43 protein-coding genes and 1 pseudogene (2 of these 44 cut by a window edge) are annotated in these 57,671 nt (G+C 54.7%); 31 read left to right on the top strand and 13 right to left on the bottom strand.

Features of this window, described 5'->3' with window-relative positions; all coding sequences use genetic code 11:
• The 11 genes and pseudogenes from dppF to FN037_RS21605 all read left to right on the top strand — a co-directional run.
• Positions 1 to 788, top strand: the 3' portion of a protein-coding gene (gene dppF / locus FN037_RS21655; protein WP_138359518.1) for a dipeptide ABC transporter ATP-binding subunit DppF. The gene continues 226 nt to the left of window position 1, outside the view; 788 of the gene's 1,014 nt are visible here — the last part of the coding sequence; the start codon falls outside the window, past its left edge; its stop codon occupies positions 786 to 788.
• Between the two features lie 1,070 nt (positions 789 to 1,858).
• On the top strand, positions 1,859 to 2,440 hold the full coding sequence (gene bcsO / locus FN037_RS21650; protein WP_142503139.1) for a cellulose biosynthesis protein BcsO: 582 nt from the start codon (positions 1,859 to 1,861) through the stop codon (positions 2,438 to 2,440).
• Between the two features lies 1 nt (position 2,441).
• Positions 2,442 to 3,234: pseudogene (locus FN037_RS21645) on the top strand (cellulose synthase operon protein YhjQ/BcsQ).
• 20 nt (positions 3,235 to 3,254) lie between these two features.
• Positions 3,255 to 5,363 carry a UDP-forming cellulose synthase catalytic subunit gene (gene bcsA, locus FN037_RS21640; protein ID WP_142503138.1) on the top strand — a complete coding sequence of 703 codons (2,109 nt, stop codon included), beginning with the start codon at positions 3,255 to 3,257 and terminating at the stop codon, positions 5,361 to 5,363.
• Entirely contained in the window at positions 5,360 to 7,750 is a 2,391-nt protein-coding gene (gene bcsB / locus FN037_RS21635; RefSeq protein WP_142503137.1) for a cellulose biosynthesis cyclic di-GMP-binding regulatory protein BcsB, read from the top strand. The genes bcsA and bcsB overlap by 4 nt, the downstream gene beginning before the upstream one ends.
• On the top strand, positions 7,747 to 11,784 hold the full coding sequence (locus FN037_RS21630) for a cellulose biosynthesis protein BcsC (RefSeq protein WP_142503136.1): 4,038 nt from the start codon (positions 7,747 to 7,749) through the stop codon (positions 11,782 to 11,784). The genes bcsB and FN037_RS21630 overlap by 4 nt, the downstream gene beginning before the upstream one ends.
• On the top strand, positions 11,784 to 12,260 hold the full coding sequence (gene bcsD, locus FN037_RS21625; RefSeq protein WP_185929293.1) for a cellulose biosynthesis protein BcsD: 477 nt from the start codon (positions 11,784 to 11,786) through the stop codon (positions 12,258 to 12,260). Before FN037_RS21630 ends, bcsD begins: the two co-directional genes overlap by 1 nt.
• Positions 12,261 to 12,271: 11 nt before the next feature.
• Positions 12,272 to 13,270: a glycosyl hydrolase family 8 gene (locus tag FN037_RS21620; RefSeq protein ID WP_138359504.1), complete on the top strand. Its 999-nt coding sequence runs from the start codon at positions 12,272 to 12,274 to the stop codon at positions 13,268 to 13,270.
• Positions 13,271 to 13,815: 545 nt separating this feature from the next.
• Entirely contained in the window at positions 13,816 to 15,813 is a 1,998-nt protein-coding gene (locus FN037_RS21615; RefSeq protein ID WP_142503134.1) for a sensor domain-containing phosphodiesterase, read from the top strand.
• 154 nt (positions 15,814 to 15,967) lie between these two features.
• Positions 15,968 to 17,254 carry a dicarboxylate/amino acid:cation symporter gene (locus FN037_RS21610; protein WP_138359500.1) on the top strand — a complete coding sequence of 429 codons (1,287 nt, stop codon included), beginning with the start codon at positions 15,968 to 15,970 and terminating at the stop codon, positions 17,252 to 17,254.
• A 344-nt stretch (positions 17,255 to 17,598) separates the two neighbouring features.
• Positions 17,599 to 19,104, top strand: a complete 1,506-nt coding sequence (locus tag FN037_RS21605) for a M16 family metallopeptidase (protein ID WP_142503133.1) — start codon at positions 17,599 to 17,601, stop codon at positions 19,102 to 19,104.
• A 167-nt stretch (positions 19,105 to 19,271) separates the two neighbouring features.
• On the opposite strand, the gene FN037_RS21600 is transcribed toward FN037_RS21605, so the two are convergent.
• Complete coding sequence (locus FN037_RS21600; protein ID WP_138359496.1) at positions 19,272 to 20,201, bottom strand: sugar kinase; 930 nt, start codon at positions 20,199 to 20,201, stop codon at positions 19,272 to 19,274.
• 127 nt (positions 20,202 to 20,328) lie between these two features.
• On the opposite strand from FN037_RS21600, the gene FN037_RS24410 reads away from it, so the two are divergent.
• Positions 20,329 to 20,487, top strand: coding sequence for a hypothetical protein (locus FN037_RS24410; protein ID WP_171034814.1), 159 nt, complete (start codon positions 20,329 to 20,331; stop codon positions 20,485 to 20,487).
• Here the strand turns inward: FN037_RS24410 and FN037_RS21590 are convergent.
• The 3 genes from FN037_RS21590 to FN037_RS21580 form a co-directional block, all read right to left on the bottom strand.
• Positions 20,475 to 21,797 (bottom strand): MFS transporter, encoded by a 1,323-nt coding sequence (locus FN037_RS21590; RefSeq protein WP_138359492.1) that lies wholly within the window; start codon positions 21,795 to 21,797, stop codon positions 20,475 to 20,477. The genes FN037_RS24410 and FN037_RS21590 overlap by 13 nt on opposite strands.
• Positions 21,798 to 22,066: 269 nt before the next feature.
• Complete coding sequence (gene yhjD, locus FN037_RS21585; RefSeq protein WP_138359490.1) at positions 22,067 to 23,098, bottom strand: inner membrane protein YhjD; 1,032 nt, start codon at positions 23,096 to 23,098, stop codon at positions 22,067 to 22,069.
• Positions 23,099 to 23,174: 76 nt separating this feature from the next.
• A complete protein-coding gene (locus FN037_RS21580) occupies positions 23,175 to 24,074 on the bottom strand; it encodes a LysR family transcriptional regulator (protein ID WP_138359488.1) in 900 nt (299 codons plus the stop codon).
• A gap of 118 nt (positions 24,075 to 24,192) precedes the next feature.
• On the opposite strand from FN037_RS21580, the gene FN037_RS21575 reads away from it, so the two are divergent.
• On the top strand, positions 24,193 to 24,951 hold the full coding sequence (locus FN037_RS21575; protein ID WP_142503132.1) for an SDR family NAD(P)-dependent oxidoreductase: 759 nt from the start codon (positions 24,193 to 24,195) through the stop codon (positions 24,949 to 24,951).
• A gap of 170 nt (positions 24,952 to 25,121) precedes the next feature.
• On the opposite strand, the gene FN037_RS21570 is transcribed toward FN037_RS21575, so the two are convergent.
• Positions 25,122 to 26,774, bottom strand: a complete 1,653-nt coding sequence (locus FN037_RS21570; protein WP_142503131.1) for an alpha,alpha-trehalase — start codon at positions 26,772 to 26,774, stop codon at positions 25,122 to 25,124.
• Between the two features lie 355 nt (positions 26,775 to 27,129).
• Positions 27,130 to 28,278 carry an iron-containing alcohol dehydrogenase gene (locus FN037_RS21565; RefSeq protein ID WP_142503130.1) on the bottom strand — a complete coding sequence of 383 codons (1,149 nt, stop codon included), beginning with the start codon at positions 28,276 to 28,278 and terminating at the stop codon, positions 27,130 to 27,132.
• A gap of 232 nt (positions 28,279 to 28,510) precedes the next feature.
• On the opposite strand from FN037_RS21565, the gene FN037_RS21560 reads away from it, so the two are divergent.
• Positions 28,511 to 29,134, top strand: a complete 624-nt coding sequence (locus FN037_RS21560) for a glutathione S-transferase family protein (protein WP_138359480.1) — start codon at positions 28,511 to 28,513, stop codon at positions 29,132 to 29,134.
• A gap of 650 nt (positions 29,135 to 29,784) precedes the next feature.
• On the opposite strand, the gene gorA is transcribed toward FN037_RS21560, so the two are convergent.
• Together gorA and FN037_RS21550 are read right to left on the bottom strand one after the other, a co-directional pair.
• On the bottom strand, positions 29,785 to 31,137 hold the full coding sequence (gene gorA, locus FN037_RS21555) for a glutathione-disulfide reductase (RefSeq protein ID WP_142503129.1): 1,353 nt from the start codon (positions 31,135 to 31,137) through the stop codon (positions 29,785 to 29,787).
• Positions 31,138 to 31,209: 72 nt separating this feature from the next.
• Complete coding sequence (locus FN037_RS21550; protein ID WP_138359476.1) at positions 31,210 to 32,052, bottom strand: 23S rRNA (adenine(2030)-N(6))-methyltransferase RlmJ; 843 nt, start codon at positions 32,050 to 32,052, stop codon at positions 31,210 to 31,212.
• A gap of 317 nt (positions 32,053 to 32,369) precedes the next feature.
• Between FN037_RS21550 and FN037_RS21545 the strand changes: the two genes are divergently transcribed.
• The gene (locus FN037_RS21545; RefSeq protein ID WP_142503128.1) at positions 32,370 to 33,641 is read left to right on the top strand and encodes an acid phosphatase; all 1,272 of its coding nucleotides are present in this window, start codon (positions 32,370 to 32,372) and stop codon (positions 33,639 to 33,641) included.
• Positions 33,642 to 33,752: 111 nt separating this feature from the next.
• Here FN037_RS21545 and envZ read toward each other — a convergent pair whose 3' ends face one another.
• Both envZ and ompR read right to left on the bottom strand, forming a co-directional pair.
• The gene (gene envZ, locus FN037_RS21540) at positions 33,753 to 35,114 is read right to left on the bottom strand and encodes a two-component system sensor histidine kinase EnvZ (protein WP_138359472.1); all 1,362 of its coding nucleotides are present in this window, start codon (positions 35,112 to 35,114) and stop codon (positions 33,753 to 33,755) included.
• Positions 35,111 to 35,830 carry a two-component system response regulator OmpR gene (gene ompR, locus FN037_RS21535; RefSeq protein WP_001157751.1) on the bottom strand — a complete coding sequence of 240 codons (720 nt, stop codon included), beginning with the start codon at positions 35,828 to 35,830 and terminating at the stop codon, positions 35,111 to 35,113. Before ompR ends, envZ begins: the two co-directional genes overlap by 4 nt.
• Before the next feature lie 237 nt (positions 35,831 to 36,067).
• On the opposite strand from ompR, the gene greB reads away from it, so the two are divergent.
• The 5 genes from greB to feoC all read left to right on the top strand — a co-directional run bounded on the left by greB (position 36,068) and on the right by feoC (position 42,361).
• The gene (gene greB, locus FN037_RS21530; protein WP_138359470.1) at positions 36,068 to 36,541 is read left to right on the top strand and encodes a transcription elongation factor GreB; all 474 of its coding nucleotides are present in this window, start codon (positions 36,068 to 36,070) and stop codon (positions 36,539 to 36,541) included.
• A 113-nt stretch (positions 36,542 to 36,654) separates the two neighbouring features.
• Complete coding sequence (locus FN037_RS21525) at positions 36,655 to 38,988, top strand: Tex family protein (RefSeq protein WP_138359468.1); 2,334 nt, start codon at positions 36,655 to 36,657, stop codon at positions 38,986 to 38,988.
• Between the two features lie 553 nt (positions 38,989 to 39,541).
• Complete coding sequence (gene feoA / locus FN037_RS21520; protein WP_138359466.1) at positions 39,542 to 39,769, top strand: ferrous iron transporter A; 228 nt, start codon at positions 39,542 to 39,544, stop codon at positions 39,767 to 39,769.
• A gap of 27 nt (positions 39,770 to 39,796) precedes the next feature.
• Complete coding sequence (feoB, locus tag FN037_RS21515; RefSeq protein WP_142503127.1) at positions 39,797 to 42,115, top strand: Fe(2+) transporter permease subunit FeoB; 2,319 nt, start codon at positions 39,797 to 39,799, stop codon at positions 42,113 to 42,115.
• Between the two features lie 9 nt (positions 42,116 to 42,124).
• Positions 42,125 to 42,361, top strand: coding sequence for a [Fe-S]-dependent transcriptional repressor FeoC (gene feoC, locus FN037_RS21510; RefSeq protein WP_142503126.1), 237 nt, complete (start codon positions 42,125 to 42,127; stop codon positions 42,359 to 42,361).
• 131 nt (positions 42,362 to 42,492) lie between these two features.
• Here the strand turns inward: feoC and bioH are convergent, their stop codons facing one another.
• Positions 42,493 to 43,275 (bottom strand): pimeloyl-ACP methyl ester esterase BioH, encoded by a 783-nt coding sequence (gene bioH / locus FN037_RS21505; RefSeq protein WP_138359462.1) that lies wholly within the window; start codon positions 43,273 to 43,275, stop codon positions 42,493 to 42,495.
• A gap of 36 nt (positions 43,276 to 43,311) precedes the next feature.
• On the opposite strand from bioH, the gene gntX reads away from it, so the two are divergent.
• From gntX to rsmJ, 5 genes are all read left to right on the top strand, one after another.
• Complete coding sequence (gene gntX / locus FN037_RS21500; RefSeq protein WP_142503125.1) at positions 43,312 to 43,986, top strand: DNA utilization protein GntX; 675 nt, start codon at positions 43,312 to 43,314, stop codon at positions 43,984 to 43,986.
• Between the two features lie 58 nt (positions 43,987 to 44,044).
• Complete coding sequence (nfuA, locus tag FN037_RS21495) at positions 44,045 to 44,620, top strand: Fe-S biogenesis protein NfuA (RefSeq protein WP_138359458.1); 576 nt, start codon at positions 44,045 to 44,047, stop codon at positions 44,618 to 44,620.
• Between the two features lie 365 nt (positions 44,621 to 44,985).
• Positions 44,986 to 46,302 carry a gluconate transporter gene (gene gntT, locus FN037_RS21490; RefSeq protein WP_138359456.1) on the top strand — a complete coding sequence of 439 codons (1,317 nt, stop codon included), beginning with the start codon at positions 44,986 to 44,988 and terminating at the stop codon, positions 46,300 to 46,302.
• Between the two features lie 192 nt (positions 46,303 to 46,494).
• Complete coding sequence (gene prlC / locus FN037_RS21485) at positions 46,495 to 48,537, top strand: oligopeptidase A (RefSeq protein ID WP_142503124.1); 2,043 nt, start codon at positions 46,495 to 46,497, stop codon at positions 48,535 to 48,537.
• Positions 48,538 to 48,541: 4 nt separating this feature from the next.
• Positions 48,542 to 49,294: a 16S rRNA (guanine(1516)-N(2))-methyltransferase RsmJ gene (gene rsmJ / locus FN037_RS21480; protein WP_142503123.1), complete on the top strand. Its 753-nt coding sequence runs from the start codon at positions 48,542 to 48,544 to the stop codon at positions 49,292 to 49,294.
• Between the two features lie 83 nt (positions 49,295 to 49,377).
• Here the strand turns inward: rsmJ and uspA are convergent, their stop codons facing one another.
• Entirely contained in the window at positions 49,378 to 49,815 is a 438-nt protein-coding gene (uspA, locus tag FN037_RS21475; RefSeq protein WP_138359450.1) for a universal stress protein UspA, read from the bottom strand.
• Between the two features lie 378 nt (positions 49,816 to 50,193).
• Here uspA and uspB point away from each other — a divergent pair, with 378 nt between their 5' ends.
• Complete coding sequence (gene uspB / locus FN037_RS21470) at positions 50,194 to 50,529, top strand: universal stress protein UspB (protein WP_138359448.1); 336 nt, start codon at positions 50,194 to 50,196, stop codon at positions 50,527 to 50,529.
• 253 nt (positions 50,530 to 50,782) lie between these two features.
• On the opposite strand, the gene pitA is transcribed toward uspB, so the two are convergent.
• Entirely contained in the window at positions 50,783 to 52,276 is a 1,494-nt protein-coding gene (pitA, locus tag FN037_RS21465; protein ID WP_138359446.1) for an inorganic phosphate transporter PitA, read from the bottom strand.
• A gap of 228 nt (positions 52,277 to 52,504) precedes the next feature.
• Here pitA and FN037_RS21460 point away from each other — a divergent pair, with 228 nt between their 5' ends.
• The 5 genes from FN037_RS21460 to FN037_RS21440 form a co-directional block, all read left to right on the top strand.
• Positions 52,505 to 53,698, top strand: coding sequence for an NAD(P)/FAD-dependent oxidoreductase (locus tag FN037_RS21460; protein WP_138359444.1), 1,194 nt, complete (start codon positions 52,505 to 52,507; stop codon positions 53,696 to 53,698).
• 524 nt (positions 53,699 to 54,222) lie between these two features.
• Positions 54,223 to 54,897: a transcriptional regulator gene (locus FN037_RS21455; protein WP_138359442.1), complete on the top strand. Its 675-nt coding sequence runs from the start codon at positions 54,223 to 54,225 to the stop codon at positions 54,895 to 54,897.
• Positions 54,898 to 55,064: 167 nt separating this feature from the next.
• Positions 55,065 to 56,144 carry an alanine racemase gene (locus tag FN037_RS21450; RefSeq protein ID WP_138359440.1) on the top strand — a complete coding sequence of 360 codons (1,080 nt, stop codon included), beginning with the start codon at positions 55,065 to 55,067 and terminating at the stop codon, positions 56,142 to 56,144.
• Between the two features lie 18 nt (positions 56,145 to 56,162).
• A complete protein-coding gene (locus FN037_RS21445) occupies positions 56,163 to 57,323 on the top strand; it encodes a M20 family metallopeptidase (RefSeq protein WP_142503122.1) in 1,161 nt (386 codons plus the stop codon).
• A gap of 15 nt (positions 57,324 to 57,338) precedes the next feature.
• Positions 57,339 to 57,671, top strand: partial view of a RidA family protein gene (locus tag FN037_RS21440; protein ID WP_138359436.1) — the 5' portion only. The gene runs 129 nt beyond the window's last position; only the first 333 of its 462 coding nucleotides appear in the window; it begins with the start codon at positions 57,339 to 57,341; its stop codon lies beyond the right edge, outside the window.

Raw genomic sequence — 57,671 nt, 5'->3', positions numbered from 1 at the left:
GCGGTGAGCTCTATTATCAGGGGCAGAACCTGCTTAAGCGCGATCCGCACGCGCAGAAACTGCGTCGGCAGAAAATCCAGATAGTGTTCCAGAACCCCTACGGTTCGTTGAATCCGCGAAAAAAGGTCGGGCAGATTCTCGAAGAACCGCTGCGGATCAATACGTCGCTGAGCCAGGCGCAGCGCCGTGAGAAAGCACTGGCGATGATGGCGAAGGTGGGCCTGAAAACGGAACATTATGACCGTTATCCGCATATGTTCTCAGGCGGGCAGCGTCAGCGTATCGCTATCGCCCGCGGTCTGATGCTGGACCCGGACGTGGTGATTGCCGATGAGCCGGTTTCCGCACTGGATGTGTCGGTACGTGCGCAGGTGCTGAATCTGATGATGGATTTGCAGCAGGAACTGGGGCTGTCTTACGTCTTTATCTCCCACGACCTGTCGGTCGTGGAGCACATCGCTGATGAAGTGATGGTGATGTATTTAGGCCGCTGCGTGGAGAAAGGGTCGAAGGATCAAATCTTTAATAATCCGCAGCATCCGTATACTCAGGCGCTATTGTCGGCGACACCGCGCCTGAACCCGGATGATCGCCGTGAGCGTATTAAGCTGACTGGCGAACTGCCGAGCCCGCTGAGCCCGCCGCCGGGCTGTGCGTTTAACGCCCGCTGTCGCCGCCGTTTCGGCCCATGTACCCAACTACAGCCGCAGTTGAAGGATTATAATGGTCAACTGGTGGCCTGTTTTGCGGTCGATCAGGATCTCAATGGAGAGAAGCCGCTGGCGTAATGCAGTCGGAGATAAAACTGGCGAACCGGACTGAATGTTGGTCAGGTTAGCCTGTTCAGTTGCGTTATCGGCTTTATTGGCGGTCAGGCGAGGGCCGCTAATTCCGCGTTTGCTGCCCTGATTCCGCCTGAATGACGGTATGTGGGGACGCGGTAGCCGCAGTGGAGTCCGGGGGCGCAAAGCCTCCCCGGGCTGTCCACACGCTGCGGGTATGACGATAATTTACCCTGATTAAATATGGCGGATTAAGATCAAAAAATATTAAAATGAACGCGCTTTAGTATTCTGCAGGTGTGCATTACGCTTAATTTAAAAGTTTATCTATACCCTAAATAATTCGCGTTGCTTAAAGGCGGCAAGGGCGTGAGTCCCCAGGAGCATAGATAACGATGTGACTGGAGTGAGTGTAGCCAACGCATAAGCAACTTGAAGTATGACGGGTATATAAAATTATTGAGGATACGTCACGACGGTAGGTAAGTAACAATTCGTCGGCAACGAATTTTAACGGCTATCGGCTGATTTGCGCAGAGAGTCGGACTTCTGACAGGGAGACTTGTTTGAAATCTGATTTATTCAACAAAGCCTGTCGGCAGTATAAAAACGCCCCTATGCTAATCGCCTGGCAGAGGGTACGCACGAGATAGACAACGCAGCCACCCAAAAAATGGGACTATGATTTTGAAAAAGAATTGATAGTGTAGCTGTATTATCGCGATGAAATGACACCCAGCCTGACTTATTCAAAACAATTAACCTCATATTAACGTTAGCGTAAGGTGGCGGACATAACGCCGGGTAAGGGTCTAAATAAACTCTTTATAAAACTCCCTGATGCATCAAAACGGCAACAGAGAGAGTGACTGACCGCAATGAGCGGCAAATCTGTCAGCAACGGATTCGCATGTCGCGAAGTGGCAACCAGTAACGATGCAGCGCAAGGATGGACCGGGTCCCTGGCCCGCCAACGACGTGGCGGTTTGCCAGAAAATGTCTCTATGCTTTAGCGGCGTTGAATGACAATTAAAGCAGATTAAAAATATGATATATTTAAAATCATGAGGTTATCGATGAACCATTATGATGACTTACAGCGCTTCAAGGAAAAAACGCGAACACAGCGTTTACAATTCAAGGACCTTTCATCAGAAACCGCCGTTGGTGAAAAAGGGGATTGGGCTATCCTCAATCAGCTTATGCCCGTAACGGAAGAACCTACTTTAGCGATGGCTGAGACCGTTTCACTTCCCTCACCGCAGTTGGTTTCTGTCGATACGTTTACTCGCGTTGAAAGTCACCCCGTTCAGGCCGTACCTTCGCCATCGTTGGTTGCTCCGGTGGCAACGGCTCCTGAACCTGTCGCGGCATCAGCGCAGCCTGTTTCGGTGACGGAGACCTCCGAACCGGCTGCCGTTGAAACGGTTGTGCAGGAAAACGTCACGGCGCCTGAGCCTGTTACCCGGGCGGTGATGTCCCAACCGACACCGCCCCGCGAGCCTGCGCCCGCAATCAGATCTCGCCCGGCGATAACATCGACGACGGGAGGCTTCGCCCATCTCTTCGCGACGCAAACGGTGACGGCCGAGCCGGTAGCGAAAGGTAAAGATCAGCCTCTGAAATCACTCTTAGAAAGGATTGCAACATGCCGTTGATTTGTGTCTGTTCTCCGAAAGGCGGCGTAGGCAAAACGACCCTCGCGGCAAACCTGGCCTGGGCGTTGGCCAGAGCGGGGAGTAAAGTTCTGGCCCTTGATTTTGATGTGCAGAACGCTCTGCGTCTGCATTTTGGCGTTCCTCTTAGCGATGAACGCGGCTATGTGGCGAAAGCGCTGGAACTCCACGACTGGAGCCAGTGCGTACTGAGCGCCGGCAGTAATATTTTTGTCTTACCCTATGGTGAGGTGAGTCCGGCTCAGCGCGTGGCTTTTGATGAGCATTTGGTTCATGACGAGCACTTTCTGACGCGCGGCCTGGCTGCACTGCTCAATTATCCGGGGCTGATTATTATCGCCGATCTGCCGCCGGGCCCTTCCCCGGCGCTGACGGCGTTGACCCCCCTTGCGGATATGCATCTGATACCGCTGCTGGCGGATACTGCGTCGATGTCCGTGCTGTCGCATGTCGAAAAACAGCGCCTGACCGGCGGCGAACTCAACGATAAGCACGGGCACTATTTTGTGATTAACCAGAGCGATAGCCGCCGTCAGGTGAGTCGCGATGTCACCGCGTTAATGGAACAAAAGCTGGGTGACCATCTGCTGGGCATTATCCATCGCGATGAAAGCGTGGTGGAGGCAAATGCGTCCCAGAAATCGATTCTTGACTTTAATTCTTCCTCCGCAGCCGCCTTTGATATTGAAATTATCGCCAAAAAAATCTCTGCGCAGTTGGGTATTAATATTGGCGATGGCACGGTGTACAACCCGCCACGCAGGTCAGGACTTTAATTAAATCGCAGGGCGGCTGAATGAAAAAATCTCTTTTTTGGTTACTGGTACTGGTGCTTGCGCCCGTTGCTGTGCTGGTTGTGATCACGCCGATGGACAGTCAAAAGCAGTATATTTTTGGCCTGCTGAGTATCGGTATCCTCCTCATCATGGGGTTCAGCAAGAACCGCAGTGTCTCCGTCATTATGGTTGTGACATCACTGCTCATGTCGACCCGTTATATGTATTTCCGTTTAACGCAGACCCTGCATTTTAACTCCACCATCGAAGCGATTCTGGGGATGGGGCTGTTTCTGGCGGAAGTGTATATCTGGGTGATGTTGCTGCTGAACTACCTGCAGACGGTCTGGCCGCTGAAGCGTGAAATCGTTCCACTGCCGGATGATATGAGCACGTGGCCGACGGTCGATATCTATATTCCGAGCTATAACGAACCGCTTGAGGTGGTTCGCGATACCGTGCTGGCGGCACAATGTATTGATTATCCAGCAGATAAGTTAAAAATTTATCTGCTGGATGATGGTAAACGCAGCGATTTCGCCGTTTTTGCCGCCGATGTTGGGGTGGGGTATATCACCCGTAACGATAACAAACACGCCAAGGCGGGTAACCTGAATCATGCGATGACCCTGACCAACGGCGAACTCATTTGCGTTTTTGACTGCGACCATGTGGCGACCCGCGTGTTCCTGCAGGCGACGGTCGGCGGGTTCCTTAACGATCCGATGCTGGCGCTGGTGCAGACACCACACTACTTCTACTCGCCGGACCCCTTTGAGCGTAACCTCTCCGTTGGCCGCAATATCCCCAACGAAGGGATGCTGTTTTATGGCCCGATTCAGCAGGGTAACGACAACTGGAATGCGACCTTTTTTTGTGGATCCTGTGCCGTTATTCGCCGCACCGCGCTCGATCAGATTGGCGGTTTTGCGGTTGAAACGGTGACAGAAGATGCGCATACCGCGCTGAAGTTCCAGCGTCTGGGCTGGAAATCGGCGTTTCTCGATATTCCGCTGGCGGCGGGTCTGGCCACTGAACGCCTGGTCGTACACGTGATCCAGCGTACCCGCTGGGCGCGCGGGATGACGCAAATCTTCCGTCTCGATAATCCCTTATTGGGGCGCGGGCTGACGTTTCAGCAACGCCTCTGTTACCTCAGCGCCATGCTTTACTATCAGTTTGCTCTGCCGCGGGTGGTGTTTGTTACCGCGCCGCTGGCTTATCTGCTGTTTAACCTGAATATCATCTACTCTTCGGCGAGTCTGGTTGTTTCCTACGCGTTGCCGCATCTGTTCCTCGCGATTTATGTTGGATCGCGGATGAATGGTCGCTATCGCTACAGCTTCTGGGGGGAAATTTACGATATCGTACTGGCGTTCCATCTGGTGCTACCGACGCTGGTGACGATGATTTTCCCTAAGCGCGGGAAATTCAACGTCACCGATAAAGGCGGCTTGCTTGATGTCGGCTATTTTGATTTTACGGTCGTCAGGCCGCACCTGGTTGTTGCTGGTCTGCTGGGCCTGGGCGTGGTGGTGGGTATTGTCCGTGCCGTCGGCCACGATTACTTTGGATCGGACCCGTGGGTTATCGCGCTGAACGTTGGCTGGGGGATTTACAGCCTGATCTTCCTGCTGGCCGCTATCGCCGTCGCGCGGGAAAGTCGCCAGGTGCGCAAGACGATTCGTATTGATGTCGATATTCCGGTACTCATCCACTATACCAGCGGCATTGTCTCTCGTAGCCATACTGCCGACCTGTCAATGGGGGGATGCCGTGTTGTCGCGCCGGATAAGCGTCACCAGCAGGATGAGATTGAAGCGATTGAACTGCTCCTCCAGTCCGGGGCGATTGCGATTCCCGTTCGTCAGGTCACGGGCGACGATCGTTTTGTCCGCCTGCAGTTTGATGAACATATCCCGCTGTCCCGTCGCCGCGAACTGGTCCGTGTGGTACTGGCGCGCGCCGATGCGTGGATTAATCCGCCGCGTCCGCAGGACAATCCGTTCCGCTCTTTTGCTACCATTTTGCGCTGCGTATTTGATCTGTTCTGGCTGACATGGAAAACGCGCAGCCAGCGTCGCCAGCCACCTGCGGCGAACCCCGCGCGGGAGGATGGCGGCTTATGAAACGTTTAACGGCGCTTGCGCTGCTGGTTGGTCTGTTCGCTGTGCCTGCGTTGCATAGCGAGGAGACGCCTGTACATTCCTTATCGCAACTGAACTTCCCGTTACCTGATGCGGGGGGCGGCAGCGCGACGGTTGCCGAATCGGCAGCGGAATCCAATTCAGCGGCCACGACCGAATCGACTTCGCTGCCGGCGATGCCGCCGCCGGTCATCTCTGACACACCCGATACGCTCCCCTTAACGCCGGTTGTCGGTGGTGATTTGAACCTGACGCAGATGGGCCGGCCGGACGGCATTATGCTGAGCGGCGGGCAAAATCAGGGAGGGGCCAGCTTTACGTTGCCCGCCGATCAGGTGGTCACTCATGCCCAACTGATGCTGGAGGTGAAGGTTTCGCCGGAGATGGCGACCCGCAACGCCACGCTGCAATTAATGCTGAATGGCCAGCCGCTTGGTACTTTACCGCTGGGGGCTGAGGGCAAGGACATTTCGCATTATCAGCTGGATATCCCGGCGGAGCTGATGGTTTCCAGCAACAACCTGAGCTTTAAAATTAACGACGGCGATGGCATGCAGTGTCGGCTGGATAACCATGATACGTCGCGGGTGACCATTTTGCCTGCCTCTCACTTTAGCTGGGAGAGTCAGCAGCTCAATATCAGTAATGATTTAAGCTATTTTCCGCGCCCGTTTTTCGACAGTATGCAGATGACCCCGGCGGATATCGCCATTGCCTATCCGCAGAACGCGACGGCGGATATCTTCAGCGCGGCGGCGCTGGTGTCGTCATGGTTGGGGATTCAGGCCGACTATCGCGGTATCGAGTTCGATGCCCTGCGCGATCGCCTGCCGGAGAAACATGGCATTATTATCGGCCATCCAGGCGAGCAGGTTGGGGGGCTGACGCTACCGCAAACCGACAAACCGTTGCTACAGATTGTTGAAAATCCGGGTAATCCCGCCTATAAACTGCTGCTGATTGTTGGACGGAATGACGCTGCGCTGCGCATGGCCGCCTGGCGGCTGACGCGCGGCGATTTCGCCCCGCAGACTGCCAGTATGACGGTTGCGCCGCAGGCTATTCCGCTCGGCAAACCGTACGATGCGCCGCGCTGGATAGCCACCGATCGCCCGGTAAAACTCAGCGAACTGCTACGTAAAGATCAAAGTATGACCGTTAACGGCGTATGGCATGAGCCGCTACGTGTGGCCTTCCGCGCGGCGCCGGATCTCTATCTATGGGACGGCGAAACCATCCCTTTGCGGATTGGCTATCGCTTCCCGTCCGAGAGCTGGATTAATGAAGATAAGTCGTTGTTAAGCGTGACGCTCAACAACACCTTTCTCAACAACCTGCCGATGAACAAGCAGGGGCCGCTGGAGAAGCTCTGGCGTTACCTGGGCGGCGATGCGCGCCAGGAGCGTTTTACTATTCCGCTGGCGCCGTATCTGATTTACGGCGATAACCAGCTTTCGCTCTATTTCAACCTGGTGCCGAAGGACAATGCTCCCTGTTCCGTGTTGTTGAACAGCAATATCAAGAGCCGTCTCACCGACGATTCATGGATTGATTTGAGCAGTACGCGACACTTCTCTTTGTTACCGAACCTCTCTTATTTTGTTGGTGCGTCATTCCCCTTTTCGCGGTTAGCGGATTACTCGCAAACCACCCTGCTGCTGCCTGAGCATCCTTCCGAGACACAGGTGGCGACCCTGCTGAACCTGGCCGCGCGTTCAGGAAATTCAACCGGGGAAGCGCTGGCGAATAACCGGGTTGTATTAGGCATTCCTGATGGCGGCGCGAGTTTACAGTACCTGCGCGATCGCGATGTGCTGGCGGTGAGCTCCCTTGATCAAAAAGGGTTTAACCAGCGTCTGTTGGCCGACTCTCCCTATAACCCGGTCGATAATCTGCTTAGCGTACGCGAACCGACGCTGTGGGCAAAAATAGAGCGCAAGCTAAGCGGCGACTGGGCTTCGGACGGTATGGACGCTGACCGCTATCTATCCTCCCGAAGCGCCTGGCGCGGTTTTATCAGCTACCGGTCGCCGTGGAATGCCCAACGACTGGTGGTGGTCGCGATGGCCAGTAATGACGATCAGTTGGCGAAACTGGAAAACGATCTTAATTCCGCGCGTATCAATGCCGGTATTCGCGGCGATACGGCAGTGATCACCAGTGAGAATGGCGTGCGCAGTTTTCAGGTCAGTACCCCATTCCCCAGCGGCCAGATGCCCTGGTACATGATGGCGGTGTGGTACGCCAACCAGCACTCCGGCCTGCTGGCGTTGCTGGGGCTGATCGCCACATCAATTCTGGGACTGGCGCTGACCGCCATGTTTAAACGTCATGCTCGTAAGCGCCTGGAGGCGGGGGATCGCCAATGAAAAGAGTGAGCAGAATGAATAACAAGGCCGTCCGCCAGATTTCCACACTGTGCCTGTCCGGCGTGCTGACGCTCGGCGCGTTCAGTGAGGCTTGGGCGGCAGGTAACGATGCGGCGCTGCAGGCATTGTTTGCCCAGGCAAACTACTGGCATGAAAAATCCCACGACGAGCTGGCGATGGAGTCGCTGCAGAAAGTGTTGTCGGTGGATGCCGACAACACCCGGGCGCTATATCTGATGGCGCTGTGGGCGCAACAGGGAGGGGATCTCCAGGCGGCGGCCCAGTGGCGGGAGCGGCTGGCGAAAGTGGCGCCCGATAGTCCCGATTTACAGGAACTGGATAGCGCTAAAAAAATGGCGCAGGTGCCGCAGGGGCAACTGAATCTGGCAAGACAGCAGGCGCGAAGCGGCAATATTCCCGCAGCGCTGGCGACCTGGCGGAGCATGTTTAACGGCAACGTCCCGCCTTCCGGGCTGGCGGCGGAATACTACATGACGATGGCCAGCGACAAGTCGCTCTATCCGCAGGCCCTGAGTGAACTGCGTCAGTATGTTGCGCAGCATCCGCAGGAGAACGGGGCGCGTGTGGCATTGGGCAAGGTGCTGACCTGGCGCGAAGAGACCCGCCGGGAAGGGATTGCTATGCTGGAACCGATGGCCAGCGGCAGCAAAGAAGCCGACAGCGGGCTGCGGCAGGCACTGTTGTGGATGGGGCCGCAGGCGGGGGACGAGCCGTTTTATGATAACTGGATGCAGCGTCACCCGCAGGATAGCGAAGTGCAGAACTACTTCCGCGAACGGCGCAATGGCCAGGCGCGCGGCCAGGGATATGCCGATCTGAACAGCGGTAATATCCCCGCGGCGAAAAAACAATTTGAGCAGGTTCTGCAGGCCAACCCGCAGGATGCGGACGCGCTGGCCGGAATGGGCTATATCGCTCAGCGTAGCGGCGATTTTCAGGCGGCGTCTCAATATTTGAGTCGGGCGGCGGATCTCGGCGGCGATGCTGCGCAAACCCGGCGTCAGCAGGCGGCGGATGCGCTGTTTTATGGTCAGCTCGCGCAGGCGCAGCAGGCCTATAAACAGGGCAACATTAGCCAGGCGCTGGCGCTTTCCGCACCGCTGGCGCAGCAGAGCGGCACGCAGGGCGCGGCGGCGAAGCTCTTCCGCGCTGATGTATTGCGTCACAACAAAGATTTGCCGCAGGCCGAGCAAACGTTGCGGTCATTACTTAATGAACAGCCGCAAAATGGCCCGGCGCGGGAGAATCTCTATTACGTTCTGCGCGAACAAAATAAAACGGCGGAAGCGCAGGCGATGCTGCAAACGCTGCCGGAAAGCCTGCAGCAAAAGCTACAGCCCAGGGCGATCGTCGGTAATCCGGGTGATTCTCTGCGCCGACAGGCTCAGGCGCAGTCCAGTAACGGCAACGTGGCGGGCGCTATCGCTACGCTGCGCCAGGGCGTCTCGCGCTATCCGGACGATGCCTGGATGCGCCTCGATTTAGCCCGACTGTTGCAAAAGTCCGGCGCTGGAGATGAGGCAAACTCGATTATGACCGCCGCCTGGCGCCCTGGCGCCAACAGCGACTCGCTGTACGCCGCCGCCCTTTTTGCCAGTGATAACGGCGGCTGGCAGCAGGCGCAAACCCTGCTGGCGAGAATTCCCGCCGCCAGACAGACCAGCCAGATGCGCGAGTTGCGTCAGCGGGTAAACTACAATCTGCAACTGTCGATCGCGGAAAGTTATCTGGCGCAGGGGAATACCGTCGCCGCGTCCAATACGTTAAGGGCGATGGCCGGGACGCCGCCAGAAGCGCCGGCGGATGTCGGTAAACTGGCGCGACTGCTGGCCGAGAGCGGCGATATCAGCACGGCGGTATCGCTGGTGCGCAACAACATCAACCACGGTATTTCCGGTAATGCCGGAGATTATGCCGATCAGATAACCGTGCTCAATCAGGCGGGTCTGACTCAAGAAGCACAGCAACTGTTGACTAATCCGCAGTTACAGGCAAACAGTACGCCAACGCAACTGGCCAGTATTAGCAATGGTTACGTGATTAATGAAGCGGACCACCTGCGGGAACAGGGCAACTACGCGGCGGCGTATGACAAGCTGATGCGCGCGATGCAGAGCGATCCGCAAAACACAGACTTGATGTTCGCGATGGCGCGTCTCTATCAGAGCGGCAAAATGAACAAAGAAGCCGGGGTGGTGTACGATTATCTGATGACCCACGATACGCCGAATCAGGACGCGCGCAGCGGCGCCATTAATGTCGCGCTATCGGAGGGGGATAACGACCGGGCGGCACAACTGGCGAGCGGGCTGCGGCCGGATAATTCGCCGGACCGTTTACTGCTGCTGGCTCGCGTCGCCGACTCCCAGGGGGAGCACCAGCAGGCGATGACTTACCTGCGTAGCGCCCGCGGCAAGCTGTTGGGGCTGCAGAGCAGCAACAGTGCGCAAACGCCAACAGTCGACGGTTTGCTGGCGGCGGATAACCCGTTTATCGGCGTATCGCGCACAGCAACGGCGACGCGCTCGGGGCTAGCTATGCCATGGCAGGTTTCCCAGGTTTCGACTGGCGATGGCAGTACGTTGCCGGGGATCCTGCGTCCTGATTTGCCCGTTGAAACCGCGCAGGCTCGAACGTTGCGTCAGGTCGATACCATGATGGCGTCTCTGCAGGAAAAAACCGGGACCTGGCTACAGGGCGGCATGGAGATGCGCGGTCGCGATGGTGAATCCGGCACCAGTAAGCTGACGGAATTGAAAACCCCGTTGACCTGGTCTTCGTCGCCGTTCGGTGATTCACGTTTCGATTTCACCGTTACGCCAATTACCTTGAACGCCGGAACCGCAACCGGCGATGCCTGGCGGCGCTATGGCTCGAACCCGTTGTCGAATGCGGCCTCTAATATTATTTCCACCATTACCAGCGAGCAGAAAGCGATTGCGGCGATGACCGCTGATGAAAAGGCAACGTACTTTGCCAGTAACCCAGGCGCGGAGGATCTGAGCGGGATTGGTACCCTGGATCCGGCGGATTATAACCTGACCAACAGCAGCGTAATTAAGGAACTAGAGGGGCTGGTTAATTCTTATCCTGCAGCAGCGCAATATCTGGCGTCTTCTAACCTGAAGCCTGATGTCGATCAAGCCAGCGGCTCCACGAATGCGCAAAAAGCAAACGGCGTGGCGCTGGCGCTGGCGCTGAGCGGTGATGATTATCGCGTCGATATTGGCAGTACCCCGCTGGGACAAGACCTCAATACCCTGGTGGGCGGTGTGAAATGGTCGCCGAAGCTGACCAACTATCTGTCGTTAATTTTTACCGGCGAACGTCGTGCGATCACCGACAGCCTGCTCTCCTATGTCGGCCTACAGGATGCCTACTCCGGCAAAACCTGGGGCCAGGTGACGAAAAACGGCGGTACTTTGCAACTGAGCTATGACGATGGCGATGCCGGTTTTTACGTTGGCGGCGGGGGCTACAGCTACCTTGGGAAAAACGTCGCCAGCAACACCAGTATCAATGCCAATGCCGGGGTATATCTGCGGCCTTACCATGATGAGTATCGTCAACTGCAGGCCGGGTTGAGTATGAGCTACATGGATTATGCGAAAAACCTCAGCTACTTCACCTACGGACAGGGGGGCTACTTTAGCCCGCAGAACTACGTCAGCGTGTCGCTGCCGGTTAGTCTGATGGAGAAATATGATAACTGGACGATGAAGCTTGGTGGCTCGGTGGGCTATCAATCTTACAGTCAGGATAAGAGCGCCTATTTCCCGACCAATACCGAGTGGCAGCAGACCCTGGAAACCGCAGTGACCAACGGTTTCGCCAAAGAAGCCTACTATTCAGCCACGTCGAAGAGCGGCATTGGCTACACCCTGCGCGCCGGGGCGGATTACAAAGTTAACAAACAGATGACGCTTGGCGGACAGGTTGGCTATGATACTTTCGGCGATTATAACGAGAGCACCGCCAGCCTTTATATTCGCTACATGCTGGGAGACAACTGATCATGACGGATAATAATGAGGCTCTGGTCACCACCTGGTTTCAGCAGCAGCAAACGCCAGCCGGATGGTTCGATCTGTTGCTGATTATGGTAGATGGCATGGTCAGCAACGCCGGGGAACGGGAGAGCATTCCGTTTCTGCGACAGATGGGCGAAGCGCTGGCGGATGAGTATCCATTGCCGGAATCAGAAACAGTTGGCCAACTGGAAGCCAGTATTAATGCGCAGTTGAGGCGCTTTCAGTGGGGGCTGGTGAGTATTGAGGTTAGCGAGGATTGCCTGCGATTACGTCATCAGGCGTTGCCGGTCAGCCGCGATGAAGCGCGCCGTGTCCGCTGGTGTAATGCCTTCAGCGCCGTCCTTGAAGGGCTTTATTCCCGCTGGTTACAAGGACAGGGCGGCGGTGCGCATGTGATTTTACAGCGCGAGCGGATGTTTTCGGTTTCTGATGTCCAGTTTATCTATTTCCATCCATAACAGGGGAATTTATGTCCTTACGTGCTTTGGCTGCAGTCGTAATGGCGACGGTGATGATGCTTCCCCATGCGTGGGCCGATACGGCGTGGCAAAGTTACAAATCGCGTTTTCTGATGCCGGACGGGCGCATTATTGATACCGGAAACGGCAATGTTTCTCATACTGAAGGCCAGGGTTTTGCCATGTTGTTAGCGGTGGCCAATAACGATCGTCCGACGTTTGACAAACTCTGGCAATGGACCAATAAGACGCTGCGTAACAAAGATAATGGGCTGTTTTACTGGCGCTATAACCCGGTGGCACCTAATCCGGTGGCGGATAAAAACAACGCAACCGATGGCGACACGATGATCGCCTGGGCGCTGTTGCGTGCGCAGCAGCAGTGGCAGGATAGCGCATACGGCACGGCATCCGATGCGATTACCAGCGCACTGCTGAAGTTCACGGTGGTCACGTTCGCCGGTCGTCAGGTGATGTTGCCGGGGGCAAAGGGGTTTTACTTTAACGATCACCTGAACCTGAATCCGTCCTATTTTATCTTTCCGGCATGGCAGGCCTTTGCGGCTCGCACGCATCTGACGGCCTGGCGAAAGCTACAGAGTGATGGTCAGGCGCTGCTGGAAAAAATGGCGTGGGGAAAATCTCAGCTACCCAGCGACTGGGTGGTGTTAAACGCAGATGGCAAGATGGAACCGGCAAAAGAGTGGCCAGCGCGGATGAGCTATGATGCGATTCGTATCCCGCTGTATGTCTCCTGGCGTGACCCGCAAAGTCGTTTGCTGACGCCGTGGAAAAACTGGTTCCAGAGCTATCCGCGTCTGCAAACGCCGGCATGGATTAACGTCAATACCGGTGAGGTCGCCCCCTGGTTTATGACCGGCGGGCTGCTGGCGGTACGTGATTTAACCCTCGGGGAAGCGCAGGGTGAACCTGAGATTACGGCTCAGGACGACTATTATTCCGCCAGTCTGAAACTGCTGGCGTGGCTGGCGAATAAAGACCGCCAGTGAGCGCCGGAATGCGTTTTGCTCCCTGCGTTATGCCAGGGGGCGGCTCCGCCGGAGCCAGTGAAATCAGTTAATCAGTGGCTCCGGCAAACTCGTTTTTAGCCCTGATTCAGCCTGAATAATTTCGGCTGGCGTCTGTTTTTATGTGCTTCAGCGTAATGCCGGGGGCATGGGGGCGCGAAACGGCCCCATGCCGTTCACAGGCTGCGGAGATAGCCAGTATCCACCTATTGACAGCGAACGGAACCGGCCACCGATCAAAACCACGCAAAACAAAAATAGACCATTTCGCCACTCCCCTTAAAAAAGACGCTCCCGCCGACCGGTGCAGATTAGCCTGAATTATGCGAGAGAGCGTCACTCCCCGACGCTCTTCGCGTATACTCGTCAGGCTTTGCCTTTTTTGGCAATACAGGCTGATTATTCCCTGATGGACTGGCCCCTGGCTACGGGCGTGAATGACCGTTTTGAGTATATAATCAGCCTGAAAACGATCGGTGTGGATGGATCTATACCGAAAATGCGTTCAGTTTCAGTGGAGAACCCCGTTGCGCGTCAGCCGCTCACTTACAATTAAACAGATGGCGATGGTCGCGAGCGTATCCATGGCGTTCGTATTGGTCTTCTGTTCTATTTTGCTGTTCCACTTTGTTCAGCAGAGTCGCTTTACCACGGCCACGCAATTAGAAAGCATCGCGCGTTCCGTCCGCGAACCGCTATCAGCGGCGATCCTGAAAGCCGATATTCCGGAAGCGGAAACGATTCTGAGCAGCATTCAGCCCGCGGGTGTCGTCAGCCGGGCAGACGTTGTACTGCCTAATCAATTCCAGGCGTTGCGAATGCGCTTTATCCCGGAGCGTCCGGTCCCGGTAATGATCACCCGGATGTTCGAACTGCCAGTCCAGATTTCATTGCCGATCTACTCTCTTGAGCGGCCTGCGAATCCGCAGCCGCTGGCTTACCTGGTGCTACAGGCCGACTCCTGGCGGATGTACAAATTCGTGATGAGTGCGCTCTCAACGTTAGTAACTGCTTACTTACTGTTGGTGCTGGTTCTGACGGTGGCGCTCACCTGGTGTATCAACCGTCTCATCGTGCGTCCGTTACGTAAAATCGCCCGCGAACTGAATGATGTGCCGCAGCAGGAGCGCCTCGGCCACCAGCTTACGCTACCGCGTTTACATCATGATGATGAACTTGGAATGCTGGTGCGCAGTTACAACCGTAATCAGCAGACTTTGCTGCGCCAGCATGATGAACTCTCTTTGCAATCGACCCGTTTCCCGGAGTCCGAGCTGCCCAATAAAGCTTTTTTGATGGCGATGCTGGAGCAGATAGTTGCCCGTTCTCAGGCTTCGGCACTGCTGATCATTGCCTGTGAAACGCTGCAGGATACCGCTGGCGTGCTGAAAGAGACGCAGCGCGAAATGTTGCTGCTGACTCTGGTGGAAAAGCTGCGCGCGATTATTCCTTCGCAAATGGTGCTGGCCCAGGTAAGCGGTTACGACTTTGCGATCCTGGCCTCTGGCATGGCTGAACCCTGGCAGGCGGTTACGCTAAGTAAGCAAGTACTTACTGTTATAAATGAGCGTTTACCGTTACACGGTATCCAGCTTCGCCCCTGCGCCAGCGTCGGTATCGCGATGTTTAACGGTGAAATCAGCGCCGAACAGCTCTATCGGCGGGCGTTTTCTGCCGCCGTAACCGCGCGTCGTAAAGGTAAAAACCAGATTGAGTTCTTTGATCCGCAGCAGATGGAGAAAGCGCAACGTCGGCTGAGAGAAGAGCATGATATTTTGACGGCGCTCGATAACCAGCAGTTTGCTATCTGGCTGCAACCTCAGGTAGATGCCCGTAGCGGTGAAGTGTGTGGCGCGAAAGTGCATCTACGGCAGCGCCAGGCGAATGGCGACTGGTCGCTGCCGGGAGATCTGCTTGAGCGCATTGACGCCTGCGGGCTGACGGCTCCAGTCGGCTACTGGCTACTGGAAGAAGCCTGTCGACAGTTGGTCGTCTGGCAGAATCAGGGGATCATGCTGCCGCTGTCGGTTAATGCCTCGTTGCTGCATAGCGACAGCGAAGTGGAAATACTGGCGCTGCTTGCGCGCTACCGCGTTGTGCCGGATACCCTGGTGCTGGAAGTGACAGAAAGCCGTCGAATGGACGAGCCGCAGACGCTGATTTCCCGGCTGCGTCCGCTGCGTGAAGCAGGCGCGCGGATTACGCTGGATGATTTCGCTATGGGTTACGTGGGCCTGCGTCAATTGCAACATATCAAATCGTTGCCGGTGGACATGTTGAAAATCGATAAGACGTTGATCGATATGCTGCCGGATGACATCAGTCTGGTCCCGGCGATTATACAACTGGCTCGGGGCCTCAATCTGCGTATTGTTGCGGAGGGCGTTGAAACCCAGGCGCAGTATACCTGGCTGCAGGCGGCGGGGATCGATATTGCGCAGGGTGGGCTGTTTAGCGGCGCCATTCCGCCAGAAGCATTTATGACCCGCTTTTTACTGAATGATACCGGGGATGCAAATTTGTAACTGTATTGTTAGCTTGTGCGAGTCAGCTCAAATTTATTAACAATTCCGTTGCAAATGTGCACCTTGTTATTTCTGAAATGTTTCACGGGTGTTATTTTTAAGCCACAGACGCAGTACCCTTTCTTTGTCTGTGGTTATTCCCAAAGGACACCCTATGAAAACCTCTTTCTTTAAAAGCCTCTATTTCCAGGTTTTATCTGCCATAGCGATCGGTATTCTGCTGGGCCACTTTTACCCGGAACTGGGTACGCAGATGAAGCCTTTCGGCGATGCCTTCGTGAAGCTGATTAAAATGGTAATTGCTCCGGTTATCTTCTGTACCGTCGTGACAGGGATTGCCGGGATGGAAAGCATGAAGGCCGTCGGCCGCACCGGCGCGGTGGCGCTGCTCTATTTTGAAATCGTGAGTACCATTGCTCTGATTATCGGCCTGATCATTGTCAATCTGGTGCAACCCGGTGCCGGAATGCACGTTGATCCGGCGACGCTGGATGCGCACGCCGTGGCGGTTTATGCCGCGCAGGCGAAAGAACAGGGCATCGTGGCGTTCTTGCTCGATATTATCCCTGGCAGCGTGATTGGCGCTTTTGCCAGCGGCAATATTCTGCAGGTACTGATGTTCGCGGTACTGTTTGGTTTTGCGCTGCATCGTCTGGGCAGCAAAGGCCAACTGATTTTTAACGTGATTGAAAGTTTCTCGCAGGTCATCTTCGGCATTATCAATATGATTATGCGCCTGGCGCCGATTGGCGCGTTCGGGGCGATGGCTTTTACTATCGGTAAATACGGCGTCGGTACACTGGTACAGCTCGGTCAATTGATCGCCTGTTTCTACATTACCTGTATCCTGTTCGTGGTGCTGGTACTTGGCTCGATCGCCAAAGCAGCCGGCTTTAGCATCTTCAAGTTCATTCGTTATATTCGCGAAGAACTGCTGATTGTGCTGGGAACCTCTTCCTCTGAGTCGGCGCTGCCGCGCATGCTTGATAAGATGGAAAAACTGGGCTGCCGTAAGTCCGTGGTGGGGCTGGTGATCCCGACGGGGTACTCATTTAACCTTGATGGAACCTCAATCTATCTGACAATGGCGGCGGTGTTTATCGCGCAGGCGACCGATAGCCATATGGACATTTTCCATCAGGTTACCCTGCTGGTCGTGTTGCTGCTCTCCTCGAAAGGTGCGGCGGGAGTGACGGGCAGCGGTTTTATCGTGCTGGCGGCGACCATTTCCGCTGTTGGCCATCTGCCGGTGGCCGGTCTGGCGTTAATCCTTGGCATCGACCGCTTTATGTCCGAAGCGCGCGCACTGACCAATCTGGTGGGTAACGGCGTGGCGACCATTGTTGTCGCTAAATGGGTAAAAGAGCTGGACGCCAGACAGCTGGATGATGTCCTGAATAACCGCACTCCGGTACGCGAATCGCACGAATTATCCTCATAAATCCATCTGTTAGGCCCGTTCTCCTTGCTGGAGAACGGGCTCCTGCGCATAATTAGGGAGCGCTGTCGTTTGTACAGCGCGACTCTATACCTTAAATAATTCGAGTTGCAGGAAGGCGGCGAGGCAGTGAATCCCCGGGAGCGTACTCCAGTACGAGACTGGGGTGAACGAGGAAAGCCAACGCACATGCAACTTGAAGTATGACGGGTACAAATGTTTATTTAACGTCTACATGTGACATTTTCATCTTCGCGTGGTCTAACCGACGTACTTCACTTACCACATTTTTCGGCGGTCCGTCCGTGGGCTGCTGTTGTAACCAGGAATGTTGATCAGGGGTTCACATGCAGGGCACAAAAATTCGACTCTTAACCGGTGGGTTGCTGATGATGGCGGCAGCCGGTTATGTGCAGGCTGAAGCGCTCCAGCCGGACCCGGCCTGGCAACAAGGGGTGCTTGCAAATGGCTTTCAGTGGCAGGTGTTAGCGACCCCGCAACGTCCCAGCGATCGCGTCGAAATTCGCTTGTCCGTAAATATTGGCTCGTTGAGTGAGAGCACTCAGCAGAGCGGTTTTAGCCACTTTATCCCCCGTCTTGCGCTGACGCAAAGTGGTGCCCTGCCGACCATGCAGGCACGTTCGTTGTGGCAGCAGAGTATTGATCCAAACCGCCCTTTACCCCCCGCGATCGTCTCTTATGACTACAGTCTGTTTAACCTGAGCTTACCGAATAACCGTAACGATTTGCTGAAAGAGGCGTTGAGCTGGCTGGCAAATGCAAATGGTAAGCTGTCAATTACCCAGGAAACGGTCAATCACGCTTTGCAGAGCGAGGATATGGTGGCGACCTGGCCTGCGAATACCAAAGAAAGCTGGTGGCGCTATCGGCTGAAAGGTTCAACGATGCTGGCGCACGATCCGGCCGTGCAGCTGAAGCAACCGATTGATATTGCCAAATTAAAAGATTTCTATCACAAGTGGTATACGCCGGATGCCATGACGCTGATCGTCGTTGGTAACGTTGACAGTCGCAACGTCGCCGAGCAAATCAACAAAATCTTCGGTAGCCTGAAAGGCAAGCGCGAGACGCCAGCGGCGGTTCCTACGCTCTCGCCGCTACCGACAATGCCGGTCAGTATTATGACCGATGCGGTGCGCCAGGATAAGCTGTCACTGATGTGGGATGCGCCGTGGCAACCGATTCGCGACTCGGTTGCGCTCCAGCGTTACTGGCGCGATGATCTTGCGCGTGAAGCGCTGTTCTGGCACGTACAGCAGAATTTACGCAAAAGTAATATCAAGGACATCAACCTCAGTTTTGACTGTCGCGTACTCTACTTGCGGGCGCAGTGTGCGATCAATATCGAATCGCCGGCCGAACGTCTGAATGCAAACTTAACGACCGTGGCGCGCGAACTGGCGAAAGTGCGCGATAACGGTCTGTCACAGGATGAGTTTGCTGCCCTGATTGCGCAGAAAAACCTTGAGTTGCAGAAGCTGTTCGCCACCTATGCGCGCACCGATACGTATATCCTGATCAGTCAGCGGATGCGTTCGTTGCAAAACCAGGTGGTGGATATTGCGCCTGAGCAGTATCAGAAGCTGCGCCAGGAGTTCCTTAACTCACTGACGGTTGACATGCTAAACCAGTACCTGCGTCAGCAACTGTCGCAGGATATGGCGCTGGTACTGCAGCAGCCGCAGAGCGAGCCGGAATACAACATAAAGGATCTCCAGGCGACGTGGGAGAAAGTGATGGCACCTGTACCCGCCGCCGCGCCAGCGACTGAAGGCAGCAACGATGTCGCGGAAGGGAACAACGACGTGACGGATACCCCGCCAGCGCAGTAAGAAAAACCGGATAGCCATGCTATCCGGTGAGGCCGATAACAACGGTATCAGCCATTGGGCTTGCGTTTCAGCCGGGCGGCGGCTGGGGCTTTATCCGGCCAGGTAAATCAATAATATCGTTAGGTTACTGATTTAACGTGGGCCGGATCAGCGTTGCGCCGGGGAGATTACTGCGGCATCGCTTCGCGCGGGATAATCGCGCCGCGATACTGTATTACCGTGCTGGCGGTCAGATGCCCGCGTTTTGCCGCGGATTCGGCGTCTCCGCCGGTCAGGCGTACCGCCAGATAGCCAGCGCTGAACGAATCACCTGCCGCTGTGGTATCAATCACACGTTCTTTTGGCAGTTTTACCGCCGGAACTTCCTGTTGCGGTTGGCCAGCAATCGCCACCAGGCAGGATTCGGCGCCGCGTTTGACCACCACTTCTTCGACGCCAGCGGCGTGAGTACGCGCAATCACGTCCTCAACCGGTTTCTCCCCCCACAGGGCATCTTCATCGTCAAGGGTCAGGAAAGCGATATCGGTGCAGGTCAGCATCTGCTGATAAACCTGCTGCGTCTCCTCTTTGCTGCTCCACAGGCGAGGGCGATAGTTGTTATCGAAGATCACTTTGCCGCCGTTCGCGCGGCATTGGCGCAGCAGGGTCAGCAGTTTTTCACGGCTGGCGGGACTGAGGATCGCCAGACTGATACCGCTGAGATAGAGATAGTCAAAGGTCGCCAGTGCTTCACAGATCGCCGCAGACTGTTCGCTTTCCAGCCAGAACCTGGCCGCTGCTTCATTGCGCCAGTAGTAAAAGGTCCGCTCGCCGGTATCGTCGGTTTCGATATAGTACAGGCCCGGTAAACGGTCGGCCATACGCTGAATCAGGTCGGTCTGGACATTTTCGCGCTGCCAGGATTCGAGCATCTGTTGACTAAAGGTATCAGTTCCCAGTGCGGTGACGTAGTGCACACTCAGTGCGCTGGCGTCGGTCTGACGAGCGATATAGACGGAAGTGTTTAGCGTATCGCCGCCGAAGCCGCGGTTTACTGCCGCCCCTTTTTCTGACAGTTCAATCATACATTCGCCAATGACGGCAATTTTCTTCGACATAGTGATGACCTGAAATTAAATCAATATTCGTTCTAGTGTGCGCTGGGTCGCTTTTATGGTCAACCATATTAAAACAACGTTCCATTATTTTTTTGACCTGACGCGGATTATGTGACGGAGACCGCAATTGTCAGCGTCATTGGCTTTTCCGGTGTTTACCGGATGGTCACGTGGCAAGGAACAGGCGAATCCGGATTGGGCGATGTGGTCGCTGATGAAAAATAGCGGGGTGAAATGTCGCCCCTGGCTGCAATGCGCCGGGGGCGAAGAGCGTTACAGCGACTGATGACGCGTTTCGTGAGTGAGCAGCAGGGCAATCATCGTCAGCGTCGCCATTGCGGCCAGGTAGAGCCCCACCGCAGGCAGGCCGTAATTGCCCTGCAGCCAGGCGGCGATATACGGCGCCACGGAAGCGCCGAGGATCGACGAGACGTTATAGGAGAACGAGGCGCCCGTGTAACGAACTTCCGTCGGGAACAGCTCTGGCAGCAGCGCGCCCATCGGGCCAAAGGTCAGCCCCATCAGGCTCAGACCAAGCAGCAGGAAGACAAAGACCAGCAGAGGGCTGCCGGAGCCGAGCAGCGGTTTAAAGGCAAACAGCGCGAAGAGAATGATCAGGGCCGTGATGACGACCATGCTCTTACGGCGGCCAAATGCATCTGCCAGCATGCCGGCAACCGGTATCATCACGCCAAAACCAATAACCGCCATCATCAGCATCCACAGCACTTCGTTGCGCGGCAAACCGAGACCAATCGGGGCAGCGGCGGTGCTGAAGGTCATGGAGTAGACGGTCATGATATAAAACAGCGTGTAGGTCGCCAGCATGATAAAGGTGCCGAGGACAGTAACGCGAATGTGTTTTGTCAACAGCGTGCCTAACGGGATTTTCACCTGTTTCTTCGCGGCGGCGACTTTAGCGAACACCGGCGACTCGTGCAGGGACACGCGAACGTACAGACCGATGATCACCAGCACGGCGGAGAAGATAAACGGCAGACGCCAGCCCCAGTCCATAAATTGCTGGTCGGTCAGCAGCCAGGAGAGCAGCAGGAAGGTGCCGTTAGCGAAGAAAAAGCCGATAGGCGCGCCCAGTTGTGGGAAAGAACCATACAGCGCGCGCTTGCGCGACGGCGCGTTTTCCGTCGCCAGTAACGCCGCGCCGCCCCATTCTCCACCGAGACCCAGACCCTGGCCAAAACGCGCCAGCGCCAGCAGCATCGGCGCCATAATTCCGATAGTCTCATAGCCAGGCAGCAGGCCGATAACCACGGTGGAGATCCCCATGGTCAGCAATGAAGCCACCAGGGTCGTTTTACGGCCTACCCGGTCGCCAAAGTGACCAAATACCGCGGATCCGATAGGGCGGGCAATAAAGGCGATAGCAAACGTCGCCAGCGACTGTAGCGTGGCGGCAGCAGGATCGCCCTGCGGGAAGAAAATGTGCGGGAAGACAATGACCGCTGCAGTGGCATAGATATAGAAGTCAAAGAACTCAATGGCGGTACCAATGAGTGAGGCGACCACGACTTTATTGCGTGAATTAACCGGGACGGTTTCCTGAGCGTTGTCGAGTGTTGTGGCTGTGGATTGCATAGATCTTTCTTATTTTTTGCGAACGAAGGGCCATATAGCCACAGCATCAGGGACATTTCAATCTGTAACAAGGGGAGCGATAGCCTGAAAAAGAGGCAAAAAGTGGATAATTTTTGTTACCGGAAAATAACTTCTATGAAATGCTTCACATAATTCAAGTTATGGTTGATAAAACCAGTTTCTGGTTAAAGAAAAGTTACGTGTTGGATTTATCTGCTGAAATAATAGGTTGGGCTGAATTTTGCGTCTTTATTCAGCCCAGTAATGATTTAATCGTGGGATTTGCCCGGCATCCGATGGTCGCCTTTATACTCGGCAGTCGCAATCCATGCGGCGCAGAAAAGCGTCAGGCGGGCGAAGAAATAAAAGAATGCCATTATCCCCAGTACCGAGCCGAATGCCGCTCCTGAAGGGGACTTCACCAGCGCCGGTAGCGTCCAGGTCATAATGATTTTGATTATCTCAAAGCCGACCGCCGCAATCAGCGTGCCGCGAATCAACGCCTTGCGGCGAGGACGGTGGCGCGGCAGTCGCCAGAAAATCCAGAAAAACAGCAGATAGTTGGCGAAAATAGAGATTGCGAGACCAATCAGTCGCCATGCGGGTTTCAGCCATTCGATATTATCGAGATAAAGCGCCGAGATAATTATCCGCTGGGCGGAACCTGCCACTGAGGTGATCGATAAGGTGATCACTAATGCAACCAGCAGGCCGATCAGCGAGATAAGGTCGCGGAAATACTTTACCCAAATCTTCTCCTGATCCTGCGGCGTGCGTTCCCAGACGTCACGCGACTGGGCGCGAATCGCCTCGCGCAGGTTGCCCATCCAGTTAATCCCCGAATAGAGCGCGACCAGCAGGCCGACGATACCCACCGCGGTGCGCTGCTGGACGGCGGTGTTGATGGTATTTTTCAGCGTTGCGGCGAGAGTCGGGTCGCTCACGTTGAGCAAAATTTTATCGAAGATATCCTGTAGTAAGGTGGGATGCGAAGCCAGCACAAAGCCGGCGGCCGCAAAAGAGACCATCAGGATAGGGATCATCGACAAAAACGAGAAGTAAGTGATGGCGGCGCCAAACTGATTGCCAAGCCTGTCGTTGAAGCGCTCGGCGGCGCGAATGAGGTGCGCAATAATGGGGTTGCGCTGGACTTTTTCTGCCGTTCCGGTGACGGTTTTCAGTGCCTGATTGGCCTTTTTCGCCACGGCAGAATCATTAATCGCGGCTATCGTGCTTTTGTTTTTATCCGGCGGCGAGCCAGGTTCCTGGGGCGGGCGTTGAGCGTCGTTTTCCGGCGTCATAACGTTTTTCTTCCTTTTTTTACAGCGGTATTCATCAAAATTATATACGTAAAATCGTTGATACGGTGTCTGATTCCTAATCGACATAGGTTTTCATCAGCCCGCCTAACCACTCCATAAACAGGTGTACCCGACGTGAAAGATTACGCCGGTGGGGATAAATCAATGAGACCGGTAATGGTTCGGCGCGGTAATGAGGCAGAATTTCTATCAGTTCACCGGTGCGCAGCATGTCACGCACGCCAGTTCGCGGAACCTGAATAATTCCCAGACCCGCCAGACACGATGCCTGATAGGTTTCAGTACTGTTGACGGTCAGCACGCCGCCGATTTTAACCCAGCGAACCACGCCATCGCTGAATACTTCAAATCCCAGTGGGCGTACGCCGAGGTTGCTCGCGTAGTGGATCAGCGCATGATCGACCAGATCATCAAGGGACTGCGGGTAGCCGAAGCGCGCCAGATAGTGCGGGCTGGCGCAGTTAATTTGCGTGAGTTTACCCAGAGGCCGCGCGATCAGCCCGGAGTCCTTCAGCGTACCGACGCGAACTACACAGTCAAACCCTTCGCGGACGATATCGACCAACCGATCGCTGCTGCTGAGCTCCAGTTCGATACCGGGATATTGTTGCAGAAATGCCGGTAGCCGCGGGATGACCAGCTTTTTCGCTATCCCGACGGGCATATCTACCCGTAAACGACCGCTGACACTGGAGGGATCGAGCTGGAACATGCCGTCCAGTTCATCAAGATTGCTGAGCAGATCCTTTGCGCGTTCGTAGTAAACCATACCGTCCTGCGTCAGTTGTACCCGGCGGGTCGTACGGTGCAGCAGGCGAGTGCCAAGATGGTTCTCCAGCGCCTGAATCTGGCGCGATACGCTCCCTTTCGGTAGGCCGAGGATATCGGCGGCACGGGAAAAACTCTCCAGTTCCGCGACCCGAATAAACAGCTGCATTGCGTGAATTCTATCCATCCCGGGGGCCTATTGTTATTGATACAGAAACAGTAAAACGCAATTTCCTATATTTATTGTTTTTATAGCAGCTAATAAGCTCTTTAACTATGCAAACGCAAGCAAGAAGGGGGTTCTGATGACACAACGTATCGCTTTAGTCACCGGCGGGAGCCGCGGGTTGGGAAAAAATGCGGCATTAAAGCTGGCAGAGAGGGGAACCGATATTATCCTGACCTGGCACAGCAACCAGCAGGCGGCGCTGGACGTTGTCGCTGAAATTGAACGAAAAGGCGTAAAGGCGGCGGCATTACCGCTCAACGTCGGCGATAGTCATCGTTTTGACCGCTTTGCTCATAAGATGATGGAATTACTTCAGCAGCACTGGCAGCGGGATAGCTTCGATTATTTATTGAACAATGCCGGTATTGGTCTGAACGTTCCCTTTGCTGAGACCAGCGAAGCCCAGTTTGATGAGCTGATGAATATCCAGTTTAAAGGACCGTTTTTCCTTACTCAGCGCCTGCTGCCGCTGTTAGCTGACGGCGGACGCATCCTGAATGTATCCAGCGGGCTGGCGCGTTTTGCGCTGCCGGGCTATGCGGCTTATGCTGCCATGAAAGGCGCGATGGAGGTGTTGACCCGCTATCAGGCGAAAGAACTGGGGGCGCGGGGAATTTCGGTCAATATTATTGCCCCTGGCGCCATTGAAACCGATTTTGGCGGCGGTGTAGTGCGGGATAACGCGCAGGTTAATCAGTATATCGCCGCGCAGACTGCGCTGGGAAGAGTGGGTCTCCCGGACGATATCGGCGACGCGATTGCCGCGCTGCTCAGCGATGACCTGCGCTGGATGAACGCCCAGCGCGTCGAAGTTTCCGGCGGGATGTTTTTGTAATCTTTTTTCCTCTACGGGGGATGGTCCGGCGAGCCGAAATAATTCGGCTCGCCGGAGAACACCGTCATCAGGTCGTCGCGGGGAGCGATACCGCCGTGGCATAAGACGTCAGGCATGGCTGAGTCCCTGAAGCGCGTATGCCAGGCATCAATGCTGGAAGCCGCGCGCTTTTACAGGGGTTCGCCATACAGACCAATGAGCCGACGCACGACGCCGTTGGTCCAGCCGAAGCCATCCTGCAGCGGATATTCGCCGCCGCCGCCCTCATGCGGGGTGGCGCTGGCGATATGGTACTTTTCGATCAGCTTATGGTGCCGTTTGTAGAAATGGTTTACCGTTTGCAGCCAGCTGTGAGCTATCTCATCCCCGAGCGGATCCTGACCGTACATTTTAAATCCTTGCACCGCCATCCACTGTAGCGGTGCCCAGCCGTTGGGTTTATCCCACTGTTCGCCGCTTTCGTACTCGGTGGCCATAATCCCGCCGGGAGTCAGCAGACGCGCGCGAACCGCATCGGCGAGCCTGTCGGCCTGCTCATGCGTCGCCATACCGACGTACAGCGCAACGATACTGGCGGCGGAGAACAGGGCCAGCTGTTCGCGGCGCCAGTCGTAGTCGCGAAAACAGCCGCCTTCGTCATCCCACAGGTAGCGGGTCACCGCTGCCCGGCGGTCGTTGGCTTTCTGGCGAAAAGCGGCCTCTGTGTCCCGCTCTCCTTTCAGGCCGGAGAGATTGGCGATGGTGTTCTCCAGCTTGAATAAAAAGGCGTTCAAATCAATCGGGATAAACTGGGTGGTGCGAATACTTGCCAGCCTGGTGATATCCCGTAGCCAGCGGCTGGAGTAATCCCAGCCGGATTCCGCTCCGGCGCGCAGATCGCGGTATACTTCGTTTGGCGGTCGCCCGGAGCGCTTCGCGGTTGCCACATCTTCCCCCCAGGATTCATCGCGCGGCGTATCGCGATCGTCCCAGTAGCGGTTGAGCAGCGAACCGTCCGGCATGCGCACTACGTGGCGATAGGCCTGATTGGGCACCAGCGATTCAGCGCCGTCCATCCAGAAGCTGTATTCCATTTGCAGATGGTCAAGATAACGTCTGGCGCCGCGAACGCCATCTTCCTCAAATAGCTCCACCATCAGCGCGAAAACCGGCGGCTGCGAGCGGCTGAGATAGTAGGTGCGGTTGCCGTTCGGAATATGGCCGTAGATTTCAATCATCCACGCGAAGTTGTCCGCCATACATTTCAGCAGATCTTCGCGGCCGCTTTCCGCCAGCCCTAACATGGTGAAATAGGAGTCCCAGTAGTAGGTTTCGCTAAAACGCCCGCCGGGGACGATATACGACTGCGGCAACGCCAGCAGCGACGACCAGGGAATATGATCCTGCGGCTCGCGGGTCAGAATTGGCCACAGGGCATCAATGTGTTCTTTCAACGATCGATTGGGATCGGAAACGTAATCCTCGGCGCGGTTGTCCGGCAACCAGAAATGCTCTTCAATAAACTGGCGTAAATCGAATTCGGACGTGCGTTTTACGCGCCGGTAGTGAAGCAAAATATCCAGCGGATCCTGCTTCGGCGCACAGTCGGGAAAGGTTTTGCTGTCGGCAAAAATACCTGACTTCTGGACATGGGTAAACAGTTCCAGATAGCGGTCTGCAGGGGTCAGGGCATCTGACGCGGGCAGCCCTTCAATAATCTCCGGTTCCGGTTCAACGTCGAACATTTCATCCAGTTTTAACTCGTACGGATCGGCTTCGTAGCATGGATCGTTTTCGATCCTGAGTTCATCGGCATCAGCGTTACGTAATTTCTGGCTGAACATAATGATACGGACCTCCGGATTGCGTCAGTAGAGGATGCCGGGAGCACCCGACCTGTCTATTAAGCGTAGACATTCGCAGCGGGGGAGGGAGGATAAAATGTGCGATAGATCACGTTTTATTATTAAGATGAGGTAACGGGATATAGCCCTAATTAACTGATCTACCGACTTAAAAAACGCTTCATCGTTGGGTGTTCGCCTGACGAATTTAGAGCATTCGTTTTGCAACAAAATCTAAATTTTCGGCTGATGACCAACCTGTCTCAGACATTATGCTCGCATTTTCGCCGGGTAATTCCGGAACAACACGCTTTGTCTGCAATCTGCAATTCCCCGGCATTTGCACGGCGCGCGATTATTCCCATGCGGCTTCCAGCATCTCCAGTAGCTGCTCGCTGGTCAGCATAACCGGGTTGGCTTTCATCGATGATGAGCCGCAGGCGGCAAGGGCCGCTGGCTCCAGCGCTTCGTGCGGTACGCCGAGCTTCCGCAGGTTTCCCAGTCCGGCGCGCTGACTCCACTCGCGGAGGCTCTGCCAGGCGCTGTCCGGCTCAACGCCCAGCCCGGCGGCCAGCCACTGGCGCACATCAGCAAAGCGTTGACGGACCTTCTCGTCACTTATTTGCGCTTCATTCAGCGCCAGACCGAAGGGGAGCAGGCTGCCGCAAAGCGCGCCGTGGGCGGCATGGCTCAGGCCGCCCAGCGGTCCAGCCAGGCCGTGGATCGCGCCAAGCCCGGCATTCGCTAATGCCAGCCCGCCGCACAGGCTCACCCACGCCATCTCATCGCGGCTGTCCGGGCACTCTTTTTCCATCAGCGTTCTGAGGGCCTTAATGCCGCGCGGGATTGCATCCCGACACAGGGCGTCGGTAAAAGGATTCGCGCGGGCGCACAGCCAGGGCTCGATAACCTGCGTGAGGGCGTCGAGACCGGACGCTAAGGTGACTGCGCGTGGCGCATTGTCGGTGAGCGACGGGTCGACAATCGCCAGATCCGGCAGCATCCGGTCGTCGCGCAGGCTGACTTTGCGTTGTTGCCCGGGAACGTTGATCACCGCGTTTTTTGTCACTTCCGCGCCGGTACCGGCGGTGGTAGGAATGGCGACAAACGGCAGCGGATCGGCCTCTAATTCGCGCCCGTTACCGACCACTTCCAGATAGTCGATTGCGGGTCCCTGAACCGGAACCAGTGCGGCAATAGCTTTACCCGCGTCAATCACCGCGCCGCCGCCGAGGCTGACCACCGCGCCGATGCCCTTTTCCCGCGCCAGGCGAACGCCTTGTTCAATATCCTGCAGGCAGGGTTCATGGGCGATTGCCAGCGTTGTGACGTTCAACTGGCAGGTATGTAATTCGTCCAGTAAAGGCTGTGCCCGTTGCAGGCTGGCACCGTGAACCAGCAGTATCTGCGCTGAACGCCCGGCAAGCCAGGAAGCAGCGCTACACGCAAGGCCGCGGCCAAAACGGATATTGCCCGGCGTTAAAAGGTTAAAAGTAGTCAACATGTCGGGGTCCTGTATCGAAGAACAATTTTGCAATCCACTATAGCCGAAATCATTCGGGTTGCAGGGAGGCGGTAATCACATGAATTTCGATGGGCCGGGTTCGGTAAGCGCTTTGCCTGAACGCGCGTAACCAACGCTTATGTCCCTGGAAGTACACATTATCCGGCTGTACACATGCGAACGATGGAGTATGGTGAAACTATCATCTCTTTTGATTGAGGTATTGCTGACAATGATAAAAATACTGGGCAAGCGCTCATCAATTAACGTGCGTAAAGCGCTGTGGACCTGCGAGGAAGCGGGGCTGGAGTATCAGCAGGAGGATTATGGCAGCGGATTCCGGTCGATTGAGACCCCGGAATTTCGCGCGCTCAATCCGAATAGCCTGGTGCCGGTGCTGCTGGATGATGATTTTGTGCTGTGGGAGTCGAACAGCATTTGCCGTTATCTGGCGCGGAAAGCGGGGCGGGACGATCTGCTCCCCGCCGTGCCGCAGGCTGCTGCGGAGGTCGAACACTGGATGGACTGGCAGGCAACCGAGTTTAACAATGCCTGGCGCTACGCCTTTATGGGGCTGGTGCGTAAGGACCCGCGGTTTCAGGACCCGGTGGCGATAAAAGAGAGCATCGCCGCCTGGACCCGCTGCGTGCAGATCGTGAATGCGCAGCTGCAGCAAACCGGAGCATGGATCACCGGCAGCCAGTTTACCCTTGCGGATATTGTGCTTGGCCTGTCGGTGCATCGCTGGAAAATGACGCCGTTCGCGCACCCTGAAATGGCGCAGGTTGAACGCTGGTATATGGCGTTGAACCAGCGTCCGGCCTTTAAGCGCCACGGGAACAATGGCGTGGCGTAGAGATAAAAAGGCGCGCCGGGGAGTCATGCTGGTTAGTTAAGGGCAGTCAGTTGTGTTTATGGCTGCCTGAGCGGTTCCGTTAATCGGTGGTGATGGTGGATTTTTCGTTTTACCTATTTGATTCAGTGGCCTGTTCCGTTCACGGTTAATACGAGGATATTCTTCATATGCATTGCGTGTGAACGGCCAGGGGGACGTTTCGCTCGTCCCCCTGGACCCCCGGCATGGCGCTGAAAACCTGCCGCTGCGCGGTCCGCTCCACTCCGGCTTCATCTGGCGGACCGGCTGAGACGCGGCATCCTTGCCGCGACTCAGCCTCTGGCCGCCCTCTGGCCGCCCTCTGGCCGCCCTCTGGCCGCCGTCCTGGCGGCCAGTCCTGGATGCGCGCCTGCGTTCTCGCCAGGTTTCCTTGATGCGCCAAACCCCTTGCGGTAAGCCTGAGCTGAAATGGTAACTCCCCAGTCGCTGTAGGCCAGAAAAAATCGACGATGTCGTCAGTCTTGTAGCCGTATCGCGCTTTCACCATAACCACCGAAAAAGCGATTACCGTTGACCAATAAAACAGAAGACAACGCCGGTGACTCGCTTAACCGATCGGCACTACTCCGGTGAGCGTCTTTTGAGTGCCAGATCATAGGATGACGAGCGTTTTAGCGCATGGTCACAAACTCTTCCGCCGCCGTCGGGTGGATCGCCACCGTATTGTCGAAGTCTTTCTTGGTTGCGCCCATCTTCAGCGCCACCGCAAAGCCCTGCAGCATTTCATCCATACCGAAGCCGATGCCGTGAATGCCGACAATTTTCTCTTCCGGGCCGACGCAGACCAGCTTCATGCGGCACGGCTGACGGTGCGAGGTTACGGCGGTATACATGGCGGTAAAAGAGGATTTATACACTTTTACCGCGTCATCGCCGTACTGTTCGCGCGCCTGCGGTTCAGTTAAGCCGACGGTGCCGACAGGTGGATGGCTGAAGACCACGGTCGGGATGTTGCTGTAATCCAGATGTTCGTCCGGTTTGTGGTTAAACAGACGCTCGGAGAGGCGACGGCCGGCGGCCACGGCTACCGGAGTCAGCTCAACGGCACCAGTATTATCGCCAACGGCGTAGATGCCCGGAACGTTAGTATTCTGGAACTTATCGACGATGATGTAGCCTTTGTCGTTGGTCTCTACGCCGGCTGCGGCCAGGTTGATGTTATCGGTCGCCGGTTCGCGGCCAATCGCCCAAATCAGGCAGTCGACGGTCTGGCTGCGGCCATCTTCCAGCTCCAGAGTCAGGCTGCCATCAGCGTTCTTCACCACCGCTTTCGGAATGGCATGGGTATGCAGTTCCGGGCCTTCAGCGTTCATTACCTCAACCAGCGTTTCAACGATCAGCGGATCAAAGCTGCGCAGCGGCGCGTGTTTGCGCACGAACAGATGAGTTTCCGCGCCCAGACCATTAATCACCCCGGCCAGCTCAACGGCGATATAGCCTGCGCCAACCACCGCAACGCGTTTTGGCAGCGCCGGAAGCGCGAAGAAACCATCTGAATCGATACCGTACTCGACGCCCGGAATATTCGGATGGCTCGGGCGTCCGCCGGTGGCGATCAGGATATGATCGGCGGTAATGGTTTCGCCATTCACTTCCACAGTTTTCGCATCGACAAAGCGGGCGAAACCTTTAATCACGTCGACCTTGTTTTTGCCCAGCACGTTATCGTAGGAGGTGTGAATACGATCGATATAGGCGCTGCGGCTGGCGACCAGTTTCTCCCAGTCAAAGTGATTGATGGTGGCGTCAAAGCCGTAATCCGGGCCATACAGATGGATTGCTTCGCGGATTTGCGCCGCGTGCCACATCACTTTCTTCGGTACGCAGCCGACGTTAACGCAGGTACCGCCCAGATCTTTGGCTTCAATCAGCGCGCACTTCTGGCCGTACATTGCCGCACGGTTGATGGAGGCGATACCGCCGCTACCGCCGCCGATAGCGATGTAGTCATAATGTTTGGTCATGGCTCTGGTCCTTAATGATTGAATGGCCGCGATTGTAGCGCGAGGCGTAAAAGGTTCCACCGATGGTTGCGATTACTCAGGCACGATCCAACTGACGGTCGCATGGCCGATGCCGGTCGGCACCAGCGTTTTATGCAGCCACGGCAGAACGTTGTTCATCTGTTGCTCCAGCTTCCATGGCGGATTGATCACAATCATCCCGGAGGCGGTCATCCCGCGCTGGTCGCTGTCCGGGCGTACCGCCAGCTCGATTTGCAGAATTTTGCGAATGCCGGTGGCTTCTAACTCTTTGATCATACGCTTAATTTGTGCCCGTAAGACCACAGGATACCATAGCGCGTAGGTGCCGGTGGCAAAGCGTTTGTAGCCTTCATGAATACCGGTTACCACCGCCTGGTAATCGGTTTTTATTTCGTAAGGCGGGTCGATAAGCACCAACCCACGGCGGGAAACCGGCGGCAGCTTCGATTTAAGCTGTTGGTAGCCATCGGCTTTTTCTACCCGGGCGCGATTGTCTTTCTGAAACTCGGCACGCAGCAGCGGAAAATCGCTCGGGTGCAGCTCGGTCATCTGCAGGCTGTCCTGCTCGCGCAGCAGCTGGCGGGCAATCAGCGGCGAGCCTGGGTAGTAACGCAACTGGCCGCTGCGGTTGAAGTGCTGGACAACGGAAATATAGGGTTCCAGCTCGGCGGGCAGATCATCCTGCTGCCAGATGCGGGCGATACCGTCGAGATATTCGCCGGTACGCTCGGCGTGTTCTCCGCTCAGCTGATAGCGACCAGCGCCGGCGTGGGTGTCCAGATAGAGAAACGGTTTTTCTTTCTCTTTGAGTGATTCAATGATCAGGCTCTGAACGGTATGTTTAAGCACGTCGGCGTGGTTGCCTGCGTGAAAGCTGTGACGATAACTGAGCATGGATACGGTGATTCCGGGAATTAAACAAGATAACCGGTAGTTTACCGCAGATCCGCCTCGATTACCGCTGTGGCGCCGTCTTGTTTCGATTCTGGCTAAAGCGTTGCAAAACATAACGCTGTCATAAAAGTGTCAAACGGTGGCGTTAGCGTTGCCGGCAGGCAAGGTAATTATTTGAATATACCCGTCATACTTCAAGCTGCTTATGTGTTGGCTACGCTCGTTCACCTCAGTCACATAGTTATCTATGCTTCTGGGGAATCACTCCCTTGCCGTCTTTAAGCAACGCGAATTATTTAGGATATAAAGGAAAAATAATGAAACTGCAAATCTCACTGCTGGCATCGGCGTTAATCCTGGCGCTGCCGGTTCTGGCGAAGGATATCCCGTTGAATCAGGCGGCGGCAATCGCCAACAGCGTGACGCCAGCCGCCGCCAGCCCGGCCTTTGACGCGCTGGAGAACCAAAGCCTGGCGCAGTTGCGTAACGCGCTGAAGGGCGATGCGCCAACGCTCACTCGCGATCGGTTAACACACGCCAGGCAGAATAAAATTCAGGCGGATAAAGCGTGGCTAAAAGCCAGCGGCTATGACTTCCAGGTTAAAGCCAACCAGCAGGCGGGGATCGCACTCCTTTCGGCGTTCAGCACGCTGCCGAAGACGGTGATACAGCAAAACCTTGAGACGGTCACCGCGATTAACCGCGATGCGGTACAAACCACCCGCCATCAGGCGCTGGCGGATGCCGAGGGCATCAGCTATCTCTATTTTCTCAGCGATGCAATGGGTCCGCGTCTCGGAAAAGCTTTCCTCTCCGCCTACGATAAAGGCGAACTCAGCAAGGCGGCGGCGCTGATTAAAGCCTCCGAAGTGAGTACCGGAGCGGCCAAAAAACACTTTAACAACCCGCGCCCGTTTCTGATTCAGGGCAATACCATCCATCTGGTGCCGGATGATGTGGTGGTGAAGGATAACAAACCCTATACCGCAGACGGTGGTTCGTTCCCGAGCGGGCATACGAATACCGGTTATACCGATGCGCTGCTAATGGCGGAGATGATCCCTGAGCGGTTTGACGCACTGGTGACCCGCGGCGCGCGTTACGGTTACTCGCGTATCGTGTTGGGCGTGCATTATCCGCTGGATGTGATGGGGTCGCGGATGGTGGCGCAGCGTAATGTCGCGCACTATCTGAATGACGCTAAGTACCGCGCATTGTTCAATGAAGCTCGCGATCAACTACGCACAGCGCTGGCGAAGGAGTGCGGCATGACGCTGGCGGAGTGTGCAAAGGCGCCAGCGAAGGATGATCCGTACCGCGACCCGGCAATGCGCGATTTTTATCGCTTTACTATGACCTACGATTTGCCGCAGCAGAAGGGTGAAAAGCAGCGCCTGAAGGTGCCGGAGGGAGCGGAAGTGTTGCTGGAGTCTGCGTTGCCGACGTTGTCCGCCGCGCAGCGTCGGGCGCTGATGGTCAAAACGGCTTTGCCTGCGGGATATCCGCTGTCGGGTGAAACCAGCGACCAGCAGTTCTGGCAGCGGCTGAATTTGCCTGCGGCATACGAGATGGCGGTCAGCGCGCATTGAAAACAGAGGGGACGGCGTTCCTGCCGGGCGGCGGCCAGCCCGCACGGCGCTTTTGTTGCCCGGCAAGGCGACGTTTAATGTGTGCCGGGCAAGGGGCAGGTTATCGCCGATTTAGCTCTCTTTTGGCGCTTTTACTGCCGGAAGTGCCCGACTGACCGGCACCGGCAGCCAGGCGCGAATCAATAGCCCGCCACGTTCACTGGAACCCAGTTCCAGTTTGCCATTATGGTTATCGATAATGCGCTGGACAATCGCTAATCCCAGCCCGGTTCCGCTGATTGTACGGGCGCTGTCGCCGCGCACAAACGGCTGAAACAGATGCTCGCGCTGCTCCGGTTTAATTCCTGGTCCGTCATCTTCCACCTGGAACCAGGCCCGGTTGCCTTCGCTACCGCTGCTGACTTTAATCCAGCCGTTGCCGTAACGGGCGGCGTTGACCACCATATTCGCCAGCGCGCGTTTGATGGATAGCGGATGCACGCTTAGCAGAATTTCGCCCGGTTGCAGATCGGTGACGATTTCGCGCTCGTAGCCGCTTTCCGCCGCAATCACTTCGCCCAGCACCGAGTTGAGGTCTGCCATCTCCATCGGCATCTCCTGACCGGTACGCAGGTAGTCGATGAATTGTTCGATAATGGCGTTGCACTCTTCGATGTCCTTATTAATGGACTCCGCGAGATAGCCGTCCTCTTCGCTCATCATCTCCGTCGCCAGACGGATACGCGTTAGCGGGGTACGCAAATCATGGCTCACTCCGGCCATCAGCAGCGTCCGGTCGTCCGCCAGTTGCTTCACGCCTGCCGCCATATGGTTAAAAGCGCGGGTTACCGAGCGCACTTCAGAGGCGCCGTATTCGCGCAGGGGCGGGGGAATAATGCCGCGTCCGACCTGAAGCGCGGCATGCTCCAGATCGACCAGCGGCCGGTTCTGAATACGAATAAATAGCCAGGCGCCGCCAATCGCCAGCAGCATAATCGCCAGGGTATAGCGGAACAGCGGCGAAAAGTCGCCCTGATGGATTTCGGTCAGCGGGACGCGCACCCAGATATTGGGCGAGAGCCAGGTTTTCAGCCACACCACGGGGGAGCTTTTATTGACCTCCACCCGCACTTCGGTTGGCCCGCCAAGCTGGTGCGCCATCTGCTGGCTTAAAAATTCATAATGCTGCGCCCAGCGCAGGCCTGCGTCTTCCGCCGCTTCGTTAGAATAGAGCGAAATGCCCAGCTCGCGGTAAATCTCGCGGCGAAACGCCGGCGGCACCACCAGTTGCGTGCCATCTTCCAGTTGCAGCTTATCGGTCATCAGCATACGGACTTCGTAGGCCAGAACCTTATTAAACTGCTGAAGACTCGGCAGAATCGCGAAATTCAGCACCACTAAATAGGTCGTCACCAGGCTGGCGAACAGCAGAGTGACGATCAGTAACAGCGTGCGGGCAAACGAGCTTCGCGGCGAAAAACGCACGCGTTTCATGCCTTAGAACCGTCCGGGACGAATACGTATCCCAGACCCCACACGGTCTGGATATAGCGTGGATGCGCCGGATCTTCTTCCACCATGCGGCGCAGGCGGGAGATTTGCACGTCGATGGAACGCTCCATTGCTGAATATTCACGACCACGGGCGAGGTTCATCAGCTTATCGCGGGACAGCGGTTCGCGCGGATGGCTGACCAGCGCTTTGAGCACCGCGAATTCACCGCTGGTCAGCGGCATCGGCTCATCTTCGCGGAACATTTCGCGCGTACCGAGGTTCAGCTTGAACTTGCCGAAGGCGATCACCGCCTCTTCCTGCGAAGGGGCGCCCGGCAGTTCGTTAGCCTGGCGACGCAGCACGGCGCGGATACGGGCCAGCAGTTCGCGCGGGTTGAACGGTTTCGGGATGTAGTCGTCGGCGCCGATTTCCAGACCCACGATACGGTCAACTTCTTCCCCTTTCGCCGTCACCATAATGATCGGCATCGGGTTACTCTGGCTGCGCAGGCGGCGGCAAATGGACAGGCCATCTTCTCCGGGCAGCATGAGATCCAGCACCATCAGGTGGAAGGATTCACGGGTCAGCAGGCGGTCCATTTGTTCGGCGTTCGCCACGCTTCGAACCTGGAAGCCTTGCTCGGTCAGATAACGTTCGAGTAGCGCACGCAGACGCATGTCGTCATCGACAACCAGAATCTTATAATTCTCTTGCATTGTTTATACTCCCAAAGGTTCACTGCAATTGTCAGTGCGTATTCTCAAAAAAGCCCGGGTCGCTCACCAGCGAAATCTGGTATATATTCCAGGCTAAATTGTTACAAAGCATATTTAACAGCAGCTTAAGTATACATTTAAGCATAAGCCACATTATTTATCCTGTTGGTATTATTACGTGCGATGAATTGTGCGTAGCATGGTACAACGATCTGCAATCAGGAGCCGGAACCTGCGATGAGAACGCCGCTGATCACCCGTGAAGGGTATGAGAAACTAAAAAAAGAGATGGACACCCTGTGGCGTGAAGAGCGCCCGGAGGTCACGAAAAAAGTGACCTGGGCGGCGAGCCTCGGCGACCGCAGCGAAAACGCTGATTATCAGTACAATAAAAAGCGCCTGCGTGAAATCGACCGCCGGGTACGCTACCTGACCAAATGCCTTGAACATCTGAAAATCGTTGATTATTCGCCGCAGCAGGAGGGGAGAGTGTTCTTCGGCGCGTGGGTGGAAATTGAAAACGATGATGGCGATACCATGCGCTTTCGTATCGTCGGTTACGATGAAATATTCGGTCGCAAGGATTACATCTCTATCGACTCGCCGATGGCGCGCGCGCTGCTGAAAAAAGCGGTCGGTGATTTAGCGATCGTGAACACGCCCGCCGGTGAGGCGACCTGGTACGTGAACGAAATTGAATACGTTAAATGAGCCCGCAATCCGCGCCGGAACATTCCGAGAGACTGTGGTCGCGGCTGGTATTTTGCCGTGTCAGTCCGTATAACTATGCCCCTGATTTTTGATCCTAAAGATGAATTAACCTCATGATGAATGATTCGCTCTGCCGCATTATTGCGGGTGAACTTCAGGCCAGGGCTGAACAGGTAGAAGCTGCCGTTCGCCTGCTTGATGAAGGGAATACCGTGCCGTTTATCGCACGCTATCGTAAAGAAGTCACTGGCGGTCTGGATGACACGCAGTTGCGTAATCTGGAAACCCGCCTGGGTTATCTGCGTGAACTCGACGATCGTCGCCAGGCGATCCTCAAGTCCATCGGCGAACAGGGCAAGCTGACCGATGAGCTGGCTAACGCCATCAACGGCACGTTAAGTAAGACCGAACTCGAAGACCTCTACCTGCCCTACAAACCCAAACGTCGCACCCGCGGGCAAATCGCCATCGAAGCCGGACTTGAACCGTTGGCCGACCTGCTGTGGACAGACCCGTCCCACACCCCGGAAACGGAGGCGGCAAAATATATCAACGCTGACAACGGCGTGGCGGACGCCAAAGCGGCCCTCGACGGCGCGCGCTATATCCTGATGGAGCGCTTCGCTGAAGACGCGGCGCTGCTGGCGAAAGTGCGCGATTATCTGTGGAAGAACGCCCATCTGGTGGCGACCGTCGTCAGTGGCAAAGAGGAGGAAGGGGCGAAATTCCGTGATTATTTCGATCATCACGAACCGATCGCCACCGTGCCGTCGCACCGCGCGCTGGCGATGTTCCGTGGCCGCAACGAAGGCGTGCTGCAACTGTCGCTGAATGCCGATCCGCAATTTGATGAGCCGCCGAAAGAGAGCCACTGCGAGCAAATCATCCAGGATCACCTCGGTCTGCGTCTGAACAACGCTCCGGCGGATAGCTGGCGCAAAGGCGTGGTGAGCTGGACATGGCGCATCAAAGTGCTGATGCATCTGGAAACTGAACTGATGGGCTCCGTGCGTGAGCGTGCGGAAGATGAAGCCATTAACGTCTTTGCCCGCAACCTCCATGACCTGCTGATGGCGGCACCGGCTGGCCTGCGCGCGACTATGGGCCTCGATCCGGGCCTGCGCACCGGGGTGAAAGTCGCCGTTGTTGACGGTACAGGCAAACTGGTCGCCACCGATACTATTTATCCGCATACCGGCCAGGCGGCTAAAGCGGCGGTGGCGGTTGCCGCGCTGTGCGAAAAACACAACGTTGAGCTGGTGGCGATTGGTAACGGCACGGCGTCGCGTGAAACCGAGCGTTTCTTCCTTGACGTGCAGAAACAGTTCCCGAAAGTGACGGCGCAGAAAGTGATCGTCAGCGAAGCCGGAGCATCAGTGTATTCCGCTTCCGAACTGGCGGCGCTGGAGTTCCCGGATCTGGACGTTTCGCTGCGCGGCGCGGTCTCTATCGCTCGTCGTCTGCAGGATCCGCTGGCGGAACTGGTGAAAATCGATCCGAAATCCATCGGCGTCGGCCAGTATCAGCACGACGTCAGCCAGACCCAGCTTGCCCGTAAACTGGATGCCGTTGTGGAAGACTGCGTAAACGCCGTCGGCGTCGATCTGAACACCGCGTCCGTGCCGCTGCTCACCCGCGTGGCGGGCTTAACGCGCATGATGGCGCAGAATATCGTCGCCTGGCGTGATGAAAACGGTCAGTTCCAGAATCGCCAGCAGTTGCTGAAAGTGAGCCGCCTGGGGCCGAAAGCGTTTGAGCAGTGCGCGGGCTTCCTGCGTATCAATCATGGCGATAACCCGCTGGATGCCTCAACCGTGCACCCGGAAGCCTATCCGGTGGTTGAGCGAATTCTTGCCGCGACCCAACAGGCGCTAAAAGACCTGATGGGCAACAGCAGCGAGTTGCGCAATCTGAAAGCGGTGGATTTTACCGATGATAAATTCGGCGTGCCGACGGTGTCCGACATCATCAAAGAGCTGGAAAAACCGGGGCGCGACCCGCGTCCGGAGTTTAAAACCGCGCAGTTCGCCGATGGCGTGGAGACGATGAACGATCTGCTACCGGGGATGATTCTTGAAGGCGCGGTCACCAACGTTACCAACTTCGGCGCGTTTGTCGATATCGGCGTCCACCAGGATGGTCTGGTACACATCTCTTCCTTGTCGAATAAGTTCGTTGAAGACCCGCACACGGTGGTCAAAGCGGGCGATATTGTGAAGGTCAAAGTCATGGAAGTCGACCTGGCGCGTAAGCGCATCGCCCTGACCATGCGTCTGGACGAACAGCCGGGCGAAACCAGTGCCCGCCGCGGCGGCGGCAATAACGAGCGCTCTCAGGGTAATCGTCCGGCAGCGAAAGCGGCGAAGCCGCGCGGTCGCGACGCGCAACCTGCGGGCAATAGCGCGATGATGGACGCGCTGGCCGCAGCAATGGGTAAAAAACGCTAACCGCTTCCCGGCCTCTCTCGCTGAGGGGCCGATTTCCCTCAGCGCTTCACCCTGTTGCGTACACAATTATTAATATTTTCTTATAATCTATTAATAAATACGCGTTGCGCCTGATGATTCAGGAAAAATTATCATTTTCATTTTGTTAACTAACTAAACCATAATTAAACATTGTGTCATTAAGAAAAATGATTAACCCGGTGGCCGTTACAAAATAGAGTTTGCTCAATATCAACAAAAGCTCAATTTCCTGTTTAAAAATAGCGTCAATCGTATTATATGTATTGATGATAAAAACTATTCTCATTATCATTATTTACAGTAATTATTCTGATTCCTTGTTATCTATGCCCTAAATAATTCGAGTTGCGTGACAAACCGGCGAGCCGTTTTGAACAGCGCTTACGCTGGCTCCGAAGGCGTGAGGCCGTAGACCAGGTCATCCGCAGCCAACGCATATGCAGCTTGAAGTATGACGGGCACATGCCCCTGGGGCGGCACCTCCGCATATACGGAGTACTCTCTTTCGGTTAGCGATATATAAGTAGGTCCTATGCAATTCACTCCTGATAGTGTGTGGAAAATCACTGGTTTCTCCCGCGATATTAGTCCGGCTTATCGGCAGAAATTACTCTCTCTTGGGATGTTGCCGGGTTCTTCTTTTAGTGTGGTGCGGGTCGCGCCGCTTGGTGACCCTATTCATATTGAGACCCGACGCGTTAACCTGGTATTACGTAAAAAGGATCTTGCATTAATTGAACTGGAAGCGGTTGCACAATAATGTCTGACCGGTACTAAGAGCATGAATATGAAAAAATTAACCATTGGTTTAATTGGTAATCCTAATTCCGGTAAGACAACATTATTCAACCAGCTTACCGGCGCGCGTCAGCGCGTCGGCAACTGGTCGGGGGTGACCGTTGAGCGTAAAGAAGGGGGATTCAATACGACGGATAGTCGGGTCACGCTGGTTGATCTTCCCGGAACCTATTCTCTCACCACCATCTCTTCACAAACCTCGCTGGATGAGCAAATTGCCTGTCACTATATTCTTAGTGGCGATGCTGACATGCTGATTAACGTGGTCGATGCGTCGAATCTGGAGCGAAACCTCTATCTGACCCTGCAACTGCTGGAACTCGGTATTCCCTGCGTGGTTGCGCTGAATATGCTGGATATTGCGGAAAAGCAGAACATCCGTATCGATGTCGATGCGTTGGCCGCTCGTCTTGGGTGCCCGGTTATTCCCCTGGTTTCCACGCGTGGGCGAGGTCTCGACACCTTAAAAATGGCTATCGACCGTCATCAGCAAAATCAGTCCATTGAGCTGGTGCACTATCCGCAACCGCTGCTGGATGAAGCAGATAAGCTGGCACAGGTTATGGCGCAGGATATTCCCCAGCGTCAGCGCCGTTGGCTGAGTCTGCAGATGCTCGAAGGCGACATTTATAGCCGTGCCTATGCTGGTGATGCCGCCCATAAACTGGATGTCGCTCTGGCGCATTTGAATGACGCGCTGGACGATCCGGCGCTGCATATTGCCGATGCCCGTTACCAAAGTATTGCCGCGATTTGCGATGCGGTCAGCAATACTCTGACCGTCGAACCCAGTCGTTTTACTGTGGCGATGGATAAAATTATCCTCAGCCGCTTTCTTGGGCTGCCGATTTTTCTGTTTGTCATGTATCTGATGTTTTTACTGGCGATCAATATCGGCGGCGCGTTACAGCCGTTCTTCGATGCCGGTTCCGTGGCCATCTTTATCCACGGCATTCAGTGGATTGGCTATACGCTGCATTTCCCGGACTGGTTGACGGTCTTTCTTGCCCAGGGGATTGGCGGCGGTATCAACACCGTGCTGCCGCTGGTGCCGCAGATCGGCATGATGTACCTGTTTCTCTCTTTCCTTGAAGATTCCGGCTATATGGCACGGGCGGCGTTTGTAATGGACCGTCTGATGCAGGCGCTGGGGCTACCGGGAAAATCCTTTGTGCCGCTAATTGTTGGTTTTGGCTGTAACGTACCGTCGGTGATGGGCGCGCGTACGCTTGATGCGCCGCGTGAGCGCCTGATGACCATTATGATGGCGCCGTTTATGTCCTGCGGCGCGCGGCTGGCGATTTTTGCCGTTTTCGCTGCCGCCTTCTTTGGGCAGGATGGCGCGCAGGCGGTCTTCTCGCTGTATGTACTGGGGATCGTGATGGCGATTGCCACGGGTTTAATGTTGAAACACACCATTATGCGCGGCGAAGCTTCACCATTTGTGATGGAACTGCCGGTGTATCATGTTCCACACGTGAAAAGCCTGATTATTCAGACCTGGCAGCGCCTGAAAGGCTTTGTGCTACGGGCGGGTAAAGTCATCGTCGTTGTCAGTATCTTCCTTAGCGCGCTGAACAGCTTCTCGTTAAGCGGGAAGGTGGTCGATAACATTAACGATTCGGCGCTGGCATCGGTCAGCCGTATCATCACCCCCGTGTTTAAGCCGATTGGCGTACATGACGATAACTGGCAGGCGACCGTCGGCCTGTTTACCGGCGCGATGGCGAAGGAAGTGGTGGTGGGGACGCTGAATACTCTCTACACCGCGGAAGATATCCAGAATGCGGAGTTTGATCCGCAGGCGTTTAACCTTGGCGATGAGCTGCTGGCCGCAGTGGATGAAACCTGGCAGAGCCTGAAGGATACGTTCAGCCTGAGCGTGCTGGCGAACCCGATAGAAGCCAGCAAAGGCGATGGCGAAATGGAAACCGGCGCGATGGGGGTGATGAGCAGCAAATTCGGCAGCGCGGCGGCGGCATACAGCTACCTGATTTTCGTTCTGCTCTATATTCCCTGTATTTCGGTGATGGGGGCGATTGCTCGCGAATCGAGCCGTGGCTGGATGTCCTTCTCCATTTTGTGGGGGCTGAATGTCGCCTATTCGATCGCCACGTTGTACTACCAGAGCGTCAGCTTCAGCCAGCATCCGCGCTATAGCCTGGCGTGCATTCTGGCGGTGATCGTGTTCAATATTGTGGTTTTTGGCCTGTTGCGCAGAGCGCGTAGCCGGGTGGAGATTTCGCTGCTGGCGACGCGAAAAACCCCATCCTCCTGCTGCCATAGCCCGGCTGGCGATTGCCACTAAGGAGCGATAATGGCGTCGTTAATTGACGTTCGTAATATGCTGGCCCTGCAAGGGCGGATGGAGGCAGAGCAACTGAGCGTTCGCCTGCACACGCCACAGCCGTTAATTGATGCCATGCTGCGCCGCCTGGAAGCGATGGGTAAAGCGGTAAAAATGACGGAAGATGCCACGGGCTGCCTCTCCGGCAGTTGTAAAAACTGCCCGGAAGGCAAGGCCTGTCTGCGAGAGTGGTGGTCGCTACGCTGATCAGGCGACGGTACCGCTCCGTGCGGTAACCCGGAGGCGCAGTTCGCCGCCTCCGGGTAGCCATGTACATGTAAAAGAGCCAATCACCGTAACAGGCTACGTATTGCGGCCCAGCTTTTTATCCCATTCAGCTAAACACAATGTTCCCACTGATTCTTCAGCGCCACCAGTGGGGCACAAAACGCCTGTGGATGGGAAATAAACGGCGCATGAGCGGCTTTATCGAAGATGATCGACGCACTTCCCGGCCACATGGCGTCGAGAAGCGGGATGATTTTACGCGGGACCAGACCATCCAGACGACCATACATGCGCAAAAACGGCATGGTGAGCGTCGTCAACGGCTGGCGTAAATCGGCGGTTTTGAGGATCTCCAGCCCGCCGTTTAATACCTCCGGCGATGGCATCGGCAACGACAGCACGGCACTTTTCAATGCCCTGGCGTCCTGACGGGCGCTCTCGGTGCCCAGGGTTTGCAGCGCCAGAAAACGTTCCACGGTACGCTGAAAATCTTCGCTGAGCTGCTGCTGGAAACCGCTCAACACGTCGGGTTTAATTCCTGGCCAGCCCGCGTAAGCGCTAAAACAGGGAGAAGAAGCGACGGTGACCAGCGCCTGTACGCGTTCCGGATAAGTTAATGCAATCTGGCTTGCAACCAGCCCGCCCAGGCTCCAGCCGAGCCAAATCGCTTTCTCTGGCGCGTTGGCCAGCACCCGCTGCGCCATCTCCTCCAGCGACAGGGTGCCAAAACCGCCGCTGCGGCCATAGCCCGGAAGGTCGACGAGGTGCAGTGTAAAATGCGAGGCCAGTTGCGGCGCGATGCAATCCCACACCTGGGCATTCAGCCCCCATCCGTGCAGCAGCACAAGATGACAGTTTCCTTCACCAGCGGTTTGCCACCAGATCTCTTTCATCAGTTACTGTTCTCTTTCCACAATATGAGGGGAAATATGCTAACAGCACACAGCTTATGCTGGCTATGTCAAATGCCGCTGGCCATCGCCCGCTGGGGAATCTGCTCACGCTGCACGTCAGCGCTGCGGGTTTCTGTGCCGCTCTGCCCGCAGTGTGGTCTGCCGGCTCAGGCAAGCGCGTTGCCCTGTGGACGATGCCTGCAAAAACCGCCGCCATGGCAGCGGCTGGTGACCGTCAATGACTATTGTCCGCCACTGAGCCGCCTGATTCACCAGTTGAAATTTCATCATCGGCCTGAACTGGCGCCGGCGCTGGCGCGTTTGCTCCTGTTGCGAATCTATCACAGTCGGGTTCTCCCTCGTCCGGACCGGATTATTAGCGTCCCGCTCTGGCAACGGCGCCAGTGGCGGCGGGGGGTTAATCAAAGCGATCTGCTGTGCCGTCCGCTGGCGCGCTGGACAGGCTGCGCCTGGCGTAGCGATGCGCTAACACGCCAGCGTCGTACTGCCAATCAACATCAGCTCAGCGCCAGATTGCGTAAACAGAACCTGAAAAACGCCTTTCAGCTTGAATTGTCGGTGCAGGGTCACCATATCGCCATTGTGGATGATGTCGTCACAACCGGAAGTACCGTCGCTGAGATATCCCGCCTGCTTTTGCGAAACGGCGCCGCGACGGTTCAGGTATGGTGTATATGCCGTACCTTGTAGACCCCTGCTGATGGGCGTATTATAACCCAGTAAAATAGTCAACTATTAGGCCAACGCTATGATCCGTATTTCCGATGCTGCACAAGCGCACTTTGCCAAACTGCTGGCAAATCAGGAAGAAGGGACGCAAATTCGCGTATTTGTGATCAATCCCGGTACCCCAAACGCCGAGTGCGGTGTTTCCTATTGCCCGCCGGATGCGGTGGAAGACAGCGATACTGCGCTGAAGTTTGAGCAACTGACCGCTTATGTCGATGAACTTAGCGCGCCGTACCTTGAAGACGCTGAAATTGATTTTGTTACCGACCAGCTTGGCTCGCAGCTGACGCTGAAAGCGCCAAACGCCAAAATGCGCAAAGTGTCTGACGATGCGCCGCTGATGGAGCGTGTCGAGTACCTGTTACAGTCGCAGATTAACCCGCAGCTAGCCGGTCACGGCGGGCGCGTATCGCTGATGGAAATCACCGAGGACGGGCTGGCGATTCTGCAATTCGGCGGCGGCTGCAACGGCTGCTCGATGGTGGATGTCACTCTGAAAGAGGGGATCGAGAAGCAATTGCTGAACGAATTCCCGGAACTGAAAGGCGTGCGCGATCTGACCGAGCACCAGCGCGGCGAGCACTCCTACTACTAGGCTGTTTCCCACAGGATTACGGAACACAGCCTGGACCCTCCCGGCCCAATAGCCTCTTCGCTGTTGGGCTGTTTTTTGCGTTACCGCACAACATCCCCGCCAGACATCTCTGCAAAAACCGGGCAAAGAGCATGACTTAAGTCTCATATTTGACATTTTTACCGGCAAAGTGATTCTCAAACTTTATATGTTACCCGTATCATTCAAAACAGATGCCATAGGTTAAAAAATAGTCGGCTATCCTTTCTCTGGGTAAGGATAACGCCAGGTTTTATGGCGCCAGACATTTTTTGTTCCTGTTGGAACGGATGAAGTCATTGTTGAAACTATAACGTTACCCATAACAAATTAAGGCCAGGTAAATCATGCCATTAGTCATCGTTGCTATCGGTGTTGCCCTGTTATTATTGTTGATGATCCGTTTCAAGCTTAACGGATTTATCGCTCTGGTTCTGGTGGCGCTTGCCGTCGGGCTCATGCAGGGCATGCCTCTGGATAAAGTGATTGTCTCCATCAAAAACGGCGTTGGAGGAACCCTCGGCAGCCTTGCGCTGATCATGGGCTTCGGCGCTATGCTCGGGAAAATGCTGGCGGACTGCGGTGGGGCGCAGCGTATCGCCACGACTCTGATTGCTAAATTTGGTAAACAACATATTCAGTGGGCGGTTGTACTGACCGGTTTTACCGTCGGTTTTGCCCTGTTTTATGAAGTCGGCTTTGTGCTGATGCTGCCGTTGGTCTTTACCATCGCCGCATCAGCCGGTATTCCGTTGCTCTATATCGGCGTACCGATGGCGGCCGCGCTCTCCGTAACCCACGGCTTCCTGCCTCCACACCCAGGGCCAACGGCGATTGCCACCATTTTCCATGCGGATATGGGTAAAACGCTGCTGTTTGGTACAATTCTGGCGATCCCGACGGTGATTCTGGCCGGTCCGGTTTATGCGCGCTTCCTGAAAGGGATCGATAAACCGATTCCGGAAGGCCTGCATAACCCGAAAACGTTCACCGAAGAAGAGATGCCAGGCTTTGGCGTCAGCGTCTGGACCTCTCTGGTCCCGGTTATTCTGATGGCGACGCGCGCCGTGGCTGAGATGGTGCTGCCGAAAGGTCATGCCTTCCTGCCGATTGCCGAGTTCTTTGGCGATCCGGTAATGGCGACGCTGATCGCGGTGCTGATAGCGCTGTTTACCTTCGGCCTCAATCGTGGGCGTTCAATGGAGCAGATTAACGACACGCTGACGTCTTCGATCAAAATTATCGCCATGATGCTGCTGATTATTGGCGGCGGCGGCGCTTTCAAGCAGGTGCTGGTCGATAGCGGTATGGACAAATACATCGCCTCTATCATGCATGAATCCAATATGTCTCCGCTATTTATGGCCTGGTCGATCGCCGCGGTACTGCGTATCGCGCTGGGTTCGGCGACCGTTGCGGCTATCACTGCGGGCGGCATTGCCGCGCCGCTGATCGCCACCACCGGCGTGAGCCCGGAACTGATGGTTATTGCCGTTGGTTCCGGTAGCGTTATTTTCTCTCACGTTAACGATCCGGGTTTCTGGCTGTTTAAGGAGTATTTCAACCTGACAATTGGCGAGACCATCAAGTCGTGGTCGGTACTGGAAACCATTATTTCCGTGTGCGGCCTGATTGGTTGCCTGTTGTTGGGAATGGTGGTGTAAACAGAGGATAAAACAGGCCGGGCGCAGCGAGGCTGTCCCGGCTTTTTAGCCCAGAGCGAAAACTTATCGCAGTAATACCCCGTTCCGGGCGGTGCCCGACATTGAAATTCACCCAACGATCCCCCATTCTAGATCTCATGCTACAGCGCCGGATGTGCGTTTCATTTACCTATTTCAACAGGACTGCGCAATATGACCAATCCATTACTGACGCCTTTTTTATTGCCGCCATTTTCTGCGATCAAACCTGAGCACGTGGTCCCTGCGGTCACCAAAGCGCTGGATGATTGCCGGGCTGCGGTAGAGCGCGCGGTGGCGCAAGGTGCGCCGTACACCTGGGAAAATCTTTGCCAGCCGCTGGCGGAAGTAGACGATGTGCTGGGGCGTATTTTTTCTCCGGTCAGCCACCTGAATTCGGTGAAAAACAGTCCGGAATTGCGTGAAGCCTACGAGCAAACCCTGCCGCTGCTCTCCGAGTACAGCACCTGGGTTGGGCAACATGAAGGGCTGTACAAAGCCTACCGTGATCTCCGTGACGGCGATCACTACGCCACGCTGAATACCGCGCAGAAAAAAGCGGTTGATAATGCGCTGCGTGATTTTGAACTTTCCGGTATTGGCCTGGCGAAAGAGCAGCAGAAACGCTACGGTGAAATCGCCGCGCGCCTGTCTGAGCTGGGTAACCAGTACAGCAACAATGTGCTCGACGCGACCATGGGCTGGACGAAGCTGGTGACCGATGAAGCGGAACTCGCCGGGCTGCCGGAAAGTGCGCTGGCCGCTGCGAAAGCACAGGCTGAAGCGAAAGAACAGGAAGGCTATCTGCTGACGCTGGATATCCCGAGCTATCTGCCGGTGATGACCTACTGTGATAACCAGGCGCTGCGTGAAGAGCTTTATCGCGCCTATTCAACCCGCGCCTCTGACCAGGGACCGAATGCCGGGAAATGGGATAACAGTCCGGTGATGGCGGAAATTCTTGCCCTGCGCCACGAACTGGCGCAACTGCTGGGTTTCGACAGTTATGCCTATAAGTCGCTGGCCACCAAAATGGCGGAAAATCCGCAGCAGGTGCTCGACTTCCTGACCGATCTGGCCAAACGCGCCCGTCCGCAGGGCGAGAAAGAGCTGGCGCAACTGCGTGCATTCGCGAAAGCGGAATTTGGCGTTGATGACCTGCAGCCGTGGGATATTGCTTACTACAGTGAAAAGCAGAAGCAGCATCTTTACAGCATCAGCGATGAACAACTGCGCCCGTATTTCCCGGAAAACAAAGCCGTTAATGGCCTGTTCGAAGTGGTTAAGCGCATTTATGGTATTACCGCGAAAGAGCGTACCGATGTCGACGTCTGGCATCCGGAAGTCCGCTTCTTCGAACTGTACGATGAACACAATGCGCTGCGCGGTAGCTTCTACCTTGACCTCTATGCGCGCGAACACAAACGCGGCGGGGCATGGATGGATGACTGCGTCGGCCAGATGCGCAAGCTGGACGGTTCGCTGCAAAAGCCGGTGGCGTATCTGACCTGTAACTTTAATCGCCCGGTCAACGGTAAACCGGCGCTGTTTACTCACGATGAAGTGATCACCCTGTTTCACGAGTTCGGCCACGGTCTGCACCATATGCTGACCCGTATCGACACCGCCGGGGTTTCCGGCATCAGCGGGGTGCCGTGGGATGCGGTCGAGTTGCCGAGCCAGTTTATGGAAAACTGGTGCTGGGAGCCGGAGGCGCTGGCGTTTATCTCCGGTCATTATGAAACCGGCGAACCGCTGCCGCAGGAACTGCTGAATAAAATGCTGGCGGCGAAAAACTACCAGGCGGCGATGTTTATCCTCCGTCAGCTTGAGTTTGGGCTGTTCGATTTCCGTCTGCATGCGGAATTTATCCCGGAACAGGGCGCGAAGATTCTGGAGACGCTGGCGGAAATTAAGCAGCAGGTCGCGTTGATTCCCGGGCCGTCGTGGGGCCGTTTCCCCCATGCCTTCAGCCATATCTTTGCGGGTGGTTATGCGGCGGGTTACTACAGCTATTTGTGGGCCGACGTGCTGGCGGCGGATGCCTTCTCGCGCTTCGAAGAAGAGGGTATTTTCAATCGCGAAACCGGACAGTCGTTCCTCGACAACATCCTCAGCCGCGGTGGTTCCGAAGAGCCGATGGTGCTGTTTAAACGCTTCCGTGGCCGTGAGCCGCAACTGGATGCGATGCTGGCGCATTATGGGATCAAAGGCTGATTGAGTGAAGATCTGCTTAATTGATGAAACGGGCGCCGGAGACGGCGCCTTATCTGTTCTTGCCGCTCGCTGGGGGCTGGAGCAGGATGATGACAATCCGATGGCGCTGGTGATGACGCCAGCGCATCTGGAACTGCGTAAGCGTGACGAGCCGAAGCTGGGCGGCATTTTCGTTGATTTTGTCGGCGGGGCGATGGCTCATCGACGCAGGTTCGGCGGCGGTCGCGGCGAGGCGGTGGCGAAAGCGGTCGGAATTAAGGGCGACTACCTGCCGGATGTGGTCGACGCCACGGCGGGGCTGGGGCGCGATGCTTTTGTGCTGGCTTCCGTCGGCTGTCGCGTGCGGATGCTGGAGCGTAATCCGGTCGTTGCAGCGCTGCTCGACGACGGCCTGGCGCGCGGCTATGCGGATGCGGAAATTGGTTCGTGGTTGCAGGCGCGTTTGCAACTGATCCACGCCTCCAGTCTGACGGCGCTGACCGATATCACGCCGCGTCCGCAGGTGGTTTATCTTGATCCGATGTTTCCCCATAAGCAGAAAAGCGCGCTGGTGAAGAAAGAGATGCGGGTGTTTCAGTCGCTGGTGGGAGCGGATTTGGATGCTGATGGTCTGTTGCAACCGGCGCGTCTGTTGGCGACCAAACGCGTGGTGGTCAAACGCCCGGATTACGCGCCGCCGCTGGCGGATGTCGCGACGCCAAACGCAGTGGTAACCAAAGGTCACCGGTTCGATATTTATGCCGGCACAATGGAATAGGGATTATTTATCCGATGATTTTTGGCTGCAAAATGCCCGCATAAGCGGGCGTTGGTCATCAGTGAAGTTAAGTAACCCTCTGTTTATTCCTCTTCTTCGTCACGCAGTGGAACAATGAGCATATCGACGTGAACGGTATTGATGAGCTGACGAGCAGAAGACATCAGCTTGCTCCAGAAATCCTGATGATGACCGCAAACCACCAGATCCATATCATATTTTTTAATCGCATCAACGAGAACCTGACCAAGATCGCCGCTACCACTCAGGGTTTCAGTGATCGGATAGCCGGCGTTTGTAGAGAGTTCGTTTAATGCGTGGTGAGTCTCTTCGGAAATGCGTTTCTGCATGTCGCCCAGATTGACATCAATAAGCCCGGTGTAGAGATCGGAGTAATTTACATCCACGTGGATCAGGGAAATTTTTGCATTATAAGGACGAGCCATAGAAACGGCTTTTTCGACCAGAACTTTGCTTTCCGGGGACAGGTCTACTGCAATAAGGATATGTTTATAAGCCATAGTGTTACTCCTTCCATAAGTTGTCGATGACCATTGGACCTGACAGCCTGTGCTGCCGTTTCGCCCGCGTCCTGCGTGCTACACGCGCGGGGGAGTCCTTAAAGACTTAATTGTAGAAGATATTTCTACCTTATAGTGCCCCTTGCGATCCGTCAATCCACCTTGTTCAACAAACAGTTAAACAAATATATCTGACTTATGCATTGATAATGGTTAACGATGTGGTAAAAAAATTAACTGATCTCCTACACTATTTAATGAGCCGGTCGGATAAATAAAAGTGATCGGAATCGCACTCTTTAACACTACAGTCGGTTTGATATTGGGGAGCGGTAGTCCCGGAGGAAGCCTCTGAGGACAGGTCGCCGGGGAGGAAGTATGATCAGCACTATTGCGCTGTTTTGGGCCCTGTGTATTGTTTGTGTGGTGAATATGGCACGCTACTTCTCGTCACTGCGTGCATTATTGATTGTGCTACGTGGTTGTGACCCTTTGCTCTATCAATATGTTGATGGCGGTGGTTTTTTCACATCGCATGGGCAACCCAGCAAACAGATGCGTCTGGTATGGTATATCTACGCCCAGCGCTACCGCGATCACCATGATGATGAGTTTATCCGTCGCTGCGAGCGGGTTCGGCGGCAATTTATTCTTACCAGCGCGTTATGTGGCCTGGTCCTGGTGAGTATGATTGCCCTGCTTATCTGGCACTAGTCTGGTTAAAGCAAAAAACTTCATGATGCGTATAACCCAGCGATGAATTTGTGGCGATTCGCGTGTTGAGGGGCATAAAAAACAGACGATAGCCGGCATCACGCGCGTGGCAGGCAAAACAGTTAACTGCGTTGAACACACTTGCGCTGACCCCGAAAAGACGCGTCCCCAGTCACACCGATATTCGTGCTCCTGAGGACGCGTGGCCTTTCTGCAACCTGAAATATATCAGGTCTGTATATGGCGTATGCGTTTAGATAATCTGCAGCGCAAGCCAGTACAGCGCGCTTGACAGCAGAATCGCTGCGGGCAAGGTCAGTACCCATGCCATCAGAATACTGGTGACGGTTTTCTTCTGCAGCCCGCCGCCATCAACAAGCATTGTTCCTGCCACCGAGGAGGAGAGGACGTGGGTGGTAGAAACAGGCATCCCGGTGTAGCTCGCCAGACCGATTGAGACGGCGGCGGTCATCTGGGCTGACATACCCTGTGCATAAGTCATCCCTTTTTTACCAATTTTTTCGCCGATGGTGGTGGCCACGCGACGCCAGCCGATCATGGTGCCGATACCGAGTGCCAGAGCCACTGCCATAATAATCCAGATAGGCGCGTACTCAATGGTACTCAACATATCGGTTTTCAGTTTCTTCAGCAGACGTTTATCATCGGCGCTCACTTCCGGCAGCTTCGCCACTTTATCCGTGGTATCGGCGATGCAGAGCATAATACGACGCAGATGGCTGCGCTGTTCCACGGTGAGCGCATCGTAGCTTTCGATGCCGGTCAGCATTGTCTTCACGCGGTCAAGTGCGTTAATGGTGTTCGCCGGGTGGCAGTGGAACTCGCCGTTTGCGGCAGTTGCTTCCGGTGGCGGGATGAGCTGCTCCGCGCCGGTTGCAATTTGCAACAGATCAGCGCGCTGCTGGAAGAAGTTTTCCACGTTGTTGACTGCATCGCGAGTACGGGTGATTTCGTAACCGGACGCGTTCATATTGACCACGAAGCCCGCTGGCGCAACGCCGATGAGCACCAGCATTACCAGACCAATGCCTTTCTGACCATCGTTGGCGCCGTGTGAGAATGCCACGCCAATGGCGGACAGAATCAGCGCAATACGTGTCCAGAACGGGGGTTTTTTCTTACCGTCTTTCTTTTCTCGTTCGGCAGGCGTCAGGTGAATACGGGCACGCTTTTTCGTCCCGCTCCAGTAACGACGCAGAAGGAAAATCAGCCCGCCCGCGATCACCAGACCAACGATTGGCGAGATAATAAGCGAACCAAAAATACCGATGACTTTCGGGATGTTCAGCGCATCGACGACTGAGGTGCCGGTCATTAGCGCATTGGTTAAACCAATGCCGATGATCGCGCCGATCAGCGTGTGCGAGCTGGAGGCCGGGAGGCCGAAGTACCAGGTTCCGAGGTTCCAGATGATTGCTGCGAGCAACATGGAGAAAACCATGGCGAGGCCATGAGCTGAACCCATATTAAGCAGTAAGTCGGTCGGCAGCATATGCACAATGGCATAGGCTACGCTAAGACCGCCCAGCAGAACGCCGAAGAAGTTAAACAGGGCTGCCATTGCTACCGCAAGCTGAGACCGTATTGCACGCGTGTAAATCACCGTTGCAACTGCGTTTGCGGTATCATGAAACCCATTAATCGCTTCGTAAAAAAGCACGAAAGCCAGAGCAAGCAATAATAGTATCCCGGTATGTAAATCCAGACCGGCGAATAAATGTAGCATAGGACGTTACGCCATTTTGAGGACATGAACGCGGCGCATTATCAGTGACTTTGGCTGTGCGGGCAAAGTGAAATGTAGACTTTTTTGATTTTCTTTCTGTTTTAATTGTAGCCCGTTGGGAGTATTCCTATATTTTTCAACAAGGTACATAAAAGTGCTTTTTTCATTCTGGTGCGACCAGAGTGAAAAATTTACAATTCCCGACAATCGGGATATGAGGAATGTTGTGTGGAAAGGTTTGATGCCATTGTAATCGGCGCCGGAGCGGCGGGAATGTTTTGTGCAGCGCAGGCAGGGCAGGCGGGCTGCCGCGTACTGTTGATCGATAATGGTAAAAAACCTGGGCGCAAAATTCTGATGTCCGGCGGTGGCCGCTGTAATTTTACTAACATCAATATCGAACCCGCGGCATATCTCAGCCAAAACCCACATTTTTGTAAATCCGCGCTGGCACGTTACACGCAGTGGGACTTTATCGACCTGGTTGGTAAATACGGTATTGCCTGGCATGAGAAGACCTTAGGCCAGCTTTTTTGTGATGATTCCGCCGGGCAAATCGTTAACCTCCTGCTGGCGGAGTGTGAAAAGGGCGGGGTGCAAATTCGCCTGCGCACCGAGATTCTTTGTGTTGAGCGGGATGACGAAGGTTACACCCTGCAACTTAACGGTGATACGGTGGCGGCGAAAAGTCTGGTGGTCGCCTCCGGCGGCCTGTCCATGCCCGGTCTGGGCGCTTCTCCGTTCGGGTATCAGCTTGCTGAACAGTTCGGCCTGAAAGTGCTGCCGACCCGCGCCGGGCTGGTGCCGTTCACGTTGCATAAGCCGCTGCTGGAACAGTTGCAGGTGCTTTCCGGGGTATCGGTTCCGTCAACCATCACCGCGGCAAACGGTATGCGCTTTCGCGAAAATCTGTTGTTCACTCATCGTGGGCTCTCCGGTCCGGCGGTGCTGCAAATTTCCAGCTACTGGCAGCCTGGGGAGTTTGTCAGCATCAATCTGCTTCCGGACTGCCCGCTTGCTGATTTCCTCAATGAGCAGCGCGCGGCGCATCCGAATCAGAGCCTGAAAAACACCCTGGCGATGCAGTTGCCGAAGCGTCTGGTCGAGTGTTTGCAGCAACTGGGCCAGCTTCCGGACGTCACGCTGAAACAGCTTAATCCCCGTGAGCAGCAGACGCTGGTGGATACGCTGACCGCATGGCGCGTGCAGCCGAACGGCACCGAAGGCTATCGCACAGCGGAAGTGACCCTTGGCGGCGTGGATACCAATGAACTCTCTTCGCGCACCATGGAGGCGCGTAAGGTACCAGGGCTTTTCTTTATCGGCGAGGTGATGGATGTCACCGGCTGGCTGGGGGGCTATAACTTCCAGTGGGCGTGGTCGTCAGCGTGGGCGTGCGCCCAGGCGCTGGTGCGTTGCTGATAAGCTGGATTACCTGTAATGAATTTACTTCCCGGGAAAGCACTCGCTACTCCTTTCGGAGAAGTGACATTCTTTAGAGCCTGTCCCATTAGAGCTATTTTGCTTGTCATTTTGAACCTGGGCAGTGCTCAGAATCCTCACGCACTACGTGTACGCTCCGGTTCTTCCGCGCTGGCCCTGTTCAAACTGTCTGCGCCAATAACGCCTGGTGGGACAGGCTCTTAATCTGAAAAGATCACCGGCTTCTGCAGACCTGGCTCACCGTTAGCCGTACTTTTGGCTGGGGAGCCGGAGTGCCGGCAGGGCTTTCAAAAGATCATCTGCGGTAAATCATTCCTTACTTGCCATCATATCGGTTTAAATCGCCACCTTACAAAAAGTTTGTTTAAAAGGCTGAATCTTACAAAAAGTAAGAATAAAAAAGTGAAGTTGATCACTGAACGTCAACTTTTTGATTGCTTGCTTAATTTCTGAACGTTATACATAACAAAAAGTTTGAATGTCTAACTTAAATTTAGGTCGATATGGAAAACATCAAAGAGAACTTAGATTTCCTCATTCCCATGATGGAGGGCATTGCTAACCAGTTTGGGGATAATTGCGAGGTTGTTCTTCATGATCACTCTGAAGGGCTGGAAAGTAGCATCATTGCTATTATCAATGGCCATGTAACGGGAAGAAAGGTGGGAGATCCCAGTAGTAACCTCGGTCTTGAGGTGCTGCGTGGCACTGATGTGAATGGCGATCGACATAATTATTTTACCCAGACAAGAGATGGCAAAACGCTGCGCTCCACGTCAATTTACATCCGCAATTCCCACAAAGAGGTGCTGGGGGCGTTGTGTATTAATCTGGATATCAGTGACATTGTTCTTGCCGAGAAGATGTTAAATAAAATGACAGGCCGCCCGGACATATCACCGACACGTTCGGAAGAAGTAAGCGAAGTATTCGTTAAAGATGTAAATGAGTTACTGGATTACCTCATCGGCGAGTGTATGAGCTTAATTAACGTACCTGTTTTACATATGACCAGGCACGATAAACTTAATGCCATTAAATTTTTTGATGAAAAAGGCGTTTTTCTTATCAAGAAATCTGGCGAAAGAATCTGCGAGTTTTTAAATATTTCAAAATATACCCTCTATGCATATTTGGGGGAAATTCGAGAGGAAAGCCCGACTATAAACCCTGAATAATTTGAGTTGCAGGATAAAACGGTTAACCGTTTTGCGCAGTGCTTATGCTGATCGCAAAGCGGTGGCCCGTAAGGGTGAGTCTTATGGATGAGATGGATCACTTCGCAGCAATGTGCAGGTAACTTGAAGTATGACGGGTATAGACGGTTAACTATCAGGAGTCAAATATGTTTACTACGCCATATGTTGCGCTGGATATGGATATTATGGAGAAAAATATCACTTCCATGATTTCTGGCCTTAAGTTGAATAATATTCAGCATTGGCCACATATTAAAACCCACAAGTCAGTACAGTTGGCCCGGCTTGAGCAAGAATTGGGTGCGACGGGTATTACTTGTGCCAAGCTTTCTGAAGCCGAAGTGATGGCGGAGGGAGGAATTACATCAATATTGCTCGCCTATCCGTTAATAGGTGAAGACAAGTGTCAGCGTTACGCTGAACTGGCAAGAAAAATTAATATCCGCACTATCGTTGATAGTTTATATGGTGCACAGGGCTTATCTAAAGCGGCTCAGCAAAATGGCCTTGTATTTGATATTGATATTGCAATTGATTATGGCGCGCATCGTGAAGGTATTCAGCCTGAGAACCTGCTGCAATTTGCAAGGGATGTCGCCACGTTGCCCGGTTTGAAAATAAAAGGCGTATTTACTTATGCCGGGACAATTTATCAGTATCGGAATGAGTCAGATATTCGTAAAGCAGCGAAAGCGGAAGCAGCATTGTTAATGAATAGTCGAGATCTGCTTAATGCCCATGGTTTCGAAATTGAGGTTATGTCAGGTGGATCAACGCTTTCATCTTTTTATGCTAATGAGTTGAATGGTATTACGGAGTCAAGGGCCGGTAACTTTATCTTTGGTGACATGAATGCTATTAATGGCGGAATTTATACACCTGCTAACTGTGCTCTGACTATATGTGCGACGGTGGTGAGTATTCCCCTTGCAGGTTACGCCACCATTGATGCTGGTACGAAATCACTAACGTCTGATCTCTCTGCATTACCTGGCTCTTACGGGTTTATTCAGGAGTACCCTGAGATTGAGTTAGTCAAGCTTAATGAGGAACATGGCTATTTACGTTATGACCCTGAACACGTATCCCTGTCTATTGGACAGGAGATACATATTATTCCGAATCATTGTTGTGTCGTAGCAAATCTTGTCGATAAAATATTCGGATTCCGCAACGGAAAATATAGCGAAACTATTAACATAGATGCTCGCGGAAAAAGTTACTGATTATCTGAGGATATTTTAATGAAAAGCATTAATTTAACTGCTGAAGAAAGGCAGGAGCTTGTTACACTCCTCTGTCAGTTAATACGGCACCCATCCGAGAATCCGCCGGGGAATGAAAATGCGGTGGCATTATTCATTGCTGAGGTATTACGTCGTGAGAGTATTGAAGTGGATGTGCAGGAAGTTGTGCCCGGTAGACCTAATGTGGTCGCGCGGATAACGGGTAACCGACCAGGTAAGAGACTGATATTCAATGGTCACTCAGACGTTGTACCGTGTGGGGAGGGCTGGTCTGTTGATCCGTTTGCGGCGGTGATTGAGGGGGATCGCATCATTGGGCGCGGCGCGGCGGATATGAAGTCCGGTGTTGCGGCGATGATGTTTGCGGCAATGTTGATCAAGCGCCGTAACTACAGCTTTGCCGGTGAAATTACGCTGCTATTTAATGTTGATGAAGAGCGTATCAACATGGGTATGGAACATTTCATTGCGCGGGGGGTGACAGCAGATTACGCTATTATCGGCGAGCCGACGTCTTTGGAAATTTGTATTGCCCATAAAGGGGTGAGCCGAACTCGACTCACTACGCATGGTACGGCAGGGCATGCAGCGAAAACGCGCGAGCCGGACAGCGCGATTGATAAAATGGCGATTCTGCTACCGGAAATTATCCAGGAATGTCATCGGGTGAAGCAAAAACAACATGAACTGTTGGGTAATGCTTCAATGCTTGTAACCACTATCCAGGGCGGAAGCGCCCCGAATATTGTGTCTCAGTCATGCTCAATAGAGATCGATCGCCGTGTTATCCCAGGTGAAAAACGCAACGAAATTAATGAAAGTCTGGCTGAGGTACTGGCAAAATCAGGCCTGACGCCCGAAAAGGACTATTCATACGAGAACTACCTTTTTATACCCGCGTCTGCTATTGATGAATCACATATTCTCGTCGATGCGGCCTGTCAGGTTGTTGATTCGGTAACGGAAACCGCCAGGAAAACGATCTTTGAAGCAACCTGTGAAGCACCATTTTTCTCGGTAGACTGTCAAATTCCGACCATTATTATGGGGCCGGGCGATTTATCTCAGGCCCATGTAAAGGATGAATTTGTTCGTATTGAAGAACTACATCAAGCAGCACAAATATACACCTCACTGGCTTTAAAATTATTGAGCTGAAAATCAGGAATAGTTATGAATATTGAAGCGCGCTTAGCTGAGTTAGGTATAACGCTTAGTGAAGTCACTATGCCTAAGTTTTCCTACATCGCGATTAAGCAAACAGGAAATCTCTTATATACATCGGGTAATGATTGTCGTCTGGATGGTGTTCTGATTCATAAAGGCACGCTTGGCGCGAATTTAACTATTGAAGAAGGACAAGCCGCCGCTCGTCAGTGCATGATTAATATCTTGTCCTCAGTCAAGCATTATATTGGTGATCTTAACCGGGTAGTGGGATGCGTAAAAATGCTGGGTTTTGTACAAAGCTCAGATGATTTTAAAGATCAGCCCTATGTTATGAAC

This window comes from Klebsiella sp. 2680 (assembly GCF_900198535.1).
Lineage (GTDB): Bacteria > Pseudomonadota > Gammaproteobacteria > Enterobacterales > Enterobacteriaceae > Klebsiella > Klebsiella indica.
Note: the sequence above shows the minus strand (reverse complement) of the source record. Positions and strands in the feature narration are given on the sequence as shown.

Bases quoted from the DNA above. Each gene is read 5' to 3' on its own strand.
- bcsO (WP_142503139.1), top strand. From the start codon at position 1,859: ATGAACCATTATGATGACTTACAGCGCTTCAAGGAAAAAACGCGAACA.
- bcsA (WP_142503138.1), top strand. From the start codon at position 3,255: ATGAAAAAATCTCTTTTTTGGTTACTGGTACTGGTGCTTGCGCCCGTT.
- bcsB (WP_142503137.1), top strand. From the start codon at position 5,360: ATGAAACGTTTAACGGCGCTTGCGCTGCTGGTTGGTCTGTTCGCTGTG.
- FN037_RS21630 (WP_142503136.1), top strand. From the start codon at position 7,747: ATGAAAAGAGTGAGCAGAATGAATAACAAGGCCGTCCGCCAGATTTCC.
- FN037_RS21620 (WP_138359504.1), top strand. From the start codon at position 12,272: ATGTCCTTACGTGCTTTGGCTGCAGTCGTAATGGCGACGGTGATGATG.
- FN037_RS21610 (WP_138359500.1), top strand. From the start codon at position 15,968: ATGAAAACCTCTTTCTTTAAAAGCCTCTATTTCCAGGTTTTATCTGCC.
- FN037_RS21605 (WP_142503133.1), top strand. From the start codon at position 17,599: ATGCAGGGCACAAAAATTCGACTCTTAACCGGTGGGTTGCTGATGATG.
- FN037_RS21600 (WP_138359496.1), bottom strand. From the start codon at position 20,201: ATGTCGAAGAAAATTGCCGTCATTGGCGAATGTATGATTGAACTGTCA.
- FN037_RS21590 (WP_138359492.1), bottom strand. From the start codon at position 21,797: ATGCAATCCACAGCCACAACACTCGACAACGCTCAGGAAACCGTCCCG.
- yhjD (WP_138359490.1), bottom strand. From the start codon at position 23,098: ATGACGCCGGAAAACGACGCTCAACGCCCGCCCCAGGAACCTGGCTCG.
- FN037_RS21580 (WP_138359488.1), bottom strand. From the start codon at position 24,074: ATGGATAGAATTCACGCAATGCAGCTGTTTATTCGGGTCGCGGAACTG.
- FN037_RS21575 (WP_142503132.1), top strand. From the start codon at position 24,193: ATGACACAACGTATCGCTTTAGTCACCGGCGGGAGCCGCGGGTTGGGA.
- FN037_RS21570 (WP_142503131.1), bottom strand. From the start codon at position 26,774: ATGTTCAGCCAGAAATTACGTAACGCTGATGCCGATGAACTCAGGATC.
- FN037_RS21565 (WP_142503130.1), bottom strand. From the start codon at position 28,278: ATGTTGACTACTTTTAACCTTTTAACGCCGGGCAATATCCGTTTTGGC.
- FN037_RS21560 (WP_138359480.1), top strand. From the start codon at position 28,511: ATGATAAAAATACTGGGCAAGCGCTCATCAATTAACGTGCGTAAAGCG.
- gorA (WP_142503129.1), bottom strand. From the start codon at position 31,137: ATGACCAAACATTATGACTACATCGCTATCGGCGGCGGTAGCGGCGGT.
- FN037_RS21550 (WP_138359476.1), bottom strand. From the start codon at position 32,052: ATGCTCAGTTATCGTCACAGCTTTCACGCAGGCAACCACGCCGACGTG.
- FN037_RS21545 (WP_142503128.1), top strand. From the start codon at position 32,370: ATGAAACTGCAAATCTCACTGCTGGCATCGGCGTTAATCCTGGCGCTG.
- envZ (WP_138359472.1), bottom strand. From the start codon at position 35,114: ATGAAACGCGTGCGTTTTTCGCCGCGAAGCTCGTTTGCCCGCACGCTG.
- ompR (WP_001157751.1), bottom strand. From the start codon at position 35,830: ATGCAAGAGAATTATAAGATTCTGGTTGTCGATGACGACATGCGTCTG.
- greB (WP_138359470.1), top strand. From the start codon at position 36,068: ATGAGAACGCCGCTGATCACCCGTGAAGGGTATGAGAAACTAAAAAAA.
- FN037_RS21525 (WP_138359468.1), top strand. From the start codon at position 36,655: ATGATGAATGATTCGCTCTGCCGCATTATTGCGGGTGAACTTCAGGCC.
- feoA (WP_138359466.1), top strand. From the start codon at position 39,542: ATGCAATTCACTCCTGATAGTGTGTGGAAAATCACTGGTTTCTCCCGC.
- feoB (WP_142503127.1), top strand. From the start codon at position 39,797: ATGAAAAAATTAACCATTGGTTTAATTGGTAATCCTAATTCCGGTAAG.
- feoC (WP_142503126.1), top strand. From the start codon at position 42,125: ATGGCGTCGTTAATTGACGTTCGTAATATGCTGGCCCTGCAAGGGCGG.
- bioH (WP_138359462.1), bottom strand. From the start codon at position 43,275: ATGAAAGAGATCTGGTGGCAAACCGCTGGTGAAGGAAACTGTCATCTT.
- gntX (WP_142503125.1), top strand. From the start codon at position 43,312: ATGCTAACAGCACACAGCTTATGCTGGCTATGTCAAATGCCGCTGGCC.
- nfuA (WP_138359458.1), top strand. From the start codon at position 44,045: ATGATCCGTATTTCCGATGCTGCACAAGCGCACTTTGCCAAACTGCTG.
- gntT (WP_138359456.1), top strand. From the start codon at position 44,986: ATGCCATTAGTCATCGTTGCTATCGGTGTTGCCCTGTTATTATTGTTG.
- prlC (WP_142503124.1), top strand. From the start codon at position 46,495: ATGACCAATCCATTACTGACGCCTTTTTTATTGCCGCCATTTTCTGCG.
- uspA (WP_138359450.1), bottom strand. From the start codon at position 49,815: ATGGCTTATAAACATATCCTTATTGCAGTAGACCTGTCCCCGGAAAGC.
- uspB (WP_138359448.1), top strand. From the start codon at position 50,194: ATGATCAGCACTATTGCGCTGTTTTGGGCCCTGTGTATTGTTTGTGTG.
- pitA (WP_138359446.1), bottom strand. From the start codon at position 52,276: ATGCTACATTTATTCGCCGGTCTGGATTTACATACCGGGATACTATTA.
- FN037_RS21455 (WP_138359442.1), top strand. From the start codon at position 54,223: ATGGAAAACATCAAAGAGAACTTAGATTTCCTCATTCCCATGATGGAG.
- FN037_RS21450 (WP_138359440.1), top strand. From the start codon at position 55,065: ATGTTTACTACGCCATATGTTGCGCTGGATATGGATATTATGGAGAAA.
- FN037_RS21445 (WP_142503122.1), top strand. From the start codon at position 56,163: ATGAAAAGCATTAATTTAACTGCTGAAGAAAGGCAGGAGCTTGTTACA.